Consider the following 56,599-nt stretch of genomic DNA (forward strand, 5'->3'; position numbering starts at 1 on the left):
TCCGGCGGCGATCCCCGACTGAGCCCGAGCCACGGTTCGAGGGCAGGTCAGGAGACCAGCTCGAGCTCGCCGCGCGAGACCGGGGAGGGGGCGGGGAGCAGCCGGGCGTGCAGCTCGGCGGGCGTGGCCAGCCGGGCCAGGATCGCCAGGCTGCCGGCGGTCGCGACCGCGGCGTAGAGCAGGTTGGCGTCGACATCGGCGAGCACGCCGTAGGCACCGACGAACGCGGCGTCCACGACGGTGAGGACCCACGCCGACGCCGCGATGGCGGAGACGTCGTGACTACGCCACGCGGTCAGCGCGGCCGGGCCCACCAGCAGCGCGATGGAACAGCCGAGCACCACGGTAAGCGGCGCCTGGCCGGCCAGCGGGGACACCGCGGCGGCACCGGTCAGCGTCAGGCCCCAGGCCGCCGGGAGGTAGAGCCGGCTGCGGTCGCCGCCACCCCGCCAGGCGAGGACGAGCGCGCCGACGGTGCCCGGGAGCGTGAGCAGGGCCGGCAGCGCCACCCAGACCTGACCCACGTGGATCCCGAAGAGCGTCCACGCGACCCCGCTGAGCGTCGAGTTCGCCAGCGCCGCGACGCTCACACCGGACGCCGTCGCAGTGGCGCGCAGCTTCAACAGCTGCGGCAGGGTGCAGCCGAGGGCGAGCAGGGTGCCGGCGAGGCCGACGATGTTCTCCAGGGAGGGGGTCACGGGTGGCAGTCCTTGTGCACGGGCGTCGAAACGGGGGGAGGGTGGCGCGGGGCCGCACGCGACGACGCGGCCGCAGCGTGCCGGGGCACGCGGCGACCGCGTCGTGGAGCGGGAGTGGCGGCCGGACACCTCACGGCCGCACGGGAAAGATTACGGCGGAGTCCCCCATCGACAAAAAGCCCTCCCGCATTACCCGGGTTCAGGCGGTGTGATGTTCGTCATTCCTCGAGGTCGGTGGAGGCCAGCAGCGCCCGCACCATGAGCGGGACGACGTCCGCGGGCGCCCAGTCCACGTCGATCTGGCTGGCCAGGAAGAGCCCGTCGGCGGCGGCGATCAGCACCCGGGCCAGGTCGCCGGCGAGCTCCGGGGAGCCGTCGGTCCGCACCGGCCCGAGGTAGCCGGCCATCAGCTCGGTGAGGGCGGCCTCGGTCTGCCCCCGCAGCTCGACCCACAGAGCGCGGGCCGACGGCGGACGCTCGTACTGCTCCAGGGTGAGCAGCAGCCCGATCTTCAGGAACGCCGGCCCCTGCACCATCCGCTCCAGGGTCTGGTCGAGCACGGCCACCAGGGCCTCCCGTGCCGACAACGCGGAGTCGAGCACCTCCCAGGGCGGCTGGCTCGCGGTCCACTCGGCGATGCTGCGGCGCACCACCTCCGCGACCAGCTCGTCCTTGTCCTTGAAGAACCAGTAGATGCTGCTCGCGGGCAGCCCCGACCGCTCGGTCACCTTCGCGATCGTGGTGGCGTGGTAGCCGGCCTCGGCCACGATCTCCGCGGTGGCGTCCAGGATCCGCTGCCGCGACGACTCCTCGTCGTCCCCGGCGGGGCTCTCGGGCCGGCGCTCGTCGTACTCGCTCATGCCGGCTCACCCTCCGCCTCGCGCAGGAAGGCCAGCAGTCCGTCGCCGATGACGTCCGCGCACTGCTGGAGGTCCCAGCCCCGACCGGTCAGGGCCCCGACGAAGAGCCCGTCGATCAGGGCCAGGTGCACCCGAGCCAGGCGCAGCGGCAGCTCCGGGTCACGCGCCGCCGCGCGCGGCATCATCGGCGCCCACCAGGCGGCCATCTGCTGCTGGGTCTGGCGGCGGACCTCGAGGTAGCGGCGGCGCGCGGCGGGCTCGGGCACCCGGCTGGTGATCGCCAGCATGATGCCCAGCCGCCAGAACGCCGGCGACTCCGCCATCGCCCGGGCTGCCCAGTGCAACCGGGTACGCACCGCCCGCTCCGCCCCGTCCGGTCCGTTCAGGTCGAAATGGGTCGGGTCGAAGTCCGGCTGGGTCTCGGCCCGCCACGACGCGAAGCCGTGGGTCAACGCCTCGGCCAGCAGGTCGTCCTTGTCGCGGAAGTGCCAGTAGATCGAGCTGGCCGGGATACCCGTGGCCTTGCGGATCCGGCCGATCGAGGTGCCGTCGTAGCCGTGCTCGGTGGCGATGGCCAGCGTCGCGTCGAGGATGCGCCGACGCGTCTGCTCGCCGTCCGCGCGCACGCGCCTGGTCTTGCGTGGCATCACACCCCCCGTGGTCGCCGGGCCCGGACGCACGAGACGCCCCGGCCATGGCGCATCGTGCCTTGTCGAGCCTGTCGGCACCAGTCGGCCCGTCCGGAGGATTTGTCGGGGATATCACCACAATCCAGGTCCGCCGCCGGGTCACACCCACTGCCGGCGCAGCACCGTCGTCGCGTCGAACGGGTCCGCACCCTGCTGGGCGGCGAGCACGCCGGCCCCTTCGGGGCTGCCGGTGTAGAGGATCCGGCCGGGGCCGACCCACCGCTCCCACGCGCGATGGAAGAAGCGGGCCGAAGAGACGTCCTGGCCGAGGGCCGTCGGCACCGGGTGCCACACCACGCCGTCCGCCTCGATCCCGGTCAGCGCCGCCAGCGCGTGCGAGCCACGCGTCAGCCGGTGCTCCTGCGGCACGATCGGGTCGGCGAGCCGCACCGAGCGCGACACGACGTAGCGCGGGCTCGTGATCGGTCCCAACACCTCGTCCAGCGCCAGGGCGAACCGGGACGCGTCACGCTCCGACGAGGCCAGCCGGCAGCGGTACTCCCCGCCGGGGTGCACCTCGACGACGAGCCGGTCGACACCGGTCAGGGTGGTGCCGTTGTCCGCCAGCCCCTGCGCGACCGCCGCCGCCACCTGCAGCACCGACGGCGCGGCGACGGCCTGCCGGGCCTGCTCCAGCACCCACGAGCGGTAGTGGTCGTTCCTGCGCCGCCAGGCGGCGGCGACCGCGGCCAGACCACTGCCGGCCAGGACGACTCCGGCCGGCACGAGCCACAGGCTGCTGCTCGATCCCATGACGCTCACCCCGAGGCCGCCCCAGAACCCCGACACCCCCAGGACACCTGGCAGCGCCGGCGGATCTGGCGGTCGCAGCGCCGCGTCACGGACCTGGATCCCGTCACCGGCCAGCACCAGCGGCGGCGGGACCGGCGCGGCGGGCAGGCCGGTGGCCTCCACCTCGATCGGCCGCGCCCGGGCGCTGCGCACGCGCACCGTGGAGACCACCCGGTCGGAGTAGGGCTCGCCGACCCGCCACCGCTCCCGGATGCCCTCCCGGTCGGCGGCCCGGTCCCGCATCCGGCCGTTGACGGCGTCGAAGAGCTCTGCGGGCGGCGGGGCGTAGGGCGAGAACGCGGCGTCGATGTGACCCACCCCGTCGACCACGTCGCCGTCGTCGTCCACCCCGTGGAAGCCCTCGTGCTTGCGCACCAGCCGCGCCCAGTCCGCGGCGCCCTTCGGGTGCTCCTCGCTGACGCACACCACCGACCAGTTCACCGCGACCTTGTCCGGCCAGAGAGGGTCGGTGCGCAACGCCCGCCCCCGGGTCTGCACGACGGCCGTCAGCGTGGTCGCCGTGGTCAGGTCGACCAGGCCGCTGATGCGGCGGGCGTCCCAGCCCTCGCCGAGCAGTCCACGGGTGCCGACCAGCACCTGGCAGTGACCGGCCTCGAAGAACGCGGTCACCGGCGGCACCCACTCGCGCGACCCCCAGGGCCCGGTCAGCTCGGCCACCTCCCCGTCGCCGGGCACGACGCTGAGCCGGCCGTCGAGCATCGGGTCGCCCTCGATGGCGAAGGCGGCCAGCCGCTGCAGCGTCTCCGGGGCCCCGGCCACCGTCGAGGCGGTCACCAGCATCGGTGAGAGCGTGGCGGTGGTGGGGTCGCCCACGAGCGCCTCCAACGCGGCGTACGCCGACCCCGACTGCTGGTCGATCACCCCGCGCAGGCCGGTGGGCAGGGTGGCCGAGGCGCGCTCGTGGTCGCAGAGCACCAGCACCCGGGTGCGGGAGCCCAGCAGCCCCAGCTCGTGGCTGACGATGTCCACCGCGGCGGTCGTCTTCGCGTGCGAGCGGGCCAGCACCCGGTCGACCGGGGTGCGCCCACGGCGTACCCCTCGACGGGTCAGGTGGTAGCCGACCGAGGGAAGCGCCCGCTTGACCGCGGCCCGCACCTCGGCGTCCCGCTCGTCGTCGCTGGGCAGCACCTGCGACTTGACCCAGTCGTCGATGAGCGCCACCCAGTCGTCGGCGTCGGGGGCGCGCCGGTGCCGCTCGGCAAGCCGGGCGCCGGTCGGCAGCGTCAGCAGTCCGGCGTGGCACAGCCGCAGTGCGGCGTCCGCCAGCTGCGGCTCGCGCAAGGACAGCCGGGACCAGGTCTGCACCTGCGGCACCGGGGTGACGAACCGGGCGGTCAGCCACTCCAGGAACGGCAGGCTGCCGAACCGCGGGTCCATCAGCTGCGTGGTGAGTTCGCGCCAGCGGACGGCCTCGGTGGCCAGCCACTCGTTCTCGTGGACCGTCGGGGTGGTGAGCCAGGCCAGCTCGGCGAACGGCGCGAGGTGCCCCTCCTTGACCACCGCCGGCACGCCGGCGCGGAAGACGATGTCGGCGAAGAGCTCGCGCACCAGGGCCGACTGGTCGGCGGTCAGCGCGTCCGGCGGGGTGGCGGTGAGCCCCAGCACCCGTGCCTCCTCGAGCGTGTGCAGCAGCTCGCCGAGCAGCCGGCCCCACACCTCGAGCAGGTGGTGGCACTCGTCGAGCACGAGCAGCAGTCCGGGCTCGGCGTGCATCGCCTCGACCAGGGCCCGCCCGTTGGGGTGCAGCCGGTCGATCAGCCCGCCGGTGACCGGCCGCTGGTGGGCCGGGGTGAGCTCGGGGTCGTCGTCGACCTCGTCGTCGGGGTCGAAGACCGCGAGCGACTGGTAGGTCAGGCAGGTGACCGGCGCCGCCAGGTCCCGGGTGGTGCCGGCCTCCAGGCCGTGGGCGCGGACCGTGGCCACCCACTGCGCCTGGATGGCGGTGTTGGGGGCGAACACGACCGCACGAGCCGCCCTGCCGTCGGCGAAGGAGGAGAGGATCGTCTCGATGCCGACCCGGGTCTTGCCGGCGCCCGGAGGCAGCACCACCCAGGCGCGGCGACGCCCCTTGGCCCACGCCCGGTCGAGGGCCTGCAGCGCAAGCTCCTGGTGCTTGCGCAGGGGCGGGGCGCTGCTCGGCTCGACCATCGCGGGTCAGTCTCCCCGACCGAGGCCGAGCCGTCGATCGTTCCTCGACACGCCGAAGAGAGGCGGGAACCTGTGACGGGTCGGCGCGCCCGCCGTGGCACCGGGTTCAGAGATCCTCGAGGCGGCTGAGCTGCCGCCCGCCCGGCCCGAAGTTGTCGGGGCTCAGCCAGCGCTGGTGCCGCGCGCGGATCTGCGGCCACTCGCCGTCCAGCATCGAGAACCAGTCGGTGTCGCGGTTGCGTCCCTTGACGACCATGTGCTGCCGGAAGCGGCCCTCGTGGCTGAAGCCCAGGCGTGCTGCCGCCCGCCGCGACGGCTCGTTGCGGCTGTCGCACTTCCACTCGACCCTCCGGTAGCCCCGGTCGTCGAAGGCGTGCCGCAGCAGCAGGTGGATCGCCTCGGTGGCCGCGGTGGTGCGCTGCAGCGCGCGGCCGAACAGCACCCCGGAGATCTCCACGGTGCCCGCCGCCGGAGAGCACGGGAAGAAGGTCGCCAGTCCCGCGGCGCGCCCGCCGCGCGGACCGTCATGGGGGACGAAGACGTACGTCGCGCTGTCCGGGTGGTCCGCCAGCCGCCGGACGACCTCCTGCTGGAACTGCTCCCGGCCGGTCGGGAACGGCGCCGGACGGTAGGTCCACAGCGGCTCGTCGCCCGGCCCGCACACCGCGGCGTACAGCGGCTCGGTGTGCTCGTCGGCGATCGGCTCGGCCGTGACCCACCGGCCGCGCAGCACGGTGCCGCCGAGGCGCGGCCGGGCTGTCCAGCCGGCCACCGTGGCTCCGACCGGCTGACCGTGCTCGTTGCGCTCGCCGGCCGGCTCGTCGACGGGCACCGGACCGAGCGCGTGCTCCCGGAAGAGGCGGGCCACCTGCTCCGGCGCCTCGGCCGGGGGGAGGTGGGCGACGCCGTCGAGCACCACCAGCCGGCCGTCGCGGACGCCGTCGGCGAGTTCGCGCAGCAGGTCCGGCGGAGTGGCGACGTCGTGCGCCCCGGCCACCGCGAGCACCGGCGCGGCCACCTGGCCGAGGCGGTCGCGGACGTCATGACCCGCGATCGCGCCGCACACCGCGGCGTACCCCTCGTCGTCGACGCCGCGCAGGTGGTCGAGCAGAGCGGAGGCCGTCTCGGGCCGTCGGGTCACGAAGCCGGGCGCGAACCACCGCTGGGTCGACAGCTCGAGCAGCGCCGCGGTGCCGCCTGAGCGCACCAGGTCGATGCGCTCCTGCCAGCTCTCGGGGCTGCCGAGCCGCGCGCCCGTGCAGAGCAGCGTGGCGGTGGCGACCCGGTCGGGTGCGTCGAGCAGCAGGTGCAGCCCGACCGCGCCGCCCACCGAGTCGCCGGCGTAGTGGAACCGGGTCGGCCGCGCGCCGGGCATCACCGGAGCCATCTGGTCGACCAGGTCGACCACCGCCGCCGCGAGGGCGGCGACCGTGAGCGGCTCGCCGTCGGGGTCGAGCGGGATCCGGTTGGTGCCGTGGCCGGGCAGGTCCCACCCGATGACCTGGAACTCCTCGGCGAGCAGGCGAGCCGCCTCCGACCACAGTTCGGTGACCGACGTGCCCAGGGAGGGGCCCAGCACGAGCAGCGGCAGGTCGGGGCGGCCGCCGAGGCGGACTCCGGTGAGGTTCACCGGGCCAGTCTCTCGCGCCACCTCGATCCAGCCGCGGCAGCCTCGCGAGCGATCCCACGTCGACAGCCCGGCCATGGTTTGCCGGCGTGGCGGAGACTCGACTCATGGCGATCCTGGGGCAGGTGCGGTTCTGGACCGAGGCTGAGGGTTGGGGAGTCCTCGACTCCGAGGAGACCCCGGGCGGCTGCTGGGTGCACTTCTCGTGCGTCAAGGTGCACGGCTACCAGGCGCTCGACGCCGGCACGCAGGTCGAGATGCTCGTGGAGGAGTTCCCCCAGGACGGGTACGACTACCGCGCGACGGCGGTGTGGCCCGCCGGCCAGGAGCCGGTCGAGTCGGGAACGACGATCTCCGGCCCGTCGACGGCCTTCACCTCGGGCCTGCACCTGGTGACCGACCAGGACGGCGAGCCGGGCTGACCGAGCGTTCCCGGCCCGACGGTGGCGCCAGGGGCGTCCCTCCGGTCCGCTACGGTCGCGGCATGCCGACGTCCTCACCCGTCGCACGTTGTCCGGCGGCGGCACGGCGCTGGCTGATCGCCGCCGGCCTCCTGCTGGTGGCGGCCATCGCCGCGTCCGGTGTGCTGGCCGTGCCGGGTGCCTTCGAGCATGACTGGCCCGACGATCGGGAGGTCGCCACCGACGGGCGCGCCCACGAGGTCTCGCTGGCCGACTCCGGCCCGGCCCTCATCTGGGCGTACGGGGCGTTCGCGACCGCCCCCGAGTGTGCGGTCACCGACGCCGACACCGGCCGCGCCGTCGCGGTGACACCGACCGACGGCTCCCGCACCCGGCCCGGCGGGAGCGCCGCCGACTGGGTTGCGACGCTGCGCTTCGACGCGCCGTCGGAGACCGTGAGCGTCACCTGCGGGCCCTCGGCCGCAGGCCCCGTGTTCGTCGAGCACGAGCCGGTGCTCCCCGAGCCGCTGGCCGCGTGGGGCACGTGGGTCGCGCTCCCGGCCGGACTGGTGCTCGCGTCGACCGGCTGCCTGGCGGTCGGCCTGCTCCGTCGCCGCGGCCGCGGCCTCAGCGACTATGGTGCTCAAGACGGCACTCGAACCGACGTTGGTGAACCCGCATGACCGACATCTGGCGGCACGCCGCCTCGGCCCTCCTCGTGGGCATGGCCCTGACCGCGAGCGTCCCGGCCGCCACTTCGACGGCTTCTGCCCGTGAAGCACAGGCGCCAGCGCGCGCCGAGCTCCGGTGCAAGGGGCCCGGCGACCTGGTCCTGGTGGTCACCCACCCGAAGGAGAACCGTGTCCGCGGGGAGATCCGAGCCCGGGGGGTGCGGTCCGGCTCCTCCTGGGACTGGAGCATCTCGTTCGAGGGCGACGACGGCGGCAAGGGCGTGGGCAGCCAGGCCACCGCCGGCAAGCGCGGCCGCTGGTCGGCGTTCGCAGTGGCCCGCGATGAGGAGCCGCTCACGATCGAAGCCGTCGCCAGCAATGCCTCCGGGCGCCGCTGCGTGGGGAAGGTGACCGACGACTGATTGGCTGCCCGTCAGTCGCAGCCGGGCGCGTTCGGGTTCCGGCGGTAGGTGGCGAGCACCTCGCCGTCCTCGTCGGCGTACTCGAGGTGGTCGGCGTCGGTGAGCGTCGCGTAGCCGTAGAGCATGCCGTTGGCGTAGGGCCAGCCCTCGATCGCGCCGTCGCCGGCGCCGGTCTCGATGTCGGGGCCGCCATCGGTGCGCCGCCAGGTGGTGTCGCCGAACCAGAACCAGGTCATGCCGCAGTGCAGGTACATCGGAGCGTGGTAGCGCACGCCGACGTCGGGCTGCTCGCCCTCGGCGAGGGTGACCAGCTCGACGGTCTCGGGCTCGGCGGGGGTGTCGGCCTCGGGTGGCGCGGTCCCCGCGGGCAGCTCGTGGACGACGGGGCCGTCGCGGTCGGCACCGAGCACCAGCGTGCGGCCGTCGGCGGTGCCGGCGACCTGGTCCGGCTCGCCGGGCAGGTCGACCGCCGTCCAGGTCTCGGCGTCGTCGCTGACCACCAGCTGCGGGCCGGGGCTCTTGCCGCATTGGTCGAGGTCGGCGTAGCAGACCTCGGGCTCGCTCCAGCTCGTGTCGTCGACGCCGGTGAGGGTCCAGAACCTGGCGCCGTCCGACCACATCGGCGCCCAGGCGGTCTCACCTCGCTCGGGCAGTCCCTCGACGGGAGCCCACGAGTCGCCGCCGTCGGTGGAGACCAACGCGGGCAGCTTGCCCTCGCCGACACCGGCGACGACCTCGTCGCCGGCCACCGCCAGGGAGGTCACCTCGTAGACCTCCTCGAGCGCGGGGTCCGACACCCGCACCCAGCCGGCCCCGGCGTTGCCGGAGGCCCACACCGCGGCGGTGCGGTCGACCCGACCCGAGACCAGCAGTCGCTCGCCCACCTGCGCGACGTCACCGGCGTAGGACTCGCCGCGGAAGCCGCGCGGCTCCGGCACCTCGGGCAGATCGGCCTCGGTGAACGCCGCGGCGTCGGTGCTGGTCCACACCTGGGCCTGGAAGCCGCCCATCGAGGGGTTCTCGGCCAGCCGGTAGCCGCCGGCGACGACGACGGTGTCGCCGGCGACGGTCATGTCGTGGACGTCGACGGCGTGCGCGAAGCCGGACACCTCGACCTGCTCCCAGGCAAGGCCGTCGTCGCTGCGGAGGGCCACGGCCTCGAAGGTGAACTCGGTGTCGCCGTCGCTCTCGACGCTGCCGCCGGACCCGAGCGTGAACCAGTCGCCGTCGGCGAGCCGCACCAGGCCGCCGAGCTGGAGGTAGTCGATGCCGGTGGCCAACGGCTCACCCGTCTCGAACGCCGCACCGTCGTTCGAGTGGTGCGAGACGAGGGTGCCGCCCTCGGAGACGGTGAGCACGACCGCGTCGTCTCCAGAGGTGGCCAGGATCGGCGCCTGGTCGGCGCCGACCTCGGCGTCGAGGTGCTGGGTGCTCCACTCGCCCGGGCCGCCCGAGAGCGGCTCACCCGAACCCCCGTCGGGCTCGGTCTGCTCACCGCAGGCGGCGAGGAGGCACAGGGAGAGCGCGGCGAGGGCGAGTCCACGAGACGGGGGCACCCTGGTACGACGCGGCGTGGGGAGGGTCGGTTCCGCGCCGGCAGCGATCCGCCTCAGCCCCTCCTCAGGTCCTCGGCGAGCATCACCAGGATGCCGCTGGGCCCAGGGACGTAGGTGAGCTTGTAGATGTCCTCGTACGTCGCCACCCCGCGCAGCGGGTGGCAGCCGTGCCGGGCGGCGATCGCGAGCGCCTCGTCGAGGTCGTCGACCGAGAACGCCACCCGGTGCATGCCGATCTCGTTGGGGCGGGTGGGCTCGGTCTCGATCGCCGCCGGATGGAGGTACTCGAAGAGCTCGAGGCGTCCCTCGCCGTCGGGCGTCTGCAGCATGGCGAGCTTGACGTGGTTGCCGTCGAGCCCGACCGCGGTGTCGGTCCACTCGCCGCGCACCGTGTCGCGGCCGAGGACGCCGAGCCCGAGGTCGGTGAAGAAGGCGACGGCCGCCTCGAGGTCGCGGACCGCGATCGCGACGTTCTCGAGCCTGACGGGCATGGATCGCAGGCTACCCACCTGCCTGCCGGGCAGCCAGACCTCAGCGTCGCCCCTCCGGAGGTGGCGTGACCCGTCCGTGGTCGCCACCAGAGGCGGAGCAGGGGCTAGCCTCGGGCGATGGTCGCCGTCGCCGCGGGCGAGTTCCGCCGCACCCTCGAGCAGCGCCGCGACCAGCGGACGTCGTGGGAGCGCACCGACGAGGCGTTCTTCGCCGCGGGCGCCTGCCACATCCTGGCCTGGGCCTGCCGCAGCGTTCATGTCGCGCAGCGACCGGAGATCGTGGCGCTGCGACTCCCGGGCGCCCGGTACGCCATGCACACCTATGCCGTGGTCGGTGACTGGGCGTTCGACTTCTCCGGCTGGAACCCCGAGCAGTCGCTCATCGAGGCCAACCGGCAGTTCGAGGGCGAGCACCGCTCCGAGAGGCTGGTGATCGGGTCGACGCTGGAGGAGTTCTGCGCCGAGCACCGCCACCGGGCCCCGCACCTGTTCGTGCACGACCCGTGGCCGCGCGCGGTGGCGTACGTCCGGCGGTTCGCACCGGTCTGGCGGACCGGCCGCTGACCGCCCGCGGCCCCTGGTCAGGCGACGGACGTGGGGGGCATCGGCGGCGCGGGCGGACCCGCGAACACCTGCTCCTCCGACGGCATCAGGATCCACAGCACCGGATAGATCAGGAACTGGCTGCCCGGGATCACCATCAGCACGAGCACGAAGAGCAGCCGCGCCATCCACGGCGTCAGTCCGAACCGGCGGCCGAGCCCGGCGCACACCCCACCGAGGATCCGGCCGTCACGGGGGCGGATCAGACCCTGCTGGGCGAAGGTCTGGTGGATGTCGGTCATGGTCGATGCACTCCCTCGAAGCGGTGGTGGCGTGGTTGCGGGGGCTTCTCCCCACACCTCCAGCGTGCTCCGCGGGCGGCCCGCGCACCATCGGGTGGCGCCCTGAGCCGACCCCGAGCGACCCCCGGGTTCACCGGAACGGGCCAGTGCTCGGGTACTGGTCGCCATCGCCACCGCCAGCATCCGGGCGTCGCGGATGAAGGCGGACGCCGGGCCCGCCGCTGGGCCCGACGTCGGTCTCGGAGCGTCCGGTCAGCGGCGGCGCAGGATGTCGCGCAGCACCTGGGGGTAGTTCGTGATGATGCCGTCGACCTCCCAGTCGAGGGCGCGGCGCATGTCCTGGCCGGCGTTCACCGTCCACACGTGCGCCTCGAGCCCGCTGGCGTGGATCGCATCGACCGTGGCCTCGTCGATGGCGCCGAGGGCCGGGTTGACCTCCTCGGCCCACGTCGCGGCGTCCTGGATCTGCGCGGTGGTCGGCCGGGTGCCGAAGAGCAGGCCGGTCGGCACGTCGGGGGCGAGGTCGGCGTAGGTGCGCAGCCAGTCGTGGTTGAACGACTGCACCGTGACCCGGCCGGCGGCGAGGGCCCGGCGGAACTCCGGCAGCGCCCGCAGCTCCTTGTCGAGGTCGACCTCGATGCCGGGGTAGAGCTCGGGGGCCTTCGGCTCCAGCAGCATGCCGGTGCGCCGGCCGACCGCGCGCACCCACTCGGCGAGGGTCGGCACCCGCTCGCCGGCGAACTCGGGGGCGAACCAGGAGCCGGCGTCGAGACGCCTGATCTCGGCCAGGGTGAAGTCGCGGACGTTCCAGGGCGCGCGGTCGGGGAAGACCTGCTCCACGTCGGTCGTGCGGGTCAGCGTGGTGTCGTGGACGATGACCAGCTCACCGTCCTTGGTGCGCTGGATGTCGTTCTCCACCACGTCCGACCGGTGCGCCAGCGCCAGCTCGACCGCCGCGAGGGTGTTCTCGGGCGCCGCCCCGGACGAGCCACGGTGGGCGACGACGTCGACCTCGCTGCGCGACGCGGGCGCCGCGTCGGCCGGGCCGGCGAGGGCCAGCAGGGGAAGCGCGGCGAGCAGGCCGGCGGCGTACCGGACGAGCGGGCGAGGGCGGGCAGCAGACATGGGGGTTCCTTCCCGAGAGGTGGCCGCCGGCCCGTTCGGCCGGCGGCGACCTCACCCTCGCGGCGGCCGATGACGCCCAGGTGAACCGGCGCGAAGCGGCCGGGGAAGACGGGCGGGCGCTCCCGGGACGCGCCCGCCCGTGTGCTCCAGCGGGGAGCTGCCTGGAGGTGGTGCGAGGTGTCGATCGTTCACCGACACGCCGCGAGAACGCGGGAATCAGTGACGGGTCGGCGTCAACCGGCGGTGCGGTCGGCGTAGGCGACCGCCGCGGAGCGGACCGCTTCGACGTAGGCGTCGTCGTGGTTGTAGGAGTGCACCGCCGCCGACCACCCGGCGCCGGTGGCGAGGTCGTGGCCGTCGGCACACAGATAGCGCGCGGCGGCGTACGCCGCGTCGTCGAGGTCGTGCGGGTCGGACCGGCCGTCGCCGTCACCGTCGGAGGCCCAGGTCTCCCACGTCGAGGGGATGAACTGCATCGGCCCCATCGCGTGGTCCCAGTCGGGGTTGCCGTGCCACGCGGTGGACCCGGCGGTGGCGGGGATCGCGGCGACGGGACCGCGGCCGTCCAACGCGGGCCCGAGGATCGGCGACGAGGGACGGCCGTCCTCGCCGAGCACCCGGCCGCCGATCGTGCCGTGAGCCGATTCGACCCAGCCGACGCCGGCCAGGGTGGTCCAGCCGAGATCGCATCCCTCCGGAGCGCGCAGGGTGGCGCGTGCGTAGGCCCGCAGCGCCGGCACGCTCATCCCGGCCGCCTGCGCGGTCGCGGCCAGCCACGGTTCGTCGACGACCGGGACCGTCGGGGCTCGACGGTCGCCGCCGCGGCTCAGCGGCTCGGACGCGACGGCTGCCGGTGGTGCCGCCCGGTGCGGCGCCGGTGCGGCGAGCAACACCTCGCGGTCCGGGCGCTGCATCGACACCACCGCGGCGCCGGCGAGCAGCACGGCCGCGGCCACCAGTCCGGCCAGGATGGCCAGCGGCGCCGCGGGAAGCAGGTTGCGGGTCGCGTTCACGGTGGTCACCTCCGAGGCCGGCACGAGCATGGACGTCCGGAGCGGCCCCTGTCGAGGGCGCGTCCCAGGAGCGGCCGCTGTGAGACGCTGCCGCCGTGGACGAGCCGCGCCCCCAGCCCGGTGGCCGTCGCGGACGCCCCGGCCACGACCGCGACACGGTGCTGCGCCGGGCCGTGGAGCTGTTCAACGCCCGCGGCTACGCCGCCACGAGCGTCGGCGATCTCGCGGCCGAGCTGGGCGTCTCGAAGTCGGCGATCTACCACCACGTGCCCAGCAAGGAGCACCTGCTCGCCGAGGCGCTCGACGAGGCCCTCGACGCCCTCACCCGCGCCCTCGACCGGGTGAGCACCGGCCCCGGGTCCGCGGAGGACCGCCTGCGCGCGGCGGTGCGCGCGGGGGTGGAGACGCTGGTGGCGCACCAGCCGGCAGTGACGCTGCTGCTGCGCGTGCACGGCAACGGAGCGGTCGAGCAGGCGGCGCTGGCGCGCCGCCGCGAGCTCGACGCCCGGTTGGCCGGTCTGGTCGCCGACGCGGCCGACGCCGGGGCCGTGCGCTCCGACCTGCCGCCGCAGCTGGTCAGCCGGCTGCTGTTCGGCACCGTGAACTCGCTGGTCGAGTGGTACCGCGCCGACGGCACCCTCCCGGCGTCCGCGCTGGCCGACGCGGTCGTCGCGGTGGCCTTCGAGGGGCTCGCGCCACGCTCGTAGCCGGGGCCCCTGGCGGGGTGCCTCACGCGTCGTAGTCGACCACGACCTGCTCGTCGAGCGGCACTGCCTGACAGGTCAGCGTGTAGCCGGCGGCGACCTCGTCCGGCTCCAGGGCATGGTTGCGGAGCATCTCGACCCGCCCGCCGGTCACCCGGGCCCGGCAGGTGCCGCAGACCCCACCCCGGCACGCATAGGGAAGGTCGGCCCGCGTGGGCCGCAGCCCGTCGAGCAGCGGCCGGTCGCGCGGCACCCGGACCGTGCTGCGCAGCCCGTCGAGCACCACCGTGACCGCGGTGCTGCCGCCGGCGGGGATCTCCTCGACGCGGAGAGGGGCGCGCGGCGGCGGCTCGTCGCCGGCGAAGAAGAGCTCGCGGTGCACGCGGGCGGGGGGCAGCCCCGCGTCGACCAGGGTCACCCGGAGCTGCTCGACCAGGTCGAGCGGGCCGCAGAGCCAGGCGTGGTCGTAGCGGGCGGCAGCCCCAGGCCGGGGATCGACGGCGGCGAGCACCCGCAGCAGCCGCTCGCCATCGAGCCGGCCGGAGAGCAGCTCGGCGTCGCGGGGCTCGCGGGAGAGCACGTGCACGAGCTCCAGCCGCGGGCCGTGCCGGTCCTTGAGGTCGGCCAGCTCGTCGAGGAACATCACGCTCGCCGATCCCCGGTTGGCGACCACCAGGGTGACCGAGGAGGCCGGGTGGCGCAGCACGCTCGCGGCGATCGAGAGCACCGGCGTGATGCCCGAACCGGCGGCGACGGCGAGATGCCGGCCCGGCACGGACGGGTCGGCCACGAAGCGACCCGACGGCGACTGGACCTCCACCCGGTCGCCGGGCCGGACCTCGCGGCCCAGCCACCTCGAGAACAGTCCGCCGGGCACCTCCCGCACCCCGATCCGCAGCGGCGCGCCGGCCGGCGCGCACACCGAGTAGCTGCGCCGATGCTCGGCGCCGTCGATCTCGCGGCGCACCGTGACCGACTGGCCCGGCGCGAAGTCGTAGGCCGCCGCCAGCTCGGGCGGCACGTCGAAGGTCACCGCCACCGCGTCGGCGCACAGCCGGTCGACGGCGGCCACGCGCAACGCCTCGAAGCCCCGACGGGTGAGCGTCACCCGACCTCCTTGATGTGCTGGAACGGCTCGCCGCACTCCCCGCAGCGGTGCAGTGAGGTGCACGGTGTCGGGCCCCAGGCCGACAGCGTCTCGGCGGCCCCGTCGCAGCGCGGACACGACACCGCGCGGTGCCTGCCGAGGGACAGGGGGACGGGGCCGGTCCGGCGCGCACCGGGGCGCGGCGGGGAGACACCGTGCTCGGCCAGTGCCCGACGCCCCTGCGGCGAGATGTCGTCGCTCGACCACGCGGGCAGCAGCTCGACCAGCACCCGCACCGGACCGAGGCCCGCCTCGTCGACGCGGCGTACGACGTCGTCTCGCATCGTCGCGAGAGCCGGGCAGCCGCTCCAGGTCGGCGTCAGCACCACCTCGACGGCGCCGTCGGCGGCCACCTCGACCGCGCGCAGCACACCGAGGTCGGCCAGGGTGAGCATCGGCAGCTCGGGGTCGGGCACGGCGGCGGCCACGAGCCAGGCGGCCTGCCGCCGCTCGGCGTGCGTGGTCACGGCGGACACGCTCACCACCGCCCCATCGGGTGTGCCCGCGCCACCGACTGCATCTCGTCGAGGAGCGGCGCGAACTCGGCGGTGTGCGCGCCGTCGCGTCCGGTCGCCGCCGGGCGGGCGCGGCCGCTCGGCGGCGGCACCACACCGGCAGTCTCGAGCAGCGGGCCCAGCACCGCCGCGACCTGTTCGCGGACGTCTGCGGGGTCGGCGCCGACGCCGGCTCTGGCCGCCGCGACCTCGACGGCGTGGGTCTCCAGCGCCTCGACGTGCAGCGGCCACAGCGCCGCCACCGCGGCGACGGTGCGCCGGCGGGACTCCTCGGTGCCCCCAGCCAGCACCAGGAACCACTGGGCGGCCAGGTCACGGTGGTAGGCCAGCTCGGGCACCCCCTTGGCCGCCACCCCGGCCAGCACCTGGTCACGGCTGTGCCGCAGCCGCTCGAAGACCGCCAAGCGGGTGGTCGAGAGCAGCAGCAGCCGGACCACGGCCTGCGCGAAGTCGGCGTCCGCACCCTCGACGAGCCGGTGGTTGCGGAACCCGGCGGGCTCGCGGAAGAAGGCCAGTGCGTCCTCGGCCGGGATGGGTGAGCCGGCCGGCAGCGCGGGCACCAGCGCCGGCTCGGCGGTCGCAGCGCGCACCAGCAGGGGCCGGGCCTGGCCGAGCAGGTCGAGCGCGACGTTGGCCCAGGCCAGGTCGAGCTCGAGCTCGGGCGCCCGGCTGCACCACCACGTCATCCGCTGAGCGGCCACCAGCGCGTCGTCGGCCAGCCCGAGGGCGTACGCCGCGAGCAGCGCGCCGTCGACGCCGTCGGGGATCGAGGTGTCGAGGCTGGCCAGCGGGTCGGCGAACTCGGCACCGAACGCCCATCCGTCGTCGAGGAGGCTCACAGGTGGGACACCCCCTCGGGGACCTGGTAGGCGGTGGGGTGGCGGAAGACCTTGTCGGCGCTCGGCTCGAAGAGCGCCTCCTTCTCGCCCGGGTCGGAGGCGGTGATCGCCGCCGCCGGCACCACCCACAGGCTGACGCCCTCGTTGCGGCGGGTGTAGACGTCGCGAGCGTGGCGCAGCGCCAGCGCGGGGTCGGGGGCGTGCACCGACCCGACGTGCACGTGGTTGAGGCCGCGGCGGCTGCGCACGAACACCTCGTAGACCGCCCACTCGTCGGTGTGTGGCTGGTCGTTCATCTCTTCTCCTCCGACCGAGTCGTCAACCGTTCCGCGACACGCCGGGTCTCGACAGGCTCGACCACCGAAGCGGGAATCGTTGACGTGTCGGCGTGGACCCGGGACGACTTCTCGGCGTAGGCGCGGGCGGCCTCCCGCACCCAGGCGCCGTCGTCGTGGGCGCGCTGTCGGTGCGCCAGCCGCTCGGTGCTGCACGGCCCGCGGCCGGCGAGCACCTCGCGGAACTCCGCCCAGTCCGGCTCGCCGAAGTCGTGGCTGCCTCGCTCGGGGTTCCAGCGCAGGTCCGGGTCGGGGAGCGTCACGCCGAGCGCCTCGGCCTGCGGCACCGTCATGTCGACGAACCGCTGCCGCAGCTCGTCGTTGCCGTGCCGCTTGATGCCCCAGGCCATCGACTGCGCGCTGTGCGCCGAGTCGGCATCGGGCGGGCCGAACATCATCAGCGCCGGCCACCAGAACCGGTCGACCGACTCCTGCACCAGTGCCCGCTGCACGTCGGTGCCCTGCATCATCGTCCAGAGCAGCTCGAAGCCCTGCCGCTGGTGGAACGACTCCTCCTTGCAGACCCGCACCATGGCCCGGGCGTAGGGACCGAACGAGGTGCGGCACAAGGGCACCTGGTTGACGATCGCCGCGCCGTCGACCAGCCAGCCGATCGTGCCGACGTCGGCGTAGCTCGGGGTGGGGTAGGCGAAGATCGAGGAGTACTTCTGGGCCCCGGCCAGCAGCAGCCTGGTGAGTTCCGCGCGCTGCGCGCCGAGGGTCTCGCAGGCGGCGTACAGGTAGAGGCCGTGGCCGGCTTCGTCCTGCACCTTGGCCAGCAGCACCGCCTTGCGGCGCAAGCTCGGGGCACGTCCGATCCACGCGCCCTCCGGCTGCATGCCGATCACCTCGGAGTGGGCGTGCTGGGCCATCTGCCGCACCAGGGCACTGCGGTAGGCCTCGGGCATCGGGTCGCCGGGCTCGATCCGCTCGCCGCGGGCGAGCAGCCCCTCGAAGGTGTCCACCGTCTGTTGCGCCACCGCGCCTCCCGATTAACTGACCGATCGGTCAGTCTCAGTGTGTCACGGGTCACATAGAGTGACAAACGTCGGCGGGTGGGGACCAGCACGGCCCCAATCACACGACTCGAGGAGCAGACATGGCCAAAGCCAAGGGATCCGGCAGCAGCAAGCTGCTCGCCACCATCGTCGGACTGATCGGAGCGCTGATGATCGTGGCCGGCGCGGTCACCTGGTTCATGGTCCAAGACCAGCTGTCCGACGCGCGGATCACGGTCGCCGACGACGCCGACTTCCTCGCCGGAGACGACGTTGACGGACCGTTCTCCGCCTACGCCCAAGCGCAGATCATCGACAAGCACGCCCTGGAGGCCACCGGCGGCAAGGCCTATGCCGAGCTGGACCGCGAGGACCCGCTGCGCGAGACCGCAATGTCGGCCTCGTTCCTGCGCGCCTCGCTGTTCACCTCCGTGGTCGCGTTCGGCGTCGCGGCGATGGCGATGGGTCTGGGACTCACGCTCATCCTGGTCGCGCTCGCGCTGATGTCGGCCGCCAAGGCCGCCAACCACGCTGCCGGCACCGGCCCGGTGACCCGCACCGACGGACCGGCGACCGCCTGACCGACCGCTCGACCCGAGCGTCAGACCGGCCGGCGCCGGCGGGCTTGTCGCCCGTCGGCGCCGGGGTCTACGGTCGACGCGCCACAGCTGTGGCGCAGATCACTCGGGAGGGCTTATGCGTCGAACCATCCGTGCCGCACTCGTCACCGCGGGCCTGACCGCGGCCCTGGGCGCGAGCGCGCTCCCGGCCCAGGCCGTCGGCCCGGACGACGACGAGCGAGCCATCGCCCGGCACTCACTGCGCGGGCCGCTCACCGACCAGAGCTTCTACTTCGTGATGGCCGACCGGTTCGCCAACGGCGACACCGGCAACGACACCGGCGGACTCACCGGCGGGCCGAACGAGACCGGCTTCGACCCCACGGCGCGCGGGTTCTACCAGGGCGGCGACCTCGCCGGCCTGACCGGACAGCTCGACTACATCGAGGGTCTCGGCACCGACGCGATCTGGTTGACCCCGGTGTTCAAGAACAAGGCGGTCCAGCTCGAAGACGGCCCCTCGGCCGGCTACCACGGCTACTGGATCACCGACTTCACGCAGATCGACCCCCACCTCGGCTCCAACGACGAGCTGACCGCGTTGGTCGACGCTGCCCACGAGCGGGGCATGAAGGTCTTCTTCGACATCATCACCAACCACACCGCCGACGTGATCGGCTACGAGCAGGGCTCCCGCACCGCCTACGTCCCCAAGGACGTCGAGCCCTACCGCGACGCCGACGGCGAGCCGTTCGACGACCGCGACTTCGCCGGCGGCCCGCTCTCCGACCAGGCGTTCCCCGAGCTCGACCCGGCCACCTCGTTCCCGTACGTCCCGGTGCTCGATGACGGCGAGGAGGACCTCAAGGTCCCCGCCTGGCTCAACGATCTCTCGCTCTACCACAACCGCGGCAACACCACCTTCACCGGCGAGGACAGCCAGTACGGCGACTTCTTCGGCCTCGACGACCTGTTCACCGAGCACCCGACGGTCCGCGACGGCATGATCGACATCTACCGCACCTGGGTCGAGGACTTCGGCATCGACGGCTTCCGCATCGACACGATGAAGCACGTCGACGACGCGTTCTGGGAGTCGTTCGGCCCGGCCCTGCTCGAGACCGCCCACGAGCAGGGCAACGACGACTTCCTGATGTTCGGCGAGGTCGCCCTCGACGGCAGCGGCGCCGCGGCGAAGGCGTTCACCTCGCACTACACGACCTCGGCGCAGATGCAGGCGATCCTCGACTTCCCGTTCCAGTGGGCGGCCGAGGACTTCGCTGCGAAGTCCCAGGGCAACAGCCGGCTCGGCCGGTTCTTCCGCAACGACGACTGGTACACCGACGCCGACTCGAACGTGTACTCGCTGCCGACCTTCCTCGGCAACCACGACATGGGCCGGTTCGGCTTCTTCGTCGGTGCCGAGAACCCCGACGCCGACGCCGACGAGCTGCTGGCGCGAGACCGGCTCGGCCACGAGCTGATGTTCCTCTCCCGCGGGCAGCCGGTCGTCTACTACGGCGACGAGCAGGGCTTCACCGGCGGTGGCCCCGGCAACGACCAGTACGCCCGGCAGACGATGTTCGCCAGCCAGGTTCCCGACTATGCCGACGACGTCCAGCTCGGCACCGACGGCAAGACCCCGGCCACCGACAGCTTCGACCCCGAGCACCCGCTCTACCGCACGATCGCCGACCTCGACGCGCTCACCGAGCGACACCCGGCCCTGCGCGACGGCGCCCACCAGATGCGCTTCGCCTCCGCCGGCGGTCCGGGCCTGGTGGCCTTCTCCCGGATCGACGCCCGTGAGCAGCGCGAGTACGTCGTGGCGCTGAACAACGGGGAGAGCCAGGCAACCGCACGGGTCCGCACCTACGTGCCGCGAGCCACCTTCCGCAAGATCTACGGCGAGGGGCCGAAGCGGCTGCGCACCAACGGGTCGCGCGCCCTGAAGGTCAGCCTGCCGGCACTGTCCACCGGCGTCTACGCGCTGGTGGGCCGGGTTCCCGAGTCCCGCCGGGCGCCCCAGGTGAAGATCGGCCGGGTCTCGCCGGCCGCGGTCGCGCGCAGCCGGATGCAGGTGCCGGCCCGTGTCGGCGGCACCTCCTTCAACGAGGTCACCTTCTCCGCCCGCGTCGCCGGCGGCCGCTGGCACAGCATCGGCACCGACGACACCCGCCCCTACCGCGTCTTCCACGACGTCTCCGACCTTGCTCCGGGCGTGCGGCTGCGCTACCGCGCGGCCGTGCTCGACAACGCCGGCCACAGCCGGACCAGCCGGCCGGTCGGGTCGCGCGTCCCGTCACCGTCGATCACGGTGAACGCCCCCGGGGCCGGCACGGTCTCGGCGATCGACCCACTCACCGTGGCCGCGACCGTCGACCCCGAGCGGCCCACCCAGAGCGTCCGGTTCGAGCGCGCCGTCGGCGACGGCGACTGGCAGACGATCGGCACCGACACCTCGTCCCCGGCCTACCAGGTCACCGACGACGTCTCCGACCTGCCGCTGGGCACCGAGCTGCGCTACCGGGCGATCCTGCTCGAGCCGGGCGCCCCCGAGGTGACCAGCGCCGAAGTGGTGGTCACCACCGCACCGCCCACGCCCGCGCGCGACACGGTGACGCTGGTCGGTGACCTGCAGAGCGAGGTCGGCTGCCCCGAGGACTGGAGCCCCGCCTGCGAGCAGTCGCGGCTGGCGTTCGACGAGACCGACGGCAAGTGGCACGGCACGTTCGACCTGCCCGCCGGCACCTGGAGCTGGAAGGTCGCCATCGACGGCTCGTGGGACGAGAACTACGGCGCCGGAGGCGCGGCCGGCGGCGACAACCTCAGCCTGGAGGTCCCCGAGGGCGGCGGCAGCTACGTCTTCACCTGGGACCAGTCCAGCCACGTCCCCTCGGTGGAGCCGGCTACGCCGTAGGAGCCCGACCGACCCGGCTGCGGGGCCGGCGACGCGATGGCGTCGCCGGCCCCGACGCATGTCCGCCGGCGGCGCGGGGAACATCCCCCTGGGGGGAATGGTTAGGCTAAGGACCAACCCCCCAGGGGGATACCGCCAGCGAGTACCCGCGCGGCCGTCGGCCGCAGGAAGGCAACCGCATGCACCCGACCAACCAGACCCTGCCCCGCGAGGTGGACGTCGCGAGCGCCGCGTCGGTGCTCGAGAGCGACACGGCCACCGTCCTCGACGTGCGCGAGCCGATGGAGTACGTCGAGGCGCACGTGCCCGGCGTCCAGTTCATCCCGATGAGCCAGCTCGCCGCCCGTCTCGACGAGCTCGACCGCGGGCGCCCGGTCTACGTGATCTGCGCCAGCGGCAACCGCAGCCTCGCCGTGGCGGACTTCCTCGGCGCGCAGGGCTTCTCCGCCACCTCGGTCGCCGGAGGCACCACCGCCTGGATCCGGTCCGGTCGCCCGGTCGAGAGCGGGCGCGCATGAACGCCCCGACGCAGCGGGTCGACGGCCTGACCGTCGTGCCGCTCGAGACCCCGTCGCTCGGCGACCGCAGCTACCTCGTCCACGACGGCACCGTCGCGTTCGTCGTCGACCCACAGCGCGACATCGACCGGGTGCTCGCCCTGCTCGAGGAGCACGACGTCCGGCTGACCCACGTCTTCGAGACCCACATCCACAACGACTACGTCACCGGCGGACTGGCCCTGGCCCGGGCCACCGGCGCCGCCTACCTCGTCAACGCCGAGGACGACGTGGCCTTCGACCGCACCCCGGTGCGCGACGGTGACACCGTCGCCGTCGGCGTCCGGATGCAGGTGACGGCGGTCGCGACCCCCGGGCACACGTTCACCCACCTGTCCTACACGCTCACCGATCGCGCGCAGGCGGACGAGGAGGGCACCATCGGGGTCTTCTCGGGCGGCTCGCTGCTCTACGGCTCGACGGGCCGGCCCGACCTGCTCGGGCCCGACCACACCGATGCTCTGGTGCGCCACCAGCACGCCTCCGCGCACCGGCTGGCCGACCTGCTCCCCGACGACGCCGAGGTCTTCCCCACCCACGGCTTCGGCTCCTTCTGCTCGGCCACGCAGTCCGAGGCGACCTCCTCGACGATCGGTGAGGAGCGGCGGGCGAACCCGGCACTGACCCAGGACGAGGAGACCTACGTCCGGGAGCTGCTCGACGGCCTGGGCGCCTGGCCCGCCTACTACGCCCACATGGCCCCGGCCAACGCAGCGGGGCCGGGCGCACCCGACCTCAGCCCCCCGCAGCGCGCCGACGCCGCCGAGTTGCGGCAGCGGATCGAGGCCGGCGAGTGGGTGGTCGACCTGCGCAACCGCACGGCCTTCGCCGCCGGCCACGCCGCCGGCACCCTCAACTTCGGGCTCGACGGCTCGTTCTCCACCTATCTGGGCTGGCTGATCCCGTGGGGCACTCCTGTCACGCTCCTCGGCGCCACCGCCGAGGACGTCGCCGAGGCCCAGCGCGAGCTGGTGCGAATCGGCATCGACCGCCCCGCCGCGCACGCCACCGGCGGCCCCGAGGACTGGTCCGACCAGGCGCCGACCTCGTTCCCGACCGCCACGTTCACCGAGCTGGCGCAGGTGCGCCATCACCGCCCGGTGACCGTGCTCGACGTGCGCCGCGCCGAGGAGTACGACGACACGCACATCGACGACGCCCTCCACATCGCCCTGCACGAGCTGCTCGACCGCCTCGACGAGGTGCCGCAGGGCGAGGTGTGGGTGCACTGCGCCTCCGGCTACCGGGCCTCGATCGCCGCCTCGCTGCTCGACGCGGCCGGCCACCGGGTCGTCGCCATCGACGACGAGTTCGAGGACGCCGAGAAGTCCGGGCTCGACATGGTGCGGCAGGCGGCCTGACTCCGTGTCCGTCATCCTGGCCGTCGCGGCCGGGCTCCTGATCGGGCTCAGCCTCGGCGCGCTCGGTGGCGGCGGCTCGATCCTGGCCGTTCCCGTCCTGGTCTACCTGCTCGACCAGTCCCCCTCGCAGGCCACCACGGGCTCGCTCGTCGTGGTGGGCGTGACCTCGCTGATCGGCGCGGTCTCAGCCCACCGCCGCGGCCGCGTGCTCGTCGGCCGGGGGCTGGTCTTCGGCGGGGTCGGCGTCGCTGGGGCCGCCGCCGGCGCCAGAGCCGCCGCCCGGGTCGGCGACGACGTGCTATTGGGTGCGTTCGCGGTCCTGATGCTCGTGGTCGGCCTGGTGATGGCGGTGCGCCAGCTGCGCGGGCGCAACCGTCCCGGAGGTGACCAACCACCACCTCAGTTCGACGATCCGATCATCACGTTCCGGCCCACCTTCGCCTGTCAGTGCCCCCGCGCCCTCAAGGTGCTGGTGACCGCCACCGCAGTCGGCCTGCTGACCGGGTTCCTCGGCGTGGGCGGCGGGTTCCTGGTGGTGCCGGCCCTCGTGGTGGCTCTCTCGCTGCCGATGGCGTACGCCGCGGGCACCTCGCTGGTGGCGATCTCGCTGACCAGCGCGGCCGCCCTCACCGTCCGCGCCGGCTCGGGCGTGGCCCCCGACTGGCCGCTCGTGCTGCTGCTCACCGCGGCCTCCGCGGCAGCGGCGGTGCTCGGCACCCGGCTGGCGGCACGCACCGACAGCCGACGGCTCGCCGCCGCGTTCACGGCCCTGGTGCTGGGGGTGGCCGCCTACACCGCCAGCCAGGCGCTGCCGGCGCTGGTCTGATTCGGTTGAGCGGTAAAGTCGCACGCCTCCACCAGCGGCATCGCGCTGCCGCGACGGATCCCCCCGACTGATAGCGTCGCCGTCCATGAGCACCACGACGTCGCTCGCGGTGCAGCGACGTCACTTCCACACCGCACTGATCGCCTACGGGCTCGGTTGTGTGGTCTTGGCGCTGCTCTACTTCCCCGCCTGGTCCGCCGGCATCGCGGAGGCCGCGAGTCTCGCCGGACTCCTCGCCGTCCCAGCGGCCGGCATCGTGGGCTGCCTGCTGCGCGCCCGGGTGACCAGCGGACGCCGTCGACGCGCCTGGCTGCTGATCGTCGTGGCCGGCGCGGTGGCCATGCTCTCCAACGTCTGGACCGCAGCCGCGGGGTCGGACCCGGTCGACCACCCCAGCCTGGTGTCCGACCTGCTGATCATCTCCGCGCAGCTGCTCGCCATCGCCTCACTGATCCAGTTCCCGACCGCGCGGCGGCGCCGGTTCGACCTGATGCTCATCGGGCTCGACGCGCTCGTCATGGGCATGGCCGTGCTCTCCTCCACGATCGTGCTCGTCTATGGCGAGGTGCTCGACTCCGTCAGCGACTTCGACGGCCCCACCCGCTACACGTCACTGCTCTTCCCGCCCCTCGACGTCGTGCTCGCCACGGTGGCGCTCCTGCTGGTCCTGCGCAGCTCGGGAACGGACCGACCACCGTTGGTTCTGGTCGCTAGCGGGTTCGTGATGTACGCCGTGACCGACCTCGCGTTCGCGGTTCAGGTGGCGCAGGCGAGTTTCGAGTTCGGCACGGTCGTCGACCTCGGCTGGATGGCCGGCTACCTGCTGATCGGCCTCGCCTCCTGGTACCCCAGCGTCCCCCAGCGCCAGCCCGTAGCCACCGACGTCACCTCACGCACGGTCGACACCGCACTGGTCTACAGCGTCCTGCTGTTCGCCGCGTCCGTCCAGCTGGTCGCCAGCCGCAGCTTCACCCTCACCCAAGGCGGGCTGTGGCTGGTGCTGGTGCTCGCGGTCGCCACCCGGCAGATCCTGCTCAGCTACGACAACGCCACGCTGCGCCGCGGGTTGGAGCGCCAGGTGCGCGCCCAGACCGACGACCTGAGGCGGCTGGCCCGGCAGAACGAGGTGCTGCTCGCGTCGGTCGGCGACGGCATCTACGGCGTCGACGCCGACGGTCGGATCACCTTCGTCAACCCCTCCGGAGCAGCGGCCCTGGGCTACCGCGCCGACGAGCTGCTCGGTCGTCACGCGCACGAGGAGTTCCACGCCCCCGCACCCGACGGCACGGCGTACCCGTTCGAGGGTTGCTACATCGCCGAGGCCATCACCCAGGGGCTGTCTGCCAACGCCGAGGAGGACACCTACCTGCGTCGTGATCGGCAGCCGTTCCCGGTCGAGATCACCGCCAGCCCCCTGCTCGACGACCACCAGGTCCGTGGCGCGGTCGTGGTCTTCCGCGACGTCACCCAGCGCCGTGAGATCGACCGGATGAAGAACGAGTTCCTCTCGGTCGTCAGCCATGAGCTGCGGACCCCGCTGACCTCGATTCGAGGATCGCTCGGGCTCATTGCCAGCGGTCGGTTCGGCGCCCTCAACGAACGTGGCGAGTCGCTGGTGTCGATCGCGCTCGAGAGCAGCGAGCGTCTCACCCGGCTGATCAACGACCTGCTGGACCTCGAACGGATCGAGGGCGGCAACCGCCCCCTCGACCTGCACCAGCACGAGGCAGCCGACCTGGTGACCGGCTCGGTCACCGAGATGCAGGGCTTCGCCCGCGACCGTGGGGTGCGGCTGGTGGCCGCCCCGAGCTCCGGGCGCGTCGTCGCCGACCGGGACCGCATCGTGCAGACGCTCACCAACCTGCTCAACAATGCGATCAAGTACTCGGACGAGGGCGGCGAGGTGACGGTCGAGGCCCGCCTGCACGAGACGGAGGTCACCTTCCGCGTGTGCGACCAGGGCCGTGGCATCCCGTCGGACAAACTGGAGTCGGTCTTCGAGCGGTTCCAGCAGGTCGACTCCTCCGACGCCCGTCAGAAGGGGGGCACCGGTCTCGGTCTCGCGATCAGCCGTGAGATCGTCCAACGGCACGGCGGCCGGATCTGGGCCGAGAGCGAGCTCGGCAGCGGCACGACCGTCACCTTCACTCTGCCCGCCAGCGGGCACGGCCCGGCCCCGCACTGAACCGACATCCCCGAACGAAGGAGCACCGCCCCGCCATGCCCGCCCCCGGCCACCATCTCGACCTGCCCCGAGGTGTCGACATCACGGTGCGCGCAGCCACCGGCAGCGGCACCACGCCCCTGTCGGCGTTCGACACCGCACTCCTCGCGGCGGGAGTCGCGAACTTCAACCTGATCCCCCTGTCCTCGGTGATCCCCCCGCACAGCACGGTGCGGCTCACGACCGAGCCGCTGGCCGGCACCCACGGCGACCGGCTCTACTGCGTGATGTCGTCCGCCCAGGCCGCTGTCCCCGGTGACGAGGTCTGGGCCGGGATCGGCTGGGTCGTGGACGCCGAGAACGGCAAGGGCCTGTTCGTGGAGCACCACGCCGCGACCGAGGAGGTCCTGCGTGACCTGATCGAGTCCAGCCTCGCCGACATGTGCCGCAACCGAGGCGGCGGCTACGGCGAGGTGCAGACGGCGGTGTCCCACGCCCGCTGCGAGGAGCAGCCGGTGTGCGCGCTGGTGCTGGCTGCGTACGAGGTGGAAGGCTGGAACGTCGACAGGGGGGAGAGCGATGTCTGAGCAGTCGATCCGGGTCACCGTCGAGTCCGACCTCGACGAGGTGACCGCCGAGCGCTACTACGACCTCTACTACGACACCTTCAAGGACCTGGAGACCCGGGCGGTCGCCCGCCAGCTGCTGCACCGCCACGAGTTCCTCGAGGAGATCCACGACCCCCGGGTGATGAAGTACGTCGCCTGGGACGGCGACCGGCCGATCGGGCTGACCACGCTCACCAAGGACCTCGCGACGGTGCCGTGGATCAGCCCGGCCTACTTCGCCCACCACTACCCCGAGCACACCGCGCGCGGCATCGTCTACTACCTCGGGTTCACGCTGGTCGAGCGCGAGCACCAGCAGAGCAGCGTCTTCACCGCGATGATCGACGCGGTCATCGACGAGGTCCACACGGTCCGCGGCGTCTGCGCGTGGGACATGTGCCACTACAACAACGAGATCCTGGGGCTGGGCCCGATCGTGGCGAAGATGCTGGGCGACCTGCCCGGTCTCGAGGTCGGCGTGGTCGACACCCAGACCTACTTCGCCGGCGTCCACGAGCTCGGCTAGGCCCGCCGGGGGCCGACGGGTGGCCGCCGATCAGCGAGCGCGGCCGGCCGACCCCTAGCATGCAGGTCCGGCGTCAGGGAGGGCGCCGGGAAGGGAAGTGCTCGGTGGTGCCCAGCGTGCTGGTGGTCGACGACGACGACGACGTCCGTGAGATCACCCAGATCGCACTCGAGGCGATCGGCGGCTGGAACGTGCTCGCGGCCAGCGGCGGGCAGGAGGGGTTCGAGCTGGCGCTCGAGCACCTGCCGGACGCCGTGCTGCTCGACGTGATGATGCCCGGCCTCGACGGGCCCGCGACCTTCCGGCTGCTGCGCGCCGACGAGCGCACCCGAGAGATTCCCGTGGTGCTGCTGACCGCGAAGGTGCAGGTCGGGGACCGTCAGGTGTGGGACGACCTCGACGTGGCGGGCGTGATCTCCAAGCCGTTCGACCCGATGACGCTCGCGACCGAGGTGAGCCGGATCCTCGGCTGGCCCTAGCACCCGGGCCGGATCGACCGCCACCCGACACCTGTGGGTGGCGTCCCGGTCACCCGCCGTTGACGTCGCCCGCCCACCGTCGGAGGTGCCCGGCCACCCACCGGGGTGGCTCCGACGCATCGGACGGTCGCCTTGCCCATCTCACCGGCTCTCGCACCCGCCCTCCCACCGACTCCCTCGCCCCTCACCTCCCCGCACACCCGCCGAACGGCCACCGGCACGCTGTCGGCCGTCACGACCCGGCTCGCCGTCGTCGCGCACCGCGGGGCCTCCGGCGAGGCCCCCGAGAACACCGTGGCCGCGGTGCGACTGGCCCTCGCCCAGGGTGCGGACCTGATCGAGAACGACCTGCACCGCACCCGCGACGGCGCCATCGTCGTTCACCACGACGCCACCCTCGCCCGGACCACCGACGCCGCCCGGGTGCTGCCGGGCCGCGCCCCCTGGGCCATCGCCGACCTCACCCTCGCCGAGGTGCGGCGGGTCGACGCCGGATCGTGGTTCGGCCCCGCCCACTCGCGCGAGCCGGTCCCGACCCTGACGGAGTGGGCCGCGGCCGTGGGCGGGCGAGCCGGCATGCTGCTGGAGGCCAAGCGGCCCGAGCTCTACCCCGGGCTCGCAGCTGACCTCGCGGCGGAGTTGCGCACCGTGCCCGCGCTCCGCTCCGCCGTCGCCCGCGGCCGAACGGTGGTGCAGTGCTTCTCGCACCGCTGGCTGCGGCGGTTCGCCGAGGCCGTGCCGGAGGTCCCGGTCGGGGCGCTGGTGGCCCTGCCCCCGACGCCGGCGCTGGTGCGCGAGACCGCCAGTTGGGCGGCCTATCTCAACCCCGCCGCGACCGTCGTCGACCGCGCCGCGGTGACCCGCATCCACGACCACGGGCTGCGCACCTTCGTCTGGACCGTGGACCGACCGCTGGCGATGCGGCGCGCCGCCCGGCACGGCGTCGACGGCATCATCACCAACCACCCGGCCCGTTGCCGCCGGGTGCTCGCCTGAGCCTCGCTGAGCCCTGCCCTCCGGCCCACCCGGGCCTCTGCCCTCACCAGGGCTGGAGGATGATCGAGGAGACCGGCCACCGCCGGCCCACTCTCGACCGGAAGGACCCCCATGGAGCACCGCACGCTGATCACGCCGTCGCGAGGGCGCGTCAGCCACGACGCCTCGGTGGTCGGGCTCGGCACCTGGCAGCTGGGTGCCGACTGGGGCGAGGTCACCGAGTCCGACGCCACCGCGGTGCTGGCCGCGAGCGTCGAGGCGGGGGTGAGCTTCTTCGACACCGCCGACGTCTACGGCGACGGCCGCAGCGAGCGCGTCATCGGCGCCTTCCTGAAGGAGCACGACGGCATCACCGTCGCCACCAAGATGGGTCGCCGAGCCGAGCAGGTGCCCGCCAACTACGTGATGGACAACTTCCGCGCCTGGACCGACCGGTCGCGCCGCAACCTCGGCGTCGACACCCTCGACCTGGTGCAGCTGCACTGCCCGCCGAGCGCCACGATCGACGCCGACGCCACCTACGACGCCCTCGACGCGCTCGTCGAGGAGGGCGTCATCGCCGCCTACGGCGTGAGTGTCGAGACCGCCGACCAGGCGCTCAGCGCGATCTCGCGGCCCCACGTCGCCAGCATTCAGATCATCTTGAACGCCTTCCGCCTCAAGCCCCTCGACGCCGTGCTGCCGGCGGCCGCCGAGGCCGGCGTCGGCATCATCGCCCGGGTGCCGCTCGCCTCGGGGCTGCTCAGCGGCAGGTACGACGAGCACACGACGTTCGCGGCCGACGACCACCGCACCTACAACCGCGACGGCAGCGCCTTCGACGTCGGCGAGACGTTCTCGGGGGTCGACTACCGGTCCGGCGTCGAGGCCGCCCGCGAGTTCTCCCGTCTGGTCGCCGAGCACGGCCCCGAGGGGGCGACGCCCGCCCAGGTGGCCCTGGCCTGGGTGGTCCAGCAGCCGGGCGTGACCACGGTGATCCCCGGTGCCCGCAACGTCGACCAGGCCCGGGCCAACGCCGCTGCCGGTGAGCTGCCGGCACTCGCCCCCGAGCTGCTCGACGGCGTCCGGGCGGTCTACGACCGCTACTTCCGCGAGGCCATCCACGGCCGCTGGTGAGCCGGTGACCGCACCTCGGGCAGTCCACGACACCGCCGCGCGCCACCTCGCGGCGCTCAGCCGCGACCGCCGCGCCGACTTCGCCCTGCGGCTCGACCGGTGGTGGCCCGACCTGCAGGCGGCCGCCGGCGAGCTCTACCCCGACCCCGAGGTCCTCGTGGGCCGGCTGGTCGAGCTCGCGGCGGCGGCGTACGCCGCGCGCCCCGAGGACCTGCAGCTGCTCGACCGGCGGCGGCTCCTCACACCGGACTGGCTGCAACAGCCCGACATGGCCGGCTACGCCTGCTACACCGAGCGGTTCGCCGGCGACCTCGACGGCGTCGGCGAACGGATCGACTACCTGCAGGAGCTCGGCGTCACCTACCTGCACCTGATGCCGCTCGCACTGCCTCGTCCCGGCGACAACGACGGCGGATACGCCGTCGCCGACTATCGCCGGGTCCGACCCGACCTCGGCTCGCTGCGCGACCTGCGCCGCCTCGCCGGCACCCTGCGCCAGCACGGCATCAGCCTCGTCCTCGACCTGGTGCTCAACCACGTGGCCCGGGAGCACGACTGGGCCGTGCGCGCCCGCGCCGGCGACCCGACGTACCGCGACTACTTCCTGGTCTTCGACGACCGCGAGCAGCCCGACTCCTACGAGCGCACGCTGCCGGAGGTGTTCCCCGACTTCGCACCGGGCAACTTCACCTGGGACGACGACCTGGCCGGCTGGGTGTGGACCACGTTCAACTCCTGGCAGTGGGACCTCAACTGGGCCAACCCCCAGGTGCTGCTGGAGTTCGCGAGCCTGGTGCTCGACATGGCCAACCTGGGTGTGGAGGTGCTGCGGCTCGACGCGATCGCGTTCGTCTGGAAGCGGATGGGCACCGACTGCCAGAACCAGCCGGAGGTGCACGCGGTGACCCAACTGCTGCGCACCGTGGCCCGCATCGCCGCCCCCGCCCTGGCGTTCAAGGCGGAGGCGATCGTCGGGCCGCGCGACCTGGTGGCCTACCTGGGCACCGGCCGGCACGCGGGCCGGGTCAGCGACCTGGCCTACCACAACAGCCTGATGGTGCAGGTGTGGTCGATGCTGGCGGCCCGCAACACCGTGCTGGCCCGGCACGCCCTGGCGGCGCTGCCCCCGGTGCCGGCGTCCAGCACCTGGATCACCTACGTGCGCTGCCACGACGACATCGGCTGGGCCATCGACGACGGCGATGCCGCCGCGGTCGGCCTCAGCGGCGACGGGCACCGCCGGTTCCTCTCCGACTGGTACGCCGGCTCGTTCCCCGGCACCTGGGCCGACGGGTTGGTCTTCCAGCACAACCCGGCGACCGGCGACCGGCGGATCAGCGGCACCGCGGCCTCGCTGGTCGGCCTGCCCCACGATCCGGAACTGGGGCTGGCCCGGCTGGTCCTCGCCCACGCGATCGTGGCCGGCTGGGGCGGCATCCCGGTGCTGTGGAGCGGCGACGAGCTGGGGCTGCCGAACGATGCACACTGGGCCGACGAGCCCGGACATGCCGGCGACAACCGGTGGGCGGGACGGCCGCGCCTGGACGCCGCCCTGGTCGCGCAGCGCCACGACCCGAGCACGGTGCCCGGCCAGGTGTTCGGCGCGCTCGCGCACCTGATCCGGGTCCGGGCGGGGCTCCCCCAACTGCACGCCGGAGCCCCGGTCGAGGTGCTTCCCGACACCGACGACGGCGTGCTGGCCGTGGTGCGCCGGCATCCCAGCGGTCCGCTGGTCGGGCTCTACAACGTCACCGAGGAGCCGCGGCCGTTCCCCGCCGCCCGGCTGGAGGCCGCCGGTCTGGTCGACCCGTGGAACGCGTTGGCCGGGCACCGGGTCGACCCCGACCCGGACGGCACGGTGTGGCTGCCGCCGTACGCCGCGTGGTGGGTGGTCGACCACCCGTAAGGGCGCGGTTGTGCCGGAGCGACTGCGGGTAGGCCCGGGATGTGAAACGCTTCTGCCGACGGGCGTGCGGTCTGCGGCGCAGCGGGACTCGCCCGTTTCGTCGGGAGCGCCGTGGAGGACGCCGTGAGCAACCAGGGGCGCCAACCAGCGGTCGACTCCGCGGAGGGTCGTGTCTCGAGCCCCCCATCGGGGATCACCGTGGTGCCGCTTCCGGAGAACCACGTCGCGCAGCGCGGCGTGCGACTCGCGGCCGAGGTGACCGGCGCCGACGAGGCCCGAGTGTGGCTGGTCACCGATGACCGCTCGGCGGCGCTCGACCCGGACGCCGCTCCCGAGATCCGGGCCCTCGCCTCCGCGGCGGCAGAGTCGGTGCTCGCCGACGAGCCCGTGGTCCTCGGGACGCAGACCGGCGGCGCGGTCGCCGCGGTGCCGCTGCGTCACGGCGGCCGCGTCCCCGGTGCCCTCGCGGCCACCGCCGCGTCTCCGGGGCATTGGGAGCCGCGACGGCTCCGCTTCCTGGAGCAGGTCGCCGAGTTGGTCTCGGCCGATCTGCGGCTCGCCTCGGCAGCGGCCGACCTGGAGGGCGAGCGGCTGCGGTGGCAGCTGGCGGTCGACGCCGCCGAGGTCGGGGCCTTCGACTGGGACCTGACCACCGGGTCCCTGCTCTGGGACGACCGGCTGCTGGAGATCTTCGGCACCGACCGGTCCCGGTTCAGCGGGAACATCGAGGCGTTCTACGAGCTGGTCCACCCCGAGGACCTGCCCCGGGTCATCGCGGCCGCGCAGCAGGCCGTGTCGACCTGCGGCGACTACACCGCGGAGTACCGAGTGCTGCGGCCGGACGGAAGCATGCGCTGGGTGGCCGCCCGCGGGCGCGGCCTGCCCGGGCCGGACGGGAAGGCCGTCCGGCTGCTCGGTGCGGCGTACGACACCACCGCCGTCCAGGAGGGAGAGGCCCGGGTCGCCCGGGTCCTGGAGTCGATGCCGACGGCGTTCTATCAGCTGACCCCCGACTGGCGGTTCAGCTACGTCAACGCCGAGGCGGAGCGGCTGCTGGGAGCCACCCGCGGCGACCTGGTCGGTGGGTCGGTGTGGGAGCTGTTCCCCGCAGCTGTCGGCAGCGACTTCGAGCGCTCCTTCCGCCGCGCCGCCGAGACCGGCGAGCCCTTGACCTTCGACGCCTACTACCCGGCGCCGCTCGACGGCTGGTTCGAGCTGCGTGCCTGGCCCTCCCCCGACGGCCTGGCGGTCTACTTCGTCGACATCACCCAACGCCGACTGGTCCAGGAGTCACTGGACCGCACGTCGCGACGCAACCAGCTGCTCGCCGAGGTGAGCACGGCGCTGTCCGGCACTCTCGAGGTCGAGGAGGCGGTGGGCCAGCTGGCCGAGCTCGTGGTCCCGGCGCTCGCGGACTGGGCGCTGGTGACCGTGGCCGGGGAGGACCGGGGCGGCGACTGGCGCCGGCGGCTGCACGACGTCGGGTGGCATCACGCCGACCCGCGGCTGCGGCCGCTCGTCGAGCGCTATGCCGCGCTGCGCCTGGACGCGCTGACCGAGCAGTCCTTCCTCGCCCGCGGGATGCGCCAGACCGAACCCGTCCTGGTCACCAGCGGCGCCGCCACGGCGATCGCCGAGGTGCTGTTGCCCGGCGAGGCCCGCGACCTGTGCCTGCGGCTGGCCCCCGAGTCGCTCGCGGTCGTGCAGCTGCGCGCTCGGGGGCGGACGGTCGGCCTGCTCAGCGCGTTCCGGGACGGCAGCCGGGCACCCTTCTCCGCCGGCGACGTCGACACCCTGCGCGAGGTGGCCCGACGCGCCGCTCTCTCGCTCGACAACTCCCGGCTGTACGCCGAGCAGCGCGACCTCGCGGAGGGGCTGCAGCGCAGCATGCTCACCGCGCCGCCCGAGAGCGAGCGGTTGCAGATCGCGGTGCGATACGAGCCGGCCGCCCAGGCGGCCCAGGTGGGTGGCGACTGGTACGACGCGTTCCACCAGGGCCGCGGCGCCACGATGCTGGTGATCGGCGACGTCGTCGGCCACGACACGGCGGCCGCCGCGGCGATGGGCCAGGTGCGGGGACTGCTGCGTGGGATCGCGGCGCACACCGGCGAGGGACCGGCCGCGGTGCTGCGCGGCGTCGACCAGGTGATGGCCACGTTGCAGGTCGACACGACGGCGACAGCGATCGTGGCCCGAGTCGAGTTCGACGGTCCGCTGCTCCCCGACCAGCCGCCCGGCGAGACGTCGGAGCCGGTGCGGCTGCGGTGGGCGAACGCCGGCCACCCGCCACCGTTCGCGATCCACCCCTCCGGCGAGGTGACTTCGCTGGCGCTCCCCCAGGCCGACCTGCTGCTCGGGCTGGACCCGGCTACGCCCCGGGCGGAGACCGCACTCGACCTGCCGCCAGGCACCGCCGTACTGCTCTACACCGACGGGCTGGTCGAGCGCCGCGGTCAGCCGGTCGACGAGGGGATGGCCCGACTCGGCCAGCTGCTGCGCGAGTTGGGTCCGCTCGGCCTCGGCCTGGAGGAGCTGTGCGACCGGGTCCTCGCACACATGCTCCCGGGGCCGTCGGAGGACGACGTGGCGTTGCTGGCGGTGCGAGCCGGTGCCGGCTGACCCCCGGCCCCGCCCAGTCAGAGCCGGAAGCGACTGACCATCTCCTCCAGCTGGGTGCCCATCCGGGCCAGCTCTGCGGCGGCCTGCTGGGCCTCCTGCACGCTGCCGGAGGTCCGGGTGGCCGCGCCGGCGATGCCGGCGACGCTGCCGGCGATGCCCTCGGAGCCACCGGCCGCCTCCACGACGTTGCGGTTCATCTCGTTGGTGGTCGCGGTCTGCTCCTCGACCGCGGAGGCGATCGTGGTCTGGAAGTGGTTGATCTCGTCGATCACGCCGCGGATCCGGTCGATCGCCTCGACGGCGCCGGCGGTGTCCTCCTGGATGGTGGTGACCCGCCGGGAGATGTCCTCGGTGGCCCGGGCGGTCTCCTGAGCCAGGTCCTTGACCTCGCCGGCGACCACGGCGAAGCCCTTGCCGGCCTCGCCGGCCCGGGCGGCCTCGATGGTGGCGTTGAGGGCCAGCAGGTTGGTCTGCTCGGCGATCGCGGTGATCACCTTGACGACCGAGGCGATCTCGCGCGAGGAGTCGCCGAGCCGACCGACGGTCCGGGTCGTCTCCTCGGCGACGCTCACCGCGTTGTCCGCGACCCGGGCCGCCTCGTTGGCGCTGTGCGCGATCTCGCCGATCGCCGACTGCATCTGCTCCGATCCGCTCGCCAGGGTCGCCACGTTGCGCGAGACCTCGCCGGCGGCGACGCTGACCTGGTCGGACTCGCCGGCGACTTCCTGTACGCCGGCCGCGAGCGCGTCGGCGGTGCCGCTGAGCGCCGTGGACGAACCGGCCAGCCGGCCGGCGAACTCGCGCACCATCGTCATCACACCGGCCAGAGAGTCCAGCGTCGTGTTCAGGGAGCGCCGCAGCTGCTCGATCTCCTTGGCGCCGGAGCGCTCCAGGCGGCTGGTCAGGTCGCCGTCGGCGACGCGCGCCAGCAGGTCCCGGGTCGCGCCGATGGGTCCGGCGACGCTGCGAGCGCTGACCACACCCAGCCCGACGGAGACCAGGACCGCCAGGGCGCTGACCGCGATCGTCCAGGTGCGGGTGTCCTCGTACGCCGCGTCGGCCGCCGCCGCCTTCTCCGCGGACTCGGCCTGCTCACCCTCGATCGCGACGGCGATGCTCTCCTCGGCCTGCACGGCGTACCCGTCCATCTCGGCCAGCGCGGCACCCATCTCGGCCGGCAGGAGCTCGCCGCTCTTGATCTGGTCGAGGATCGCGAAGTTGCCCTCGACCGCGGCCGCGAACTCGTCCATCGCCGCCTTCGCCGTCGGGTCGAGCGGCAGCGCCTGCACGTCGTCGACCCGGGCGACCAGCCCCTCCGCGGCCTCGGCCGCCGCTGCCGACTCGACCTCGAGGACCTCCGGCGGCAGGCTCTCGATGGCGGTGCGGGCGTCGTGAGCGGCGTACTCCCACCACAGCACCTGCAGGTCGCGGACGGCGTTGAGGTGCCCCGAGTCGGTCTGCACCGACTGCGAACGCTCGCTCTGCGCGCTCATCCGCTCCAGCGAGAAGCCGGCCACGAGCAGGGTCAGCAGCGACACGACGAGGAAGGAGGCCAGCAGCCGGGTGCGCAGGGAGGCACCACGCAGGGCGGCGACGAGGCCGGTGGAGCGCACGGTGGAGGACACGGGTTGCCTTTCGGACGACGGGTCACCAAGTCACCAGGGGAGGGCGGCGCTCTCCCCATCGGCTCTCGGACCGGCGAACTGAGCCGCGCCGGGAGCATGATGAGACCGTGAGCAGATCCGACTCCCCCGCCGGCCAGCCCGTCTCCTCGCCCCAGCTGGGCGTGGTGTTCCGTCCGCAGTCCCCGCCCGAGGACCTGCGTGCCGTCATGGCGGCGGTGGACGCCGCCGGCGTGGACGAGCTCTGGCTCTGGGAGGACTGCTTCCTGCAGGGTGGGCTGACCACCGCGGCCGCCGCACTCGCCCTCTCCGAGCGGGTCCACGTCGGCGTCGGGCTGCTGCCGGTGCCGCTGCGCAACCCGGCGCTGGCGGCGATGGAGATCGCGAACCTGGCCCGCCTCTGGCCGGGCCGGCTGACGGTGACCCTGGGCCACGGGGTGCAGGAGTGGATGGCGCAGGTGGGCGCCGCGGTCGAGTCGCCGCTCACCTTGCTGCGCGAGCACACCACGGCGGTCCGCGACCTGCTGTCGGGCCAGGAGGTCACCATGGAGGGGCGGTACGTCCGGCTCGACCGGGTGCGCCTGGACTGGCCGCCACAGACGCCGCCCCGACTGCTGATCGGTGCCCGTGGTCCCCGGTCGGTGGGCCTCGCCGGCGAGCTGACCGATGGCGTGCTGCTCGACTCGGTCGCCGACGCCGACGCCGTACGCCGGGCGCACGCGGAGCTCGCGCTGGGCCGGGACCGCGGCGGCCGGGCCCTCGACCCGCGGTCGGCGGTCTGCGTCTACACCGAGGTCGACCCGATGCGCACCGCCGCCGAGCTGAACGCGGCGGTGGCCGAGCGGGTGCGTGAGCTGGGGGGCGCTGGCGCCGACTCGGTGATCTTCCAGGCGACCGGCCAGCACCCGAGCCCGGTGCCGCTGCTCGAGGCGCTCGCGACGACCTGACCGCAAGGCTCGGTCGGTCAGCGGTGCTGCCGGCCGAACCAGCCGTGCGCTCCGGCGCTGCGGCACGACTCCGAGGCCACCGCGGCCGCCCGGGCCAACGCCGCGGCGGGGTCGGAGAGGCCGCCACCGGCGACCAGGTGTGCGAGCGCGCCGTGCAGCACGTCGCCGGCGCCGACGGTGTCGACCACGTCGGGGACCGCCGGCACCGCGATCTGGCGGCGTCGCCCCTCGACGAGCAGCTCGACCGGGTCGGCGCCGGCGGACCGGGCGGCGACCGGGCAGCCGGCCGCGGCCAGCAGGTGCAGCACATCGCCGCCGTCGGGGTGGGCGAAGTCGGCCGAGACGAGGGCGACGTCGACGAGCGGCAACAGCTCCTCGGTGCCGCTCTTCCAGCTGCCCCCGTCGAGGAGCACCGGCACCCCCGCCGCCCTGGCCCGGCGGGCCAGCTCGGTGGCGGCGGCCATGTGGTGGCCGTCGAGCAGCAGCACGCCGACGCCGTCGAGCGGCACCCCGTCCACCGGCGGGGTGCGAGCGACGCCGGCCGCGTTGTGGGAGATCACCGCACGCTCCCCGGTGGGCTCGGTGACGATGACCGACGAGACCGCCGGGGCGCCGGGCTCGCCGGCGAGGAGGTCCACCGCCTCCACGCCGGCCGCGCCGACCAGTCCGAGCGCCAGTTCGGTCAGCGGGCCGGACCCCACGGCGGTGACCAGCCGCGCCGGGCTGCCGAGGACGGCCGCGGTGGCGGCGGCGTTGGCCGCCGGTCCACCGAAGTCGAGCTCCGCCGAGCGGGCGACCACCTTCTCGTTGGGCCCTGGCCACCGGGTGACGACCTGCAGGTGGTCGAGGGTGAGCAGCCCGAAGCAGAGCACCGTGCCGCGGCCGTCGTGGTCCATCCTCCTAGTCTGGCCCGGTGACCACCGACGCGGAGAGCGACCTGCACACGACCGAGGTGGGCGACGCCGGCGAACCGGTCGTCTTCCTGCACGGCCTGTTCGGACAGGGCAAGAACTTCACCACGATCGCCAAGGCCCTGCAGCCGGAGCTGCGCTCGCTGCTGGTCGACCTGCCCAACCACGGCCGGTCCTCGTGGACCGACCACTTCAGCTACCAGGAGACCGCCGACCTGGTCGCCGACGAGCTGCGCGCCGGCTTCGCGGCGTCCGGTCCGGTCCACCTGGTCGGCCACTCGATGGGCGGCAAGGTCGCGATGGTGCTGGCGCTGCGCCACCCCGAGCTGGTCGACCGCCTCGTCGTCGTCGACATCTCACCGTCCGGCGGCCGCGGCACCGACGAGTTCGAGCACCTCCTCGACAGCCTCTCCGCGCTCGACCTGTCCGTGGTGGCCAGGCGCTCCGACGCCGACGAGGCGTTGGCCGGCCCGATCCCCGACGAGCGGGTGCGCGGCTTCCTGCTGCAGAACCTGCGCTCGGGTCGCGAGGGCTTCCACTGGCGGGCCAACCTCGAGCTGCTGCGCCGCGAGCTGCCGGCCATCGGCGGCTTCCCCGAGCTCGACGGCTGCTTCGACCGGCCGACCCTGTGGCTGGCCGGCGAGCGCTCCCCCTACGTGCGGCCCGAGAACGAGCCGGAGATGCGCCGGCTCTTCCCGCGCACGACGCTGGTCACGGTGAAGGGTGCCGGCCACTGGGTGCACTCCGAGCAGCCCGAGACCGTCGTCACCGCACTGCGCACGTTCCTGCTCGCCTGAACCGATCGGCGTACGCAGCGACGGCGCGAGGGGCACCGCACGAACCGGTCACTCCCGGAACGGGTCCCGGGCCGAGCCGGCCTCCGGCTCGCGGCGGCGGTTGACCAGCATCACCGCGAAGCAGGCGACGACGAGCGCGACGAGCTGCAGGCCGGTCCGCAGGTGGCCGTCGCTGAGCTGGAGGAAGGCCGCGCCACCGAGCGTGGCGGCGAGCACGGTCGCGACCTGGTGCAGGTGGTTCGGGTTCATGTCGGACCTATCGGCAGCCAGGGGCGGGGCTGGAGGAGGTTCGCGGACTCGCGGGCGGATCAGCCGCCCACGATGGGCAGCGACAGCTTGCGGTCCAGGTTCGCGACGTGGCGGGCCACCCGGATCAGCACCCGCTGCAGGCGGTCGAACCGCTCGGGCAGCTCCTCCAGCGTGGCCGCGCTGGCGTTGAGCCGGTCCAGGCTGTCGGGCAACGGTCCGGCGTGCGAGGCGAGGTCCCTCAACGGCCGGCGCATCGACGTGAGCGCCCCCTCCATCTCCTCCACGCCGGCCAGCCGTCGATCGACTCGCCGCAGCGCGGCGCGCAGCTCGGTGAGCTCCGCGGCGAGCGCCTCCAGCTCCGGCGCCGCCTCCGCCAGCGGGGCGGCCGAGGAGTCCAGCGCCGCCAGCTGCGCGAGCAGGTCGTCGGCGCTGTCGGCCAGTGTGCCGATGTCGGAGCCGGCGCCGTCCAGCTCGTCGAGCGCCTTCATCGCCGGCGGCGTCAGGTCGTCGACGTTGCGGTCGATCCGCTCGACCTGGTCGAGGGTGTCGGGGGCCCGGTCCAGCATCTCGACCGCCTCCGGGAGGTCCGACGCCGCCCGCACCAGCGTCGGCACGTGCGGGACCAGCCGCACCAGGACGACGGTGGCCGCCAGCAGGAACAGCGCCGTCGCGGCCGCCAGCACGCGCAGCCCCCAGACGGGCAGGGCACGGGTCATCGGTTCGTCCTCTCGGTCAGCGGGCCCCCCGACGCCCGAGCAACGAGCGGCGGCCCACCTGGTTAGGTGTGAGGTGAGCCGCCCGGCAGGCCGGCAGCGAGGAGAGGAGAACCGTGGGAGACCCGGTGGAGATCGACACGGCCCGGATCCAGGAGGATCAGCGCTCGGCCTACGACGCGATGCGCGACCGGGCCTCCGTGACCCGTCTCGGAGACGCGTGGGTGGTGTTGGGGCACGCCGAGGTGGTCGAGGCGGCCACCGATCCCGGCACCTTCTCCAGCAACGTGACCGCCCGCCGCGCGATCCCGAACAGCCTCGACGGCGGCGAGCACGCGGCGTACCGGGCGGTGGTGGACGCGTTCCTCACCCCGGGGCGGGTGGCCGAGCTGGAGGCGGGGTGCCGGGCGCACGCGGTGGCGATCGTCGACGCGTTGCCGCGCGAGGTCACGGTGAAGACGATCGCCGGGATCGGCGTCCCCTACGCGGTGCGATCCCAGTCGTCGTGGCTGGGCTGGCCGGCGCACCTGGAGGAGGGGCTGGTCGACTGGATGGCCGAGAACCACGCGGCGACCCGGTCCGGTGACCGGGCGCGGACGGCGGAGGTGGCCGAGCGCTTCGACCGGCTGATCCACGGCCTGCTGGCGGAGCGGCGCGGGTGCCCCGTCGCCGATGTCACCGGCGAGCTGATGCACGCCAAGGTCGACGGCCGGCCCCTCACTGACGAGGAGGTGGTCTCGATCCTGCGCAACTGGACCGCCGGCGACCTCGGGTCGCTGGCCACCTCGGTCGGGGTGATCGTGCACTTCCTGGCCGCCGACCACACGGTCCAGCAGGAGCTCCGGGACCTCGTCGCCGCCGGCGCGGCAGGCGCGATCGAGGACGCCCTGCACGAGATCCTCCGGATCGACGACCCGTTCGTCTCCAACCGGCGGGTGACCACCCGGGAGGTCGAGCTCGGCGGGCAGCGCCTCGCCGCGGGCGAACGGGTGCTGCTGAACTGGACCGCCGCCAACCGCGACCCGCACGCGTTCGCCGAGCCGGACCGCTACCAGCCCGCCGCCAACGCCGCTGCCAACCTCGTGTTCGGCATCGGCCCGCATGTGTGCCCCGGCAAGGACCTCACACTGATGGAGCTGCGGGTGGTGATCGAGGAGCTGCTGCGGCGCACCGGATGGATCGAGCTGGCCACCGACCGCCGGGCCGTGCGCGAGACCCCGCCGGTGGGTGGCTGGTCGCGGGTGCCCGTCGTGCTGCGCGGCGAGGCACCGACCGTGCACGGCTGAGCCGGACGGCCGCGCCCTACCGTGCGGTGACTCCGGTCAACACGCACTGGGCATCGGAGCCGGTCGGGACGGTGGTGCGCAGCCGGGAACGACCGGACACGAACGTCAGGACGGTCGCCCCCGGATAGACCGGGTGCGGTTCGCGCTCGACGCGGTCGAGCGCGTGGGTCAGCAGCACGGCTCGGGAGAGCGAGTACTCCGCCATCCGGCCGCGCACCGGCTCGTGGCGTCGCCCGAACAGCTCGAGCGTGTCACCGTCGGCGGCCACGATGCCCGCGTGCAGCACGGCCGGCTTGAGGGCATGGGAGAGCCTGCTCCGCGCCCCCGCGAGGCCGCCGAGTCCGGGCTTGAGGGCGTGCCGGCGGTGGCAGGCGAGGATCGTGAGCTCGGGGCGCTGCTCCGCCACGACGCGATGGGCGTTCACGACGCCGATGTCGTCGTCGCCGAGGGCCGACTGCGCGAGCAGCCGGTCGCCGCTCGCCGCCGGGGCGAAGCGCGGCGATCGCCGTACGCCGCCCCTGGCCGCGACCGCGAGCCGGCGCAGCTCCTCGGCGAGCCGGCGCGGCTGGGCGTTGGCCGCTCCGTTGTAGCTGATCGCCACGACCTCGCCGCCGCTGGTGTGCACCCGCAGGTGACCCTCGAGCATGTTCACCTCGTCGAGGACGGCGACCACGTCGGCGTACGCGCTGTGCCGGACCTCGTAGTCCCGCGACCCTCGGGCGTCCGGACCGCTCGGCCGGCTCAGCACGGTGAGCCGATCGGACTCCAGGGCCAGCAGGTGGTCGTAGAGGTGCATGCTCGGAGTGGCGTCGCGACGGGCGATGTTGCGCGGCACCTTCAGCACCAGGCGGGCCGCACCGAGGTCGAGGGGGTGGACACGGAACAGCCGCGGGACCTCCCGTTCGGTGGTGACCTCCTCGACCCACGGCCCGAACCGGTCGTACTCGCTGGTCTCGACTGTCACGACCTGACGTTACCGACGGACGGCGTCTGAAGGTGCGGCTACCGGTGGACACGTGGTGCGATCCCGGACACCTGCGGTGGTCTCGTGGGGAAGAAATCGTCGCGTGCCCGCGCTCCTCTGCCATGACCATCATCGGCCTCATCGGCAGCGGCAACATCGGCACGGCGATCGCGAAGCAGGCGGTCGCGCACGGGCACCAGGTGGTGCTCAGCAACTCCCGGGGGCCGGAGACGCTCACCGACCTGGTCGATCAGCTCGGCGAGCGCGCCCGCGCCGCGACCGCTCAGGAGGCCGCGGCCGCCGGCGAGATCGTCGTGGTGACCATCCCGTTCGGCGCCTACGACACCGTGCCGGTCGAGCCGCTGGCCGGCAAGGTCGTGATCGACACCAACAACTACTACTTCGAGCGCGACGGGCACTACGCCGCGATCGACGCCGGCGAGACCTCTCCCAGCGAGCTGCTCGCCGCACACCTGCCGAAGTCGAAGGTCGTCAAGGCGTTCAACGCGATCCAGGCGGCGCACATCGTGGACGAGGCGAAGCCCGCCGGTGACCCTGAGCGTCGCGCGGTGCCGATCGCCGGCGACGACGCGGAGGCCAAGCGCGTGGTCGCATCGCTGGTGGACGCGTTCGGGTTCGACGCCGTCGACGCCGGCGCGCTCATCGAGGGACGCCGCTTCGACCGCGACAAGCCGGCGTACGGCGCCGAGGTCGACGCCGAGACGATGCGCACGCTGTTGCAGCAGGGCTGAGGTGACACCCTCGCCACACGTCGTTCGTGGTGCGGCGTCGGGTCACTCCCTCGCCGGGGGAGGCAAGGCCGGTGGTGCTTGGGAGCGGTAGGTGTGGCCGGTGGGGGTGGTGGTCTCGGTGGTGTGGCGGCCGGGGCGGGGGTCGGTGACCTGGGTGCTCCAGCCGGGGGTCTCTTTGACCAGGTTGTGGGGCTTGCAGACCCCTTGCGCGTTCTCGCGGGTGGTGGGGCCGCCGTCGGCGAACCGTTCGGCGTGGTCGCCCTCGTCGATCCGGCCGTCGCAGAGCGGGCTGCGGCAGTGCTGGTCGCGCCACTTGATGAAGTCGCGGTCGACTCGGTCGTAGAACCGCCTCGTGGGGTCGGTGTGGGTGACGACCCCGGTGGCGGGGTCGGTGAAGATCCGCCGTAGCCAGACCGGCGCGGTGGTGGTGTGGATGAGGTCGCGGACGGTCTGGGCGGGGATGACGGTGCCGTCGGCGGTCCGGGCCGGCCGGTCCGGGGCGAGGCCGGCGCCGAGGAGGGTGTCGGGGGTCATCACCAGCCCCACCTCGAGAGGCACCGCGTCTGCGTCTGTCTGACCGGTGAGGCGTTGGACGAACAGGTCGGCCTCGATCTGCGCCTGGGTCCGCTCATCCCCCTGGGCCTTGATCGCCTTCGCCGCGGCGATCAGGCTGGCCTTGCACGCCACTCCTTGGACCACCGGCACGGTGGCGGTGACGTGGACCATCGTGTCCGGCGTGGCGCGGGTGGTCACCCGCCGGTCTTTGGCGGCCTTCGCCGCCCGGCGGACCACGGCTTCGGCGTCGAGCTCGACCGCCAACGCCCGCGCCGCGGCCTCCACCCGCCGCGGGGTCAGACCCAGGACGAACGCCTCGGTGACCTCGCCGGTCTCGGTGTCGATGGTGGTCGCGGCCAGCTTCGCGTCGACGATCTGGCGGTCCTCGCGGGTCAGGCAGGCGGTCTCACGGACCAGCAGGGTCGCGGTCCACTCACTGATCAGGCCACCGGCGAGCAGGGAGTCGGTGTGGGGCATCTCGACCATCGCGTGCGCGAACCCCAGGTGTCGGGCGCCCTCGCGGGTGGGGCAGCCCCGGGCCAGGGCCACCTGGTCCCCGATCCCGCGGCCCAGCCGCCGGGCGGGGACCCCGGCGGCCTCCTGCTGGGCCAGCTGGGAGGCCTCGAACCCCCGGGTGATCCGCGCCTGCAACCCCGCGGCGGCGCCCTTGATCCGCTCCAACAACGCCAACTGGTCGACCCGGGTCGCGTCCGCGGCCGGGGTCTGCTCGGGCACGTCGGCCATGTTGGCCAGCTGCTCCAGCATCGCCTCCAACTCGACCCGCGCCGGATCACCCGCAGCCCACCACTCCTCATCGACCCACGCCTGGTCGGCGGGGTCGAGCAGCACCCGATCGGGCGGCTGCGGAGTGGTGGTCTCGGTCATAGGACCAGTGAAACAGAGCCCACCGACAGTCACTCCAAAGGACTTACGTACGTCTGTGACAAACACCTGTTCGATCTCGACTCCGTGCGTCGCCGGCGCCTGATCGGTCGTGCACGCGTCGAGCAACTGCGACCCACCGATGACCGCTGGACCCAGTCGCCGATAGGCGTGCCGTCCCGCCAGCGCATCGCCAGGGATCTCAGACCGGGCAACTGGTGCTCGCTGAACGGCTGCGCACCTTCGATTCGACGGCGTTGCGGTTTCAATTTGAGCCCATTTCTTGGGCCCACGCGTCCCCGACCCCGCCAAAGCGAAAGGCCCCCACCATCGCGTCTCCGCAGGTGAGGGCCACTTCTGAATCTGCGCGCCCGTAGGGATTCGAACCCCAAACCTTCTGATCCGTAGCCAGGATCAGAAGGACCTCGAGGCCCCTGGTGACGACCCGACGCGCCTCTGACCGACACCGCTCTCACGGAGAAAATAGCAGGTCAGCGGGATATCCGCCGGGCTGTCGTGCCCAGACGCCGGTCGTCGCAGCAGGACGCTGCCAGGAGTAGCCGGCGAGGTTTTTGAGCCGATATTGAGCCTGTCCACTGACCGGACTGACGGAAGGCTCGGCCAGCAGGGCTCACGCCGGCGCCTGCTCCTGTCCGTTGCTGAACGGTCTCCCTCGTACTAATCACTAGCTGCTGCGACCTCGCTGCGGCCTATGTGTACCTGCCCTTCGACGTCAACGGGAAAATGCCTCGAGCTCCTGGGGCTTGAGGATGGTGACCCCCTTGGGACGCAGCTCGATGTATCCCGACGCGGTGAGGCTGGCCAGCGCCTTGTTGACCGACTCTCGAGCGGCACCCACGAGCTGCGCCAGTTCGACCTGCGTCAACTGATGGTCGACGTGCACGGAGCCATTCCCCAGAACGACGCCGAAGCGCTCGCCGAGCCGCACGAGGACCTTCGCGACCCGACTCGTCACGTCAGCGAAGACGAGATCCGAGATCACCTCGCTCGAGGAGCGAAGACGACGTGCCAGGTGACGCAGGAGGACGCCTGCCATCCATGGCCGTTCTTCCAACCACTCATCGAACCGAGGCTGCGGGAGCTCCAGCACCGTCGACGGCGTCACAGCGACGACCGTGCCGCTGCGTCGGCCGCCACCGAGCAAGGACATCTCGCCGAACACGTCGCCAGCGCCGAAGAGCGCCTGGATGCCGGCCGCAGCCTGTCCACCTCGTCGCGACAGCTTCAGCATGCCCGTCTGCACGACGTACAGGCTGGCGCCTTCCTCATCCTGGTGGAAGAGGGCCTGGTTGCGCCGCAGGTCGACGGGAACCATGACTGCCAGCACCTCCGCCGTGGCGGTCTCGTCGATGCCGAGGAAGGCGAGGGAAGTCAGAAGCGACTCCGGGACCGGTTGCTGCACACTCATCCCGCCATGGTGGCCGACGCATGTTTCAGGCAGGTTCCTCCGCGTGCCGGGCCGCCCTCGGAGCGACGTGTGGGCGGGCGGTGGCCCTTGCTCGCGCTGGCACCCTCCGTCCCTACGGCGCCCGTGCGACTCACCCGCGCCGCTGGGTGCGCGGCGCCAGGAAACGTGGCGGGTCCGCGCCGTCGTCCATGACGGATGACTTGGGCGATTACTCTCACAGGACACAGACGCACGTGCTCCCAGCAACAATCCACCGAGTCCCCGCTAAGCGTGCAGAAGCGCCGACGGGCGAAGCCCGAGGACGCCGTTCGTCCTCTTGAGGTCAGGCAGTTGGGGCAATCACCACGGTGTGTCCCACCCTCTACAGCTGCGCCACCAGTCTGCGGTGTGCGCCTCCACGTTGCGCTTCTCCAACGACTCCGGTCCGAGGTCGCGGTAGGGCACCGCGCTTTTAACAAGTAGGCCGTGCCCAGGATCGAGTGCTCCATCGCGACCTGAGCGCGGCACATTCTACGCCGACGCGTCAGCCGAGCCGTGCTGGGCGGCGAGCTAGTTCTTGCCCTTCATCCGACCGACCGGCCCAGCGGCCTGAACCAGCATCGACCTCAACCACTTGTTGCCCCGGCGACGCCCGGCCGGGAGTCCGCTTTCCCCGCCGGGAACGTTCCCGGCCGACGCCGTCGTTCGAGAGCCTTGGGCAAGAGTGGCGCTGACCTGCACTAACAGTGCTAGCGAGTCGCCGTACGTGGTCAGTATGTTGTCGTCGCTTCGACTCCCGGCGAGGGGCAGGTTGAGGGCAGGACAGTCGTCGAAGGTCTTATCCCATGTCACCGACCCGGTGCCGTTTCGCAACACTCCCGCTCCAGCGAACGAGTCCGCCGTCGCGACCCCAGCTTTAGGACGTCGTCCTTTCGACTTGCGCTGCCGGACCGTCTCAAGGCGGTCGACCCAGATCCAACCCACGGATCAAGTGCCCCTGCCGGGGGTGTACGACCGGCGATGCCGCAACTCACGTATGGCAGAGCCGGGCATACACGGGGGTGACCGGGGTACGCGCCGTTGGGTCCTTCCGGGAGGTATCGGGTTTGGCCGCCGCGCCCCAGCGCCGGCGCTCTGCTGAGCGCGCGACGGCTAATAGACACGGGCCCTGGATGTGTTGCCGCTCGCGTGAGATTTCGCCCGGTCGCGTGTCAGCAACCTGGCTGGACATACGACTACGAGGCGGCGACCAGCGTGACAGCCCCGGCACAGAGCGAAAGGCCGAGCAGCTGAGCGAGGTGGATCTTCTCGCGCAGGAGGACGGCGGCGAGAAGCACGGTCACTGCGGGGTAGAGGGCAGTGATCACGCCGGTCACCGACAGGTACCCGAAGCGGGTCGCGACCATGAAGAGGCCCGTGCCTAGTGCTCCGACCAATCCGCACGGAACAAGGACAAGGACGAGTGGCTCCCAGGCGAGGACCGGCTCGCGCACGAGGAGTGCAAGGAGGCCGACGACCACCGCAGCGACGAAGTTGGTGAGAGCGACCGGCAGGAGTCCGGCGCTCTCAGGCATCTGGCCGAGTCCGGCGAACAGGACCCCGAATCCCACGCCTGCCAGGATGCCGTCAACGATGCCGGTGCTGCTCGCGGAGGAAGACGCCGGCGGTCGGGCGACCAGCCAGATCGCGGGAAGGGCTAGCAGCATGCCCAGCCACGCAAGCGGGTCCGGTCGCTCGCCGACGAGGATGCCGACGAGGACGGGGACGAGGGCCGCACCGACGCCCGAGATGGGGGCGACCACTCCCATCCGCCCGGTGGCGAGTCCTCGGTAGAGCACGAGTGAACCCAGTCCGAGACCAACGCCGGCGACGACGATCCAGGTGAGGTCGGTGGCACCGACGGTGCCCCCGCTGAACGCCCATCCGACGGAAGCGGCGAAAGCGCCGCTGAGAACCACCATGAAAGTGCTGATCCACGGCCGAACTCGGTTGGTCGCGATGCCGGCGACGAAGTCGGCGGTGCCGTAGAAGAGGGCGGCGAGCAGGGCAAGCGTGACGGCCATCAGGACAGGACCTCGCGAGCACCGGGTCGCGAGGCCGACAGGCCCTCGGCCTCTTCCTCGTCCTCGGTGGGGGTCCCGTCGAGAGAGGCGACACTCGTCGCCGGGGGTCCGAGGGCAGCCCGCTCGGCGCCGATGGTGGTGTCGTCGCCGTGGCCGGTGTGCACCACGGTCTCCTCGGGCAGCGCGAAGAGCTTGGCCCGGATCGAGGCCTCGATCGTCGGTCGGTCGCTGAAGCTGCGGCCGGTCGCGCCGGGACCGCCCTGGAAGAGGGTGTCCCCGGTGAAGACGACGCCCAGCGAGGGCGCGTGGAAGCAGACCGCACCGGGCGCGTGGCCCGGCGTGTGCAGCGCGCGCAGCAGGGTGCCGCCGACCACGATCTCAAAGCCCTCGCCGAGGTCGACGTCCCAGAGGTGGCCGTGCTCGTCCTGGGGGTGGGTGAGCTCCCACAGCGGACGGTCGTCGGGGTGCAGCATGATCGGCGCGACCACCCGCTCCCGCAGCGCCGGGGCCATCCGGCTGTGGTCGTCGTGGGCGTGGGTGAGCAGGATCGCGCGCACGACCCGGTCGCCGACGACCTCCATGATCGCGTCGACGTCGTGGGGCGCGTCGATGACCACGCACTCCGCGTCGTCGCCCACCACCCAGATGTTGTTGTCGACCTCGTGGGTCTCGCCGTCGAGGCTGAACGTGCCGCTGACCAGCGCGTGGCCGACCCGGGCGGTCACACGATCACCACCGAGCGGAGGACGTCGCCGTGGTGCATCTTGTCGAAGGCGGCCTCGACGTCGCCGATGCCGATCTCCTCGGTGACGAACGCGTCGAGGTCGAGCCGGCCCTGCTGGTAGAGGTCGACCAGCATCGGGAAGTCGCGCGAGGGCAGGCAGTCGCCGTACCAGCTGGACTTGAGCGCCCCGCCGCGGCCGAACACGTCGATCAGCGGCAGGTCGGGCACCTTCATGTCGGGGGTGGGCACGCCGACGAGGACGACGGTGCCGGCGAGGTCGCGGGCGTAGAACGCCTGCTTCCACGTCTCCGGTCGGCCGACCGCCTCGATGACGACGTCGGCGCCGTCCGCGCCGTCGTAGGTCTCGGCGCAGATGCGCTTGATCTCCTCCACCGGGTCGACCTGGGAGGAGTCGACGGTGTGGGTCGCGCCCATCTCGGTGGCCCTCGCGAGCTTCTTGGGGTCGATGTCGACGGCGATGACCGGAGACGCCCCGGCGAGCGCGGAGCCGGCGATCGCGGCGACGCCGACGCCGCCGCACCCGATGACCGCGACCGAGCGGCCGCGGGTGACGGCGCCGGTGTTGATGGCCGCGCCGATGCCGGCCATCACGCCGCAGCCGAGCAGGCCGACCGCCGCCGCCCGGGCGGAGGGGTCGACCTTGGTGCACTGGCCGGCCGCGACCAGGGTCTTCTCGGCGAAGGCGCCGATGCCGAGCGCGGGGCTGAGCTCGGTGCCGGCCCCCTCACCGTCGGCGAGCGTCATCTTCTGGGTCGCGTTGTGGGTGTTGAAGCAGTAGTGCAGGTCGCCGCGCTTGCAGGCCCGGCACTCGCCGCACACCGCGCGCCAGTTGAGGACGACGAAGTCGCCGGGCGCCACGCCGGTCACGTCCGGCCCGACGGCCTCGACGACGCCGGCGGCCTCGTGGCCGAGCAGGAACGGGAACTCGTCGTTGATCCCGCCCTCGCGGTAGTGCAGGTCGGTGTGGCAGACGCCGCAGGCCTGCACCTGCACCACGGCCTCGCCCGGACCCGGGTCGGGGACGTTGATCGTCACCACCTCGACCGGGGCACCCTTCGCCCGCGCGACCGCCGCCTTCACCTGCTGCATGTGCACTCCTCTTCTCGTGGGATCTGGGTCGCCGCGCAAACCCAGGCGCTGCTGGGTCGCGCGGCCGCACCTTGCTGGCGGGAGAGGCCTCTGCCGCTCTGCCGCTCCGCCTCTCGACCGCGCTTGGCGACCGGAAGCGAGCCGACCGGCGGGCCGTGCGACGTCGTCATAGATCGAGCACCAGCCGCGGTGAACGGGCCCTGCTGACACAGAGCATCATCGTGTTCCCGGTCTCGCGCTCCTCGTCGCTGAGGAGACTGTCACGGTGATCGGCCAGGCCGCCGAGGACCTCGGTCTCGCAGGTCCCACAGATGCCTTCCCGGCAGGACGTGAGGACGTCGACACCGATGTCCTCCAGCACGTCGATGATCGAGCGATCGGCCGGTACCTGCATGCTGACGCCGGTCCGGACGAGCTCGACCTCGAAAGGTGTCGACGAGGCGTCGTCGGCTGCGGACGCCGGGGCGAATCGCTCGATGTGCAGCTGCATGCTCGTCCTGGCCGACCGTTCACCCAGCACGTCCAAGAGCGGCTCGGGTCCGCATGCGTAGACGAGGACGCCCGGTCCGACTCCAGCGAGCGCCCGATCGAGGTCGATCAGGCCGCACTCGTCCTGGGGATATATGGTCACCCGGTCGTCATGCTCGGCCAACCGGTCGCGGAACGGCATCGACAAGCGGTGACGACCGCCGTAGTGCAGCTCCCAGGCGGACCCGGCCGCCTCGGCCGCCGCGATCATCGGCAAGATCGGCGTGATGCCGATGCCACCGGCGATGAACACGTACCTCTCGGCCGGCAGCAACGGGAACAGGTTGTGGAAGCCCGTGACGTCGAGCTCGTCGCCCGCGGCTACGTGGTCGTGGAGGTAGGCGGAGCCGCCGCGGCTGGGGTTGGCCCGAAGCACGCCGATCGACCACTCCGCGGGGTCGGACAGGGACCCGCACAACGAGTATTGGCGCCGGATCTCTCCGGGCAGCAGCAGCTCGAGGTGCGCGCCCGGTTCCCAGGCCGGCAGGTCAGCGCCACCCGCGTCGGCCAGACGCAGGACTCGCACGTCCTCGGCGGCTTCCTCGATCCCCGTCACTCGAAGGCGCGCAGGGAGCCGTGCAGCGGCACGTTCCCCTGCGCCGGCCGGTCGCTTCACCGACCCGCGCGAGCGACCGCGTCGCGCACCAGCTTCTGGAACGCCACGACCTGGCCCTCATCAGGGACGAGGACGCCCGTGGGGACGGCATTGCCGACGACCCCGCGCTGGACCGACTCGATCAGGCGGACGTCCTCCCACCCGACCTCGTCGACGAATTCGGTCAGCTTCTCGGCCGCGTCGTCGGTCATGGCCGGATCCAGGAAGTAGTCGAAGTGGGCCACGGTCTCCCCAGGCGAGACCGGCGTGAACGAGTAGACGAGGAGGTTGCCCTCGCCAGGGAACGTCCAGGTGGCGAAGTTCGGCCAGAGATAGTCGTTCTGGTTGACCTCCACAGGACCGACCATGTTGTACGGCGCCTTGTCCGGCTCCTGCTTGAACACGTCCCGCGGAAGGGTGCGCGCGGTCATCCAGTCCTGGTTCACCTCGAACGGGTAGCCCTCCGACGTGGCGACGTCGAACGCCTTCGTGTAGCTCGGGTGCGCCGGCGCACAGTGGTAGCACTCCAGGAAGTTCTCCGCGACGACCTTCCAGTTCCCCTTGATCGTCATCTCGGTGCGCTTGCGGTGCACCAGCTTGGTGACATCGACACCGACGTCGATCAGCACGTCCTGCAGCCGCCCAATCCAGTCCTGCAGCGGTGCGACGTCCTGGTCCAGGCACACGAACACCATCTGACCCCACACGGCGACAGGCAGCTTGACGAGCGGGAACTGCGACTTGTCGAAGTTCTCGAAGCGAGTCTCCCGGGGGGCGTTGCACAAGTTGCCCTCGAGGTCGTAGCTCCAGGCGTGGTAAGGACACGCCAGGCGGCGAGCATTTCCGCTCCCCTGTGCCACTTCGTGGAAGCGGTGCCGGCACACGTTCACCAGCGCATTGATGCCCTCGGCCGACCGGGTCACCACCACCGGGACGTCCCCCACCGTGACGGTGAGGTAGTCGCCGGTCCTGGTCAAGGACTCGGTGGTGCCGAGGTATTGCCAGGTCTTGGCGAAGATCTCTCGGCGCTCGATCTCGAGGATCTCGGGATCGGTGTACCAGCTCACGGGAAAGCTGGGAACGAGCTCGCCTCGACGTGCCTCATCGGCGACGTTCAGAAGAGTCATGGTCGATCTCCATTTCTATTGATTGCGCACGATTCTCGCGCTTCTTTTGCGCATTGCGCAACGGGGAGACATGTTAAGTCTGTGTTGCGATGCCAGGCGTTACGTGTGTGGAAGGATCGCGACGTGGACAACGACGCAACGGCGGCGCTCGCAGACCGCGACGGGGCGCAGGCCGAGATCTCGCTCGACGATCTCGATCGCAAGATCCTGCAGGAGCTCCAGGACGACGGGCGTCGCGCGTTCAGGGACATCGCGCGGACGCTCCAGGTGTCCGAGGCGACGGTCCGGGGCCGCGTCAAGCGACTTCGAGACACAGGGGTGCTGCAGATCCTCGGCTATGTGGACCCGGCTGCCTACGGCTACGGGACCATGGTCGTCCTCCTGGTCAAGGCATCACCAGCCGCGCACTCACGAGCGGTCGCGGAGTTCACCGCGTGGCCGGAAACCACCTGGGTGTCCACCACGATCGGGCGCAGCAACATCTACGTCCAGATGCTGTGCAAGGACAGCGACAGCCTGTACGCGCTGCTGACCAGCCGCCTGGGTGACGTCGACGGCATCGTCGACGTCGACGTCATCCAGGAGGTCAAGGTCCACAAGGCGGAGTACCACTACTCCCGCCTCAGCTGAGGCGACGGGACCCTCGGCTCACCGCTGCAGACGTTCGGCCATCTGCGCCGGATCGCGCGTCGCGGCCTCGCGATAGCCGCCCTTGCCCATCCTGCGGACCACGAGTGATGCCAGCCAGTAGGCGGCTCCGGCCGCCAGCATCGAGGGCAGGCTCGCAGTCGTGTACGTGAAGAATGTTCGGGGTGTGTACGTGAGCGGGTCGAGCAGCATCAAGAACGTCGCCACACCCACCCCGAACCCCACGACGGCGGCCGGATTGACGCCGGCCCAGAATCGGTAGGTGTTCGTCGGGCCGTCGGTGTACAGCGCGCGGACGTCGAGGGTCTGTCGGCGCAGGAGGAAGTAGTCCACCGCCTGGATGCCGCACATTGGCGCGAGGAAGAGCCCGCAGACCGCAAGGAAGACTTGCAGGTTGGCGACGAACGCATCAGCGAAGAAGACGGCGACCACGGCGCTGGGGATGAGCGCCAGGGCACATGCCGTGCTCCACGACGTTCGTCTCGAGATGGCCGGGACCTGGCGGATGCCGACCGCCGCTGAGTACGCGCCGACCATGGTCGATCCGACGTTGGCCAGCACGATGAAGGCCAGTGCTATGACGCCGAAGACCACGCCGCCGACCTGGGTCAGGAAGGCTGTCGGGTCGCCGCCGGAGTCAGGTACCACCAAACCTGCGAGAAGCCCGATGATCGACACCGCCGCGAGCGGCACGGCCAGACCGAAGATGCTCGGCCACAGCGCCGTCCGAGCACTCGGCACCAGGCGAACCATGCCGCCTACGTAGGGCCACCAGGCGATTGCCGTGGCGATGAAGGCTTCCACGCTGATCGTCACGTTGGTGGCCTTGTTGTCGAACGGCGCGAGCGGTGCCGCGTCGAGAAGTCCGCTCACACCCACCTCCTTGATGAGCAGGCCAAGGACGCACGTGGCTAGGACCAGCACACCCAGGGCGATCCATTTGGACGAGCTTGCCAACGCCGACGAGCCGCGGCGGATGACCAACCACACGACGCCGAGGCCGGCGAGCATCGCGATCACCTCGGTAGCGGAGCGTGCCTGCTCACCGATCAATCCCATCGTCACCAGAATCTCCGCGACCGCACGGCCGAGGATGACGACGATCACGGTGTTCCACCCGGCGAGGATGACGAACAGCAGTGCTACGGCGAGGTACCAGCCACGGCTGCCCATGAACGTCTTCGAGGAGAGTGCTGAGTCGACCCCGTACTTGGTCGCCACCGGGACGATGGAGATCAGGATCACGCCGATGCCGATGAGGATCCCCGCCATCATGGCAATGGCGCCGGTCACGGCATCGAGGTAGTAGGCGACGGTGCCGCCGAGCACGAAGCACCAGGTCGCCACCGCGGTCGAGGTGGACGAGGCGAGCAGCGTGCCACCGCGCCACGTGCGCTCGCTCTTGAGGAGCGGTGCGTTGTCCAGTCCGGCGAAGCTGGAGCTCGATGCCGGCTTACCGGCGTTCATGCGAGCAGCAGGGCGACGACAAACATGACCAGCGGGACCAACACGGTGGCGAGCGCGACGGCGTAGTAGTCGACGACGGCATAGCTGTCGCCGTCGTTGCTGGCCTCCGATGCGAGTTCCACGCGATGGGCGAAGTCGTCGACCGCGCCGGTGGGCAGGTGGTGGACGAGGGCGGGGCCGGCTACTCCGGCCAGAGGGGTGAGTTCATGAGCGGTCATCAGGTCTGGCTCCAAGTACGGGGCGTGCCCGCCGCCGTTCGATGCCTTCATCGTCCGGCCGCGCGCTCTTACGGTAGACAATGTCCACTGCCCGTAGATGTGCCCTCGTGCCGGATACGTAAATCGTGGGTAACGAGTGCGAGTCCCACGCTTTGCGTATCTGTCAGGGCCTGATTTCGCGCATCGCGGTGGCGACTGACCCCTCCCGGCGGGGACTATGTGTGACCAGCTTGACCGCAGTGGGGCCGGCGACAGTCGGAACCCGCTGCGTCGACGTCCACGAGGCGCTGCCCCTGGTCGGCCAGGGCACGTCACGCGGCTTGGGAGGCGGGTGGCGCCGGGGGGCTGGGGCGCGGAAGTGTTGCACCACCCCCGTCAGAGCGTCGAGTCCGGGAAGGCGATGACCGACAGGAAGACGATAGGCACCTGGACCAGCTCAAGCGGCCCGTGGGCGCCCTCGCCGTCGAACTGCAGGGAGTCTCCCTTCGCCAGGTGGTAGCGCTGGCGGCCGTGCCCGTAGACCATCTCGCCCTCGAGCATGTAGATGAACTCGGTGCCCGGGTGCTGGAAGAGCGGGTTGACCTCGCTCGTCTCGCTGAGGGTGACGAGGAGCGACTCGAGACGTTTGTGCTCACCGGGCAGCGAGCCGAGGAGCTGGTACGCGTGCCCTCGTTGCGTGCCGCGCCGCACGATGGGGGCCGCGTGGCCATCGGCCACGAAGGACGCCGGACGATCACTCTCGGCGCCTCGGAGGAGCGTGGTCGCCGGCACGTCCAGGCCGCGTGCGAGCGAAGCGAGGGTGGAGAGGCTGCACGAGGTCTGGGCGTTCTCGATCTTCGACAGCATCGCCTTGGAGATACCGATCCTGGCCGCCATGTCCGCGACCGAGAGTCCGTGCTGGGCACGCAGCCGGCGCACGTTCTCGGCGATCGCCGCTTCCAGCTCCAGGATCTCACCGTCGTCCTCACGATGCCGTTCCCGCGCTGTGCCGGCGTTGCGGAGGAGCGCCTCGTCGTCCATGGGACCACCGTAGTGGGGCGTCGTCTCCTCCCAGTGGCCGTCTATAGATCCACCACTCACGACCGATCGCCGCAGTTCCTCGACCGTCGCTGGACCAACGAGGTCATGCGGTCGCCAACATCTCCAGGCAGGCCGCGAGAGCAAGCGCTCCCGCCTCCGCGTCCGCGTCCTCCACCTGCTCGGACGGGGCGTGGGAGACACCGGTGGGGTTGCGGACGAAGAGCATGCCGGTGGGCACGTGCTGCTTGAGCACACCGGCATCGTGCCCGGCGCCGGTACTCAGCCGCGGCGCCTGGGGAAGCACCGCGCAGAGCTGGTCCTGCAGGCGGGCGTCGAAGTCGACCGTCGGGCTGTACGACTCCTCGGTGACCTCGACCGTGCACCCCTCCTCCGCGGCGACAGCAGCCGCCCGCGAGGCGATCTCGTCGACGAGGTACCGGGTGAGCGCGTCCTCGGGGTGCCGGAGGTCCAACCAGAGGTCGACGCGGGACGCGATGACGTTCGTCCCCCCGGGGACCGGGACGAGGCGTCCCACGGTCGCGCGGGCGTCCGGGATGCTGCGCGCCACGGTCTTGACCAGGACGATCGTCTGCGCGGCGGCGACCATCGGGTCCCGGCGGTCGCCCATGAGGGTCGTGCCGGCGTGGTTCCCCTCGCCGCTAATCGAGAACCTCCAGCGTCCGTGGCCCAGGATGCTGGAGCCGACCGCGACCGGCTCGCCGAGGTCGACCAGCCCGCGTCCCTGCTCGACGTGCAACTCCAGGAAGGTGCCGATCCGACCGAGCGTCTCGGGGTCGGGGCCCAGGTGCCTCGGATCGAGTCCGTTGCGGCTTGCAACCTCCGCGAGGGTCGTACCTTCGGAGTCGACGAGCGACCGCGCCCGGTCCGGGTCGAGGGCTCCGGTGAGGAGCCGCGACCCGAGACAGGCGACCCCGAACCGAGAGCCCTCCTCCTCCGGGAAGACGGCGATCGCCCGCGGACGCCCACCCACCCCCCGGGCGACGAGCTGGTCGAAGGCCACCAACGCCGAGGCGATGCCGAGCGGACCGTCGTACGCGCCTCCGCCGGGGACCGAGTCCAGGTGGCTGCCCGTGACGACGGCGTCCGGCCCGACGCCGCCGGCCCAGGCCCAGATGATGCCGTTGCGGTCGCGCTCCACGTCCAGGCCCCGCGCGGTCGCGTGGCCGACGAACCACTCGCGGAGGATGTGCTCGGCGTCGGAGTGGACGGGCCGCGTGTAGCCGCCCCGGGCAGGGTCGCGGCCGATGTCGGCGATCTCGGCGAGGAGGGAGGAGACGGTGTCGGTCATGGGAGTCCTAGGTCGGCGAGGCGAAGGTCACGTCGGCGAGGAGGTCACCGAGCAGGACCGTGACGTGGGGAGCGGCGGAGAAGGCAGGCGGCAAGCCGTGGGCTGACCGGCGGAGGACGACCCCGGCTACGCAGGACCCTCGCCGGGTCATCACGTTGAGGGCCCGGGT

The 56,599-nt window shown here is 72.6% G+C and carries 56 protein-coding genes (2 of these 56 only partly in view); 24 read left to right on the top strand and 32 right to left on the bottom strand.

The window, feature by feature from the left end; all coding sequences use genetic code 11:
* Positions 1-22, top strand: partial view of a cupin domain-containing protein gene (locus D6B71_RS16980; protein WP_121257244.1) — the end only. It extends 530 nt beyond the left edge of the window; the window shows 22 of its 552 coding nt (coding positions 531-552); the start codon falls outside the window, past its left edge; its stop codon occupies positions 20-22.
* A 25-nt stretch (positions 23-47) separates the two neighbouring features.
* Here D6B71_RS16980 and D6B71_RS16985 read toward each other — a convergent pair whose 3' ends face one another.
* From D6B71_RS16985 to D6B71_RS17005, 5 genes are all read right to left on the bottom strand, one after another.
* Positions 48-698: a hypothetical protein gene (locus D6B71_RS16985; RefSeq protein WP_121257246.1), complete on the bottom strand. Its 651-nt coding sequence runs from the start codon at positions 696-698 to the stop codon at positions 48-50.
* Between the two features lie 218 nt (positions 699-916).
* A complete protein-coding gene (locus tag D6B71_RS16990; protein ID WP_121257247.1) occupies positions 917-1,558 on the bottom strand; it encodes a TetR/AcrR family transcriptional regulator in 642 nt (213 codons plus the stop codon).
* Positions 1,555-2,205 (bottom strand): TetR/AcrR family transcriptional regulator, encoded by a 651-nt coding sequence (locus tag D6B71_RS16995; protein WP_121257249.1) that lies wholly within the window; start codon positions 2,203-2,205, stop codon positions 1,555-1,557. The genes D6B71_RS16990 and D6B71_RS16995 overlap by 4 nt, the downstream gene beginning before the upstream one ends.
* A 141-nt stretch (positions 2,206-2,346) precedes the next feature.
* Complete coding sequence (locus D6B71_RS17000) at positions 2,347-5,208, bottom strand: DEAD/DEAH box helicase family protein (RefSeq protein ID WP_121257251.1); 2,862 nt, start codon at positions 5,206-5,208, stop codon at positions 2,347-2,349.
* A gap of 106 nt (positions 5,209-5,314) precedes the next feature.
* Positions 5,315-6,838 carry an alpha/beta fold hydrolase gene (locus tag D6B71_RS17005; protein WP_240641510.1) on the bottom strand — a complete coding sequence of 508 codons (1,524 nt, stop codon included), beginning with the start codon at positions 6,836-6,838 and terminating at the stop codon, positions 5,315-5,317.
* A gap of 104 nt (positions 6,839-6,942) precedes the next feature.
* On the opposite strand from D6B71_RS17005, the gene D6B71_RS17010 reads away from it, so the two are divergent.
* The 3 genes from D6B71_RS17010 (at position 6,943) to D6B71_RS17020 (ending at position 8,329) form a co-directional block, all read left to right on the top strand.
* The gene (locus tag D6B71_RS17010) at positions 6,943-7,257 is read left to right on the top strand and encodes a S1 domain-containing protein (RefSeq protein ID WP_206051818.1); all 315 of its coding nucleotides are present in this window, start codon (positions 6,943-6,945) and stop codon (positions 7,255-7,257) included.
* 62 nt (positions 7,258-7,319) lie between these two features.
* The gene (locus D6B71_RS17015) at positions 7,320-7,919 is read left to right on the top strand and encodes a hypothetical protein (RefSeq protein ID WP_121257254.1); all 600 of its coding nucleotides are present in this window, start codon (positions 7,320-7,322) and stop codon (positions 7,917-7,919) included.
* Positions 7,916-8,329: a hypothetical protein gene (locus D6B71_RS17020; RefSeq protein WP_121257256.1), complete on the top strand. Its 414-nt coding sequence runs from the start codon at positions 7,916-7,918 to the stop codon at positions 8,327-8,329. Before D6B71_RS17015 ends, D6B71_RS17020 begins: the two co-directional genes overlap by 4 nt.
* Positions 8,330-8,340: 11 nt before the next feature.
* Here D6B71_RS17020 and D6B71_RS22910 read toward each other — a convergent pair whose 3' ends face one another.
* Entirely contained in the window at positions 8,341-9,885 is a 1,545-nt protein-coding gene (locus D6B71_RS22910) for a beta propeller repeat protein (RefSeq protein ID WP_164519717.1), read from the bottom strand.
* Positions 9,886-9,938: 53 nt separating this feature from the next.
* Positions 9,939-10,376 carry a VOC family protein gene (locus tag D6B71_RS17030; protein WP_121257258.1) on the bottom strand — a complete coding sequence of 146 codons (438 nt, stop codon included), beginning with the start codon at positions 10,374-10,376 and terminating at the stop codon, positions 9,939-9,941.
* 117 nt (positions 10,377-10,493) lie between these two features.
* On the opposite strand from D6B71_RS17030, the gene D6B71_RS17035 reads away from it, so the two are divergent.
* A complete protein-coding gene (locus D6B71_RS17035) occupies positions 10,494-10,940 on the top strand; it encodes a hypothetical protein (RefSeq protein WP_121257260.1) in 447 nt (148 codons plus the stop codon).
* Between the two features lie 17 nt (positions 10,941-10,957).
* Here D6B71_RS17035 and D6B71_RS17040 read toward each other — a convergent pair whose 3' ends face one another.
* From D6B71_RS17040 to D6B71_RS17050, 3 genes are all read right to left on the bottom strand, one after another.
* The gene (locus D6B71_RS17040) at positions 10,958-11,221 is read right to left on the bottom strand and encodes a PspC domain-containing protein (protein WP_121257262.1); all 264 of its coding nucleotides are present in this window, start codon (positions 11,219-11,221) and stop codon (positions 10,958-10,960) included.
* 252 nt (positions 11,222-11,473) lie between these two features.
* Complete coding sequence (locus D6B71_RS17045) at positions 11,474-12,346, bottom strand: glycerophosphodiester phosphodiesterase (RefSeq protein WP_121257264.1); 873 nt, start codon at positions 12,344-12,346, stop codon at positions 11,474-11,476.
* 233 nt (positions 12,347-12,579) lie between these two features.
* Complete coding sequence (locus tag D6B71_RS17050; protein WP_240641511.1) at positions 12,580-13,359, bottom strand: lytic murein transglycosylase; 780 nt, start codon at positions 13,357-13,359, stop codon at positions 12,580-12,582.
* A 95-nt stretch (positions 13,360-13,454) separates the two neighbouring features.
* Between D6B71_RS17050 and D6B71_RS17055 the strand changes: the two genes are divergently transcribed.
* Positions 13,455-14,066, top strand: coding sequence for a TetR/AcrR family transcriptional regulator (locus D6B71_RS17055; protein WP_121257267.1), 612 nt, complete (start codon positions 13,455-13,457; stop codon positions 14,064-14,066).
* Between the two features lie 22 nt (positions 14,067-14,088).
* On the opposite strand, the gene paaE is transcribed toward D6B71_RS17055, so the two are convergent.
* From paaE to paaA, 5 genes are read right to left on the bottom strand one after another with little or no spacing between them, the layout of a single operon-like run.
* Positions 14,089-15,171, bottom strand: coding sequence for a 1,2-phenylacetyl-CoA epoxidase subunit PaaE (gene paaE, locus D6B71_RS17060; RefSeq protein WP_121257269.1), 1,083 nt, complete (start codon positions 15,169-15,171; stop codon positions 14,089-14,091).
* Positions 15,168-15,677 carry a 1,2-phenylacetyl-CoA epoxidase subunit PaaD gene (paaD, locus tag D6B71_RS17065; RefSeq protein ID WP_240641512.1) on the bottom strand — a complete coding sequence of 170 codons (510 nt, stop codon included), beginning with the start codon at positions 15,675-15,677 and terminating at the stop codon, positions 15,168-15,170. Before paaD ends, paaE begins: the two co-directional genes overlap by 4 nt.
* A gap of 11 nt (positions 15,678-15,688) precedes the next feature.
* Positions 15,689-16,564, bottom strand: coding sequence for a 1,2-phenylacetyl-CoA epoxidase subunit PaaC (gene paaC, locus D6B71_RS17070; protein WP_121257273.1), 876 nt, complete (start codon positions 16,562-16,564; stop codon positions 15,689-15,691).
* Entirely contained in the window at positions 16,561-16,860 is a 300-nt protein-coding gene (gene paaB / locus D6B71_RS17075) for a 1,2-phenylacetyl-CoA epoxidase subunit PaaB (RefSeq protein WP_121257275.1), read from the bottom strand. Before paaB ends, paaC begins: the two co-directional genes overlap by 4 nt.
* Positions 16,857-17,879 (bottom strand): 1,2-phenylacetyl-CoA epoxidase subunit PaaA, encoded by a 1,023-nt coding sequence (paaA, locus tag D6B71_RS17080; protein WP_121257277.1) that lies wholly within the window; start codon positions 17,877-17,879, stop codon positions 16,857-16,859. Before paaA ends, paaB begins: the two co-directional genes overlap by 4 nt.
* Positions 17,880-17,998: 119 nt before the next feature.
* Here paaA and D6B71_RS17085 point away from each other — a divergent pair, with 119 nt between their 5' ends.
* From D6B71_RS17085 to D6B71_RS17145, 13 genes are all read left to right on the top strand, one after another.
* The gene (locus tag D6B71_RS17085) at positions 17,999-18,478 is read left to right on the top strand and encodes an aromatic ring-opening dioxygenase LigA (RefSeq protein WP_206051819.1); all 480 of its coding nucleotides are present in this window, start codon (positions 17,999-18,001) and stop codon (positions 18,476-18,478) included.
* A gap of 115 nt (positions 18,479-18,593) precedes the next feature.
* A complete protein-coding gene (locus D6B71_RS17090) occupies positions 18,594-21,377 on the top strand; it encodes an alpha-amylase family glycosyl hydrolase (RefSeq protein WP_121257279.1) in 2,784 nt (927 codons plus the stop codon).
* Between the two features lie 179 nt (positions 21,378-21,556).
* Positions 21,557-21,895 (top strand): rhodanese-like domain-containing protein, encoded by a 339-nt coding sequence (locus D6B71_RS17095; protein ID WP_121257281.1) that lies wholly within the window; start codon positions 21,557-21,559, stop codon positions 21,893-21,895.
* Positions 21,892-23,295, top strand: a complete 1,404-nt coding sequence (locus D6B71_RS17100) for an MBL fold metallo-hydrolase (RefSeq protein WP_121257283.1) — start codon at positions 21,892-21,894, stop codon at positions 23,293-23,295. Before D6B71_RS17095 ends, D6B71_RS17100 begins: the two co-directional genes overlap by 4 nt.
* Before the next feature lie 4 nt (positions 23,296-23,299).
* Entirely contained in the window at positions 23,300-24,121 is an 822-nt protein-coding gene (locus D6B71_RS17105) for a sulfite exporter TauE/SafE family protein (RefSeq protein WP_121257285.1), read from the top strand.
* A gap of 85 nt (positions 24,122-24,206) precedes the next feature.
* Entirely contained in the window at positions 24,207-26,306 is a 2,100-nt protein-coding gene (locus D6B71_RS17110) for a sensor histidine kinase (RefSeq protein WP_121257286.1), read from the top strand.
* A gap of 35 nt (positions 26,307-26,341) precedes the next feature.
* Positions 26,342-26,872 carry a pyruvoyl-dependent arginine decarboxylase gene (locus D6B71_RS17115; RefSeq protein WP_121257288.1) on the top strand — a complete coding sequence of 177 codons (531 nt, stop codon included), beginning with the start codon at positions 26,342-26,344 and terminating at the stop codon, positions 26,870-26,872.
* A complete protein-coding gene (locus D6B71_RS17120) occupies positions 26,865-27,419 on the top strand; it encodes a hypothetical protein (protein ID WP_121257290.1) in 555 nt (184 codons plus the stop codon). Before D6B71_RS17115 ends, D6B71_RS17120 begins: the two co-directional genes overlap by 8 nt.
* A gap of 107 nt (positions 27,420-27,526) precedes the next feature.
* Positions 27,527-27,898, top strand: a complete 372-nt coding sequence (locus D6B71_RS17125; protein WP_240641513.1) for a response regulator — start codon at positions 27,527-27,529, stop codon at positions 27,896-27,898.
* A 132-nt stretch (positions 27,899-28,030) separates the two neighbouring features.
* A complete protein-coding gene (locus tag D6B71_RS17130) occupies positions 28,031-28,894 on the top strand; it encodes a glycerophosphodiester phosphodiesterase (protein ID WP_164519718.1) in 864 nt (287 codons plus the stop codon).
* A gap of 111 nt (positions 28,895-29,005) precedes the next feature.
* On the top strand, positions 29,006-30,010 hold the full coding sequence (locus D6B71_RS17135) for an aldo/keto reductase (protein WP_121257296.1): 1,005 nt from the start codon (positions 29,006-29,008) through the stop codon (positions 30,008-30,010).
* 268 nt (positions 30,011-30,278) lie between these two features.
* Entirely contained in the window at positions 30,279-31,916 is a 1,638-nt protein-coding gene (locus tag D6B71_RS17140; RefSeq protein ID WP_420846336.1) for an alpha-amylase family protein, read from the top strand.
* 201 nt (positions 31,917-32,117) lie between these two features.
* The gene (locus D6B71_RS17145) at positions 32,118-34,535 is read left to right on the top strand and encodes a SpoIIE family protein phosphatase (RefSeq protein WP_164519719.1); all 2,418 of its coding nucleotides are present in this window, start codon (positions 32,118-32,120) and stop codon (positions 34,533-34,535) included.
* 17 nt (positions 34,536-34,552) lie between these two features.
* On the opposite strand, the gene D6B71_RS17150 is transcribed toward D6B71_RS17145, so the two are convergent.
* Positions 34,553-36,160 carry a methyl-accepting chemotaxis protein gene (locus D6B71_RS17150; protein ID WP_121257302.1) on the bottom strand — a complete coding sequence of 536 codons (1,608 nt, stop codon included), beginning with the start codon at positions 36,158-36,160 and terminating at the stop codon, positions 34,553-34,555.
* A gap of 107 nt (positions 36,161-36,267) precedes the next feature.
* Here D6B71_RS17150 and D6B71_RS17155 point away from each other — a divergent pair, with 107 nt between their 5' ends.
* The gene (locus D6B71_RS17155) at positions 36,268-37,104 is read left to right on the top strand and encodes an LLM class flavin-dependent oxidoreductase (protein WP_206051820.1); all 837 of its coding nucleotides are present in this window, start codon (positions 36,268-36,270) and stop codon (positions 37,102-37,104) included.
* A 17-nt stretch (positions 37,105-37,121) separates the two neighbouring features.
* Here D6B71_RS17155 and D6B71_RS17160 read toward each other — a convergent pair whose 3' ends face one another.
* On the bottom strand, positions 37,122-38,000 hold the full coding sequence (locus D6B71_RS17160; protein WP_121257304.1) for a PfkB family carbohydrate kinase: 879 nt from the start codon (positions 37,998-38,000) through the stop codon (positions 37,122-37,124).
* A gap of 17 nt (positions 38,001-38,017) precedes the next feature.
* Here D6B71_RS17160 and D6B71_RS17165 point away from each other — a divergent pair, with 17 nt between their 5' ends.
* Positions 38,018-38,812: an alpha/beta fold hydrolase gene (locus D6B71_RS17165; protein ID WP_206051821.1), complete on the top strand. Its 795-nt coding sequence runs from the start codon at positions 38,018-38,020 to the stop codon at positions 38,810-38,812.
* A gap of 48 nt (positions 38,813-38,860) precedes the next feature.
* Here the strand turns inward: D6B71_RS17165 and D6B71_RS17170 are convergent, their stop codons facing one another.
* A complete protein-coding gene (locus D6B71_RS17170) occupies positions 38,861-39,061 on the bottom strand; it encodes a hypothetical protein (protein WP_121257306.1) in 201 nt (66 codons plus the stop codon).
* Positions 39,062-39,120: 59 nt separating this feature from the next.
* Positions 39,121-39,777: a hypothetical protein gene (locus tag D6B71_RS17175; RefSeq protein ID WP_121257308.1), complete on the bottom strand. Its 657-nt coding sequence runs from the start codon at positions 39,775-39,777 to the stop codon at positions 39,121-39,123.
* Between the two features lie 125 nt (positions 39,778-39,902).
* On the opposite strand from D6B71_RS17175, the gene D6B71_RS17180 reads away from it, so the two are divergent.
* On the top strand, positions 39,903-41,060 hold the full coding sequence (locus tag D6B71_RS17180) for a cytochrome P450 (protein WP_240641514.1): 1,158 nt from the start codon (positions 39,903-39,905) through the stop codon (positions 41,058-41,060).
* 16 nt (positions 41,061-41,076) lie between these two features.
* Here D6B71_RS17180 and D6B71_RS17185 read toward each other — a convergent pair whose 3' ends face one another.
* Positions 41,077-42,024: a hypothetical protein gene (locus D6B71_RS17185; protein WP_121257312.1), complete on the bottom strand. Its 948-nt coding sequence runs from the start codon at positions 42,022-42,024 to the stop codon at positions 41,077-41,079.
* Between the two features lie 122 nt (positions 42,025-42,146).
* On the opposite strand from D6B71_RS17185, the gene D6B71_RS17190 reads away from it, so the two are divergent.
* On the top strand, positions 42,147-42,776 hold the full coding sequence (locus tag D6B71_RS17190) for an NADPH-dependent F420 reductase (RefSeq protein WP_121257314.1): 630 nt from the start codon (positions 42,147-42,149) through the stop codon (positions 42,774-42,776).
* A 42-nt stretch (positions 42,777-42,818) separates the two neighbouring features.
* Here the strand turns inward: D6B71_RS17190 and D6B71_RS17195 are convergent, their stop codons facing one another.
* The 7 genes from D6B71_RS17195 to D6B71_RS17225 all read right to left on the bottom strand — a co-directional run bounded on the left by D6B71_RS17195 (position 42,819) and on the right by D6B71_RS17225 (position 51,708).
* A complete protein-coding gene (locus D6B71_RS17195; protein WP_121257316.1) occupies positions 42,819-44,216 on the bottom strand; it encodes an HNH endonuclease signature motif containing protein in 1,398 nt (465 codons plus the stop codon).
* 730 nt (positions 44,217-44,946) lie between these two features.
* Positions 44,947-45,642, bottom strand: a complete 696-nt coding sequence (locus D6B71_RS17200; protein ID WP_121257318.1) for a Crp/Fnr family transcriptional regulator — start codon at positions 45,640-45,642, stop codon at positions 44,947-44,949.
* A 1,214-nt stretch (positions 45,643-46,856) separates the two neighbouring features.
* Positions 46,857-47,684, bottom strand: a complete 828-nt coding sequence (locus D6B71_RS17205) for an EamA family transporter (protein ID WP_121257320.1) — start codon at positions 47,682-47,684, stop codon at positions 46,857-46,859.
* On the bottom strand, positions 47,684-48,409 hold the full coding sequence (locus D6B71_RS17210; protein WP_121257322.1) for an MBL fold metallo-hydrolase: 726 nt from the start codon (positions 48,407-48,409) through the stop codon (positions 47,684-47,686). The genes D6B71_RS17205 and D6B71_RS17210 overlap by 1 nt, the downstream gene beginning before the upstream one ends.
* Positions 48,406-49,518, bottom strand: coding sequence for an S-(hydroxymethyl)mycothiol dehydrogenase (locus D6B71_RS17215; RefSeq protein ID WP_121257324.1), 1,113 nt, complete (start codon positions 49,516-49,518; stop codon positions 48,406-48,408). The genes D6B71_RS17210 and D6B71_RS17215 overlap by 4 nt, the downstream gene beginning before the upstream one ends.
* Before the next feature lie 166 nt (positions 49,519-49,684).
* On the bottom strand, positions 49,685-50,572 hold the full coding sequence (locus D6B71_RS17220; protein ID WP_121257384.1) for a PDR/VanB family oxidoreductase: 888 nt from the start codon (positions 50,570-50,572) through the stop codon (positions 49,685-49,687).
* A gap of 86 nt (positions 50,573-50,658) precedes the next feature.
* On the bottom strand, positions 50,659-51,708 hold the full coding sequence (locus D6B71_RS17225; RefSeq protein ID WP_164519721.1) for an aromatic ring-hydroxylating oxygenase subunit alpha: 1,050 nt from the start codon (positions 51,706-51,708) through the stop codon (positions 50,659-50,661).
* A 183-nt stretch (positions 51,709-51,891) separates the two neighbouring features.
* On the opposite strand from D6B71_RS17225, the gene D6B71_RS22915 reads away from it, so the two are divergent.
* Complete coding sequence (locus tag D6B71_RS22915) at positions 51,892-52,398, top strand: Lrp/AsnC family transcriptional regulator (RefSeq protein WP_164519722.1); 507 nt, start codon at positions 51,892-51,894, stop codon at positions 52,396-52,398.
* A gap of 18 nt (positions 52,399-52,416) precedes the next feature.
* Here D6B71_RS22915 and D6B71_RS17235 read toward each other — a convergent pair whose 3' ends face one another.
* The 5 genes from D6B71_RS17235 to D6B71_RS17255 all read right to left on the bottom strand — a co-directional run.
* Positions 52,417-53,883, bottom strand: coding sequence for a cytosine permease (locus D6B71_RS17235; RefSeq protein ID WP_121257328.1), 1,467 nt, complete (start codon positions 53,881-53,883; stop codon positions 52,417-52,419).
* The gene (locus D6B71_RS17240) at positions 53,880-54,101 is read right to left on the bottom strand and encodes a hypothetical protein (RefSeq protein ID WP_126688302.1); all 222 of its coding nucleotides are present in this window, start codon (positions 54,099-54,101) and stop codon (positions 53,880-53,882) included. The genes D6B71_RS17235 and D6B71_RS17240 overlap by 4 nt, the downstream gene beginning before the upstream one ends.
* A gap of 375 nt (positions 54,102-54,476) precedes the next feature.
* Entirely contained in the window at positions 54,477-55,121 is a 645-nt protein-coding gene (locus D6B71_RS17245) for a helix-turn-helix domain-containing protein (RefSeq protein WP_121257331.1), read from the bottom strand.
* A 103-nt stretch (positions 55,122-55,224) separates the two neighbouring features.
* Complete coding sequence (locus D6B71_RS17250; RefSeq protein ID WP_121257333.1) at positions 55,225-56,430, bottom strand: allantoate amidohydrolase; 1,206 nt, start codon at positions 56,428-56,430, stop codon at positions 55,225-55,227.
* Positions 56,431-56,437: 7 nt separating this feature from the next.
* Positions 56,438-56,599 carry the final stretch of a HutD/Ves family protein gene (locus D6B71_RS17255; RefSeq protein WP_240641515.1) on the bottom strand. Its footprint extends 288 nt past the window's final position, so 162 of the gene's 450 nt are visible here — the last part of the coding sequence; its start codon lies beyond the right edge, outside the window; the stop codon is at positions 56,438-56,440.

Origin of the sequence: Nocardioides ferulae, assembly GCF_003660455.1 — a bacterium.
Taxonomy (GTDB): Bacteria; Actinomycetota; Actinomycetes; order Propionibacteriales; family Nocardioidaceae; genus Nocardioides; species Nocardioides ferulae.

Coding starts and splice junctions, on each gene's coding strand:
- D6B71_RS16990 (WP_121257247.1), bottom strand. CDS start 1,558: ATGAGCGAGTACGACGAGCGCCGGCCCGAGAGCCCCGCCGGGGACGAC.
- D6B71_RS17020 (WP_121257256.1), top strand. CDS start 7,916: ATGACCGACATCTGGCGGCACGCCGCCTCGGCCCTCCTCGTGGGCATG.
- D6B71_RS17160 (WP_121257304.1), bottom strand. CDS start 38,000: ATGGACCACGACGGCCGCGGCACGGTGCTCTGCTTCGGGCTGCTCACC.
- D6B71_RS17170 (WP_121257306.1), bottom strand. CDS start 39,061: ATGAACCCGAACCACCTGCACCAGGTCGCGACCGTGCTCGCCGCCACG.
- D6B71_RS17205 (WP_121257320.1), bottom strand. CDS start 47,684: ATGGCCGTCACGCTTGCCCTGCTCGCCGCCCTCTTCTACGGCACCGCC.
- D6B71_RS17135 (WP_121257296.1), top strand. CDS start 29,006: ATGGAGCACCGCACGCTGATCACGCCGTCGCGAGGGCGCGTCAGCCAC.
- D6B71_RS17195 (WP_121257316.1), bottom strand. CDS start 44,216: ATGACCGAGACCACCACTCCGCAGCCGCCCGATCGGGTGCTGCTCGAC.
- D6B71_RS17235 (WP_121257328.1), bottom strand. CDS start 53,883: ATGAACGCCGGTAAGCCGGCATCGAGCTCCAGCTTCGCCGGACTGGAC.
- D6B71_RS17120 (WP_121257290.1), top strand. CDS start 26,865: ATGTCTGAGCAGTCGATCCGGGTCACCGTCGAGTCCGACCTCGACGAG.
- D6B71_RS17100 (WP_121257283.1), top strand. CDS start 21,892: ATGAACGCCCCGACGCAGCGGGTCGACGGCCTGACCGTCGTGCCGCTC.
- D6B71_RS17040 (WP_121257262.1), bottom strand. CDS start 11,221: ATGACCGACATCCACCAGACCTTCGCCCAGCAGGGTCTGATCCGCCCC.
- paaB (WP_121257275.1), bottom strand. CDS start 16,860: ATGAACGACCAGCCACACACCGACGAGTGGGCGGTCTACGAGGTGTTC.
- D6B71_RS17200 (WP_121257318.1), bottom strand. CDS start 45,642: ATGAGTGTGCAGCAACCGGTCCCGGAGTCGCTTCTGACTTCCCTCGCC.
- D6B71_RS16995 (WP_121257249.1), bottom strand. CDS start 2,205: ATGCCACGCAAGACCAGGCGCGTGCGCGCGGACGGCGAGCAGACGCGT.
- D6B71_RS17095 (WP_121257281.1), top strand. CDS start 21,557: ATGCACCCGACCAACCAGACCCTGCCCCGCGAGGTGGACGTCGCGAGC.
- D6B71_RS17010 (WP_206051818.1), top strand. CDS start 6,943: ATGGCGATCCTGGGGCAGGTGCGGTTCTGGACCGAGGCTGAGGGTTGG.
- D6B71_RS17240 (WP_126688302.1), bottom strand. CDS start 54,101: ATGACCGCTCATGAACTCACCCCTCTGGCCGGAGTAGCCGGCCCCGCC.
- D6B71_RS17045 (WP_121257264.1), bottom strand. CDS start 12,346: ATGTCTGCTGCCCGCCCTCGCCCGCTCGTCCGGTACGCCGCCGGCCTG.
- D6B71_RS17115 (WP_121257288.1), top strand. CDS start 26,342: ATGCCCGCCCCCGGCCACCATCTCGACCTGCCCCGAGGTGTCGACATC.
- D6B71_RS17190 (WP_121257314.1), top strand. CDS start 42,147: ATGACCATCATCGGCCTCATCGGCAGCGGCAACATCGGCACGGCGATC.
- D6B71_RS17090 (WP_121257279.1), top strand. CDS start 18,594: ATGCGTCGAACCATCCGTGCCGCACTCGTCACCGCGGGCCTGACCGCG.
- D6B71_RS17110 (WP_121257286.1), top strand. CDS start 24,207: ATGAGCACCACGACGTCGCTCGCGGTGCAGCGACGTCACTTCCACACC.
- D6B71_RS17215 (WP_121257324.1), bottom strand. CDS start 49,518: ATGCAGCAGGTGAAGGCGGCGGTCGCGCGGGCGAAGGGTGCCCCGGTC.
- D6B71_RS17245 (WP_121257331.1), bottom strand. CDS start 55,121: ATGGACGACGAGGCGCTCCTCCGCAACGCCGGCACAGCGCGGGAACGG.
- D6B71_RS17085 (WP_206051819.1), top strand. CDS start 17,999: ATGGCCAAAGCCAAGGGATCCGGCAGCAGCAAGCTGCTCGCCACCATC.
- D6B71_RS17015 (WP_121257254.1), top strand. CDS start 7,320: ATGCCGACGTCCTCACCCGTCGCACGTTGTCCGGCGGCGGCACGGCGC.
- D6B71_RS17000 (WP_121257251.1), bottom strand. CDS start 5,208: ATGGTCGAGCCGAGCAGCGCCCCGCCCCTGCGCAAGCACCAGGAGCTT.
- D6B71_RS17250 (WP_121257333.1), bottom strand. CDS start 56,430: ATGACCGACACCGTCTCCTCCCTCCTCGCCGAGATCGCCGACATCGGC.
- D6B71_RS17030 (WP_121257258.1), bottom strand. CDS start 10,376: ATGCCCGTCAGGCTCGAGAACGTCGCGATCGCGGTCCGCGACCTCGAG.
- D6B71_RS17175 (WP_121257308.1), bottom strand. CDS start 39,777: ATGACCCGTGCCCTGCCCGTCTGGGGGCTGCGCGTGCTGGCGGCCGCG.
- D6B71_RS17035 (WP_121257260.1), top strand. CDS start 10,494: ATGGTCGCCGTCGCCGCGGGCGAGTTCCGCCGCACCCTCGAGCAGCGC.
- D6B71_RS17140 (WP_420846336.1), top strand. CDS start 30,279: ATGGCCGGCTACGCCTGCTACACCGAGCGGTTCGCCGGCGACCTCGAC.